Annotated in this window: 53 protein-coding genes and 1 tRNA gene (1 of these 54 running past the window's edge); 33 read left to right on the forward strand and 21 right to left on the reverse strand. The window is 63.4% G+C overall.

The features are described from left to right. From B3M53_RS10630 to B3M53_RS10660, 7 genes are all read right to left on the reverse strand, one after another. Positions 1-725 (reverse strand): aconitase family protein (locus B3M53_RS10630; RefSeq protein ID WP_286800391.1); only part of this gene is annotated, 725 nt, incomplete at its 3' end. Then, on the reverse strand, positions 703-1,671 hold the full coding sequence (locus B3M53_RS10635) for a branched-chain amino acid transaminase (protein ID WP_273020229.1): 969 nt from the start codon (positions 1,669-1,671) through the stop codon (positions 703-705). The genes B3M53_RS10635 and B3M53_RS10630, both read right to left, overlap by 23 nt. Before the next feature lie 14 nt (positions 1,672-1,685). Continuing rightward, complete coding sequence (locus B3M53_RS10640) at positions 1,686-3,266, reverse strand: 2-isopropylmalate synthase (RefSeq protein ID WP_273020230.1); 1,581 nt, start codon at positions 3,264-3,266, stop codon at positions 1,686-1,688. Next, complete coding sequence (locus tag B3M53_RS10645; RefSeq protein WP_022700582.1) at positions 3,263-3,529, reverse strand: ACT domain-containing protein; 267 nt, start codon at positions 3,527-3,529, stop codon at positions 3,263-3,265. The genes B3M53_RS10640 and B3M53_RS10645 overlap by 4 nt, the downstream gene beginning before the upstream one ends. A 3-nt stretch (positions 3,530-3,532) precedes the next feature. Continuing rightward, on the reverse strand, positions 3,533-5,227 hold the full coding sequence (ilvG, locus tag B3M53_RS10650; RefSeq protein WP_160092714.1) for an acetolactate synthase 2 catalytic subunit: 1,695 nt from the start codon (positions 5,225-5,227) through the stop codon (positions 3,533-3,535). Between the two features lie 22 nt (positions 5,228-5,249). Then, entirely contained in the window at positions 5,250-6,263 is a 1,014-nt protein-coding gene (ilvC, locus tag B3M53_RS10655; protein WP_022700584.1) for a ketol-acid reductoisomerase, read from the reverse strand. A 122-nt stretch (positions 6,264-6,385) separates the two neighbouring features. Beyond that, the gene (locus tag B3M53_RS10660) at positions 6,386-6,535 is read right to left on the reverse strand and encodes a hypothetical protein (protein WP_156861388.1); all 150 of its coding nucleotides are present in this window, start codon (positions 6,533-6,535) and stop codon (positions 6,386-6,388) included. A gap of 308 nt (positions 6,536-6,843) precedes the next feature. Here B3M53_RS10660 and B3M53_RS10665 point away from each other — a divergent pair, with 308 nt between their 5' ends. The 5 genes from B3M53_RS10665 (at position 6,844) to ilvD (ending at position 12,852) form a co-directional block, all read left to right on the forward strand. Then, positions 6,844-6,993: a hypothetical protein gene (locus tag B3M53_RS10665; protein ID WP_156861390.1), complete on the forward strand. Its 150-nt coding sequence runs from the start codon at positions 6,844-6,846 to the stop codon at positions 6,991-6,993. Positions 6,994-7,111: 118 nt separating this feature from the next. After that, the gene (locus B3M53_RS10670; RefSeq protein ID WP_022700587.1) at positions 7,112-8,896 is read left to right on the forward strand and encodes a homoserine dehydrogenase; all 1,785 of its coding nucleotides are present in this window, start codon (positions 7,112-7,114) and stop codon (positions 8,894-8,896) included. Positions 8,897-8,917: 21 nt separating this feature from the next. Beyond that, on the forward strand, positions 8,918-9,871 hold the full coding sequence (locus B3M53_RS10675) for a homoserine kinase (protein WP_160092717.1): 954 nt from the start codon (positions 8,918-8,920) through the stop codon (positions 9,869-9,871). Beyond that, positions 9,862-11,163, forward strand: coding sequence for a threonine synthase (thrC, locus tag B3M53_RS10680; protein WP_273020231.1), 1,302 nt, complete (start codon positions 9,862-9,864; stop codon positions 11,161-11,163). Before B3M53_RS10675 ends, thrC begins: the two co-directional genes overlap by 10 nt. A 6-nt stretch (positions 11,164-11,169) precedes the next feature. Next, positions 11,170-12,852, forward strand: a complete 1,683-nt coding sequence (gene ilvD / locus B3M53_RS10685; protein WP_273020232.1) for a dihydroxy-acid dehydratase — start codon at positions 11,170-11,172, stop codon at positions 12,850-12,852. A gap of 8 nt (positions 12,853-12,860) precedes the next feature. On the opposite strand, the gene B3M53_RS10690 is transcribed toward ilvD, so the two are convergent. Beyond that, on the reverse strand, positions 12,861-13,439 hold the full coding sequence (locus tag B3M53_RS10690; protein ID WP_273020233.1) for a TetR/AcrR family transcriptional regulator: 579 nt from the start codon (positions 13,437-13,439) through the stop codon (positions 12,861-12,863). 115 nt (positions 13,440-13,554) lie between these two features. On the opposite strand from B3M53_RS10690, the gene B3M53_RS10695 reads away from it, so the two are divergent. From B3M53_RS10695 to B3M53_RS10720, 6 genes are all read left to right on the forward strand, one after another. After that, positions 13,555-14,976, forward strand: a complete 1,422-nt coding sequence (locus B3M53_RS10695; RefSeq protein ID WP_273020234.1) for an NAD(P)/FAD-dependent oxidoreductase — start codon at positions 13,555-13,557, stop codon at positions 14,974-14,976. A gap of 153 nt (positions 14,977-15,129) precedes the next feature. After that, complete coding sequence (locus B3M53_RS10700; protein ID WP_273020235.1) at positions 15,130-15,615, forward strand: YHS domain-containing (seleno)protein; 486 nt, start codon at positions 15,130-15,132, stop codon at positions 15,613-15,615. A gap of 138 nt (positions 15,616-15,753) precedes the next feature. Continuing rightward, positions 15,754-18,243 carry a zinc-dependent metalloprotease gene (locus B3M53_RS10705; RefSeq protein WP_273020236.1) on the forward strand — a complete coding sequence of 830 codons (2,490 nt, stop codon included), beginning with the start codon at positions 15,754-15,756 and terminating at the stop codon, positions 18,241-18,243. 84 nt (positions 18,244-18,327) lie between these two features. Beyond that, positions 18,328-19,263 (forward strand): rhodanese-related sulfurtransferase, encoded by a 936-nt coding sequence (locus B3M53_RS10710; RefSeq protein ID WP_286800397.1) that lies wholly within the window; start codon positions 18,328-18,330, stop codon positions 19,261-19,263. Continuing rightward, positions 19,256-19,897: a glutathione S-transferase gene (locus B3M53_RS10715; RefSeq protein WP_273020238.1), complete on the forward strand. Its 642-nt coding sequence runs from the start codon at positions 19,256-19,258 to the stop codon at positions 19,895-19,897. The genes B3M53_RS10710 and B3M53_RS10715 overlap by 8 nt, the downstream gene beginning before the upstream one ends. Before the next feature lie 72 nt (positions 19,898-19,969). Beyond that, a complete protein-coding gene (locus B3M53_RS10720; protein WP_022700597.1) occupies positions 19,970-20,194 on the forward strand; it encodes a TIGR03643 family protein in 225 nt (74 codons plus the stop codon). On the opposite strand, the gene B3M53_RS10725 is transcribed toward B3M53_RS10720, so the two are convergent. Further along, positions 20,184-21,779: an ABC-F family ATP-binding cassette domain-containing protein gene (locus B3M53_RS10725; RefSeq protein WP_273020239.1), complete on the reverse strand. Its 1,596-nt coding sequence runs from the start codon at positions 21,777-21,779 to the stop codon at positions 20,184-20,186. The genes B3M53_RS10720 and B3M53_RS10725 overlap by 11 nt on opposite strands. A 179-nt stretch (positions 21,780-21,958) precedes the next feature. Between B3M53_RS10725 and B3M53_RS10730 the strand changes: the two genes are divergently transcribed. Continuing rightward, the gene (locus B3M53_RS10730) at positions 21,959-22,138 is read left to right on the forward strand and encodes a hypothetical protein (RefSeq protein WP_028284573.1); all 180 of its coding nucleotides are present in this window, start codon (positions 21,959-21,961) and stop codon (positions 22,136-22,138) included. 217 nt (positions 22,139-22,355) lie between these two features. Here B3M53_RS10730 and B3M53_RS10735 read toward each other — a convergent pair whose 3' ends face one another. From B3M53_RS10735 to B3M53_RS10745, 3 genes are all read right to left on the reverse strand, one after another. Next, on the reverse strand, positions 22,356-23,822 hold the full coding sequence (locus B3M53_RS10735; protein WP_273020240.1) for an SLC13 family permease: 1,467 nt from the start codon (positions 23,820-23,822) through the stop codon (positions 22,356-22,358). A gap of 144 nt (positions 23,823-23,966) precedes the next feature. Further along, complete coding sequence (locus tag B3M53_RS10740) at positions 23,967-24,833, reverse strand: PHB depolymerase family esterase (RefSeq protein WP_273020241.1); 867 nt, start codon at positions 24,831-24,833, stop codon at positions 23,967-23,969. Between the two features lie 48 nt (positions 24,834-24,881). Then, positions 24,882-27,986, reverse strand: a complete 3,105-nt coding sequence (locus B3M53_RS10745; RefSeq protein ID WP_273020242.1) for a TonB-dependent receptor domain-containing protein — start codon at positions 27,984-27,986, stop codon at positions 24,882-24,884. Between the two features lie 180 nt (positions 27,987-28,166). Here B3M53_RS10745 and B3M53_RS10750 point away from each other — a divergent pair, with 180 nt between their 5' ends. Genes B3M53_RS10750 through B3M53_RS10760 form a run of 3 tightly spaced genes read left to right on the forward strand, consistent with a single transcriptional unit; the run spans position 28,167 to position 32,175 of the window. Continuing rightward, positions 28,167-29,471, forward strand: a complete 1,305-nt coding sequence (locus tag B3M53_RS10750) for a TetR/AcrR family transcriptional regulator (protein WP_273020243.1) — start codon at positions 28,167-28,169, stop codon at positions 29,469-29,471. After that, complete coding sequence (locus B3M53_RS10755; RefSeq protein WP_273020244.1) at positions 29,468-30,973, forward strand: lyase family protein; 1,506 nt, start codon at positions 29,468-29,470, stop codon at positions 30,971-30,973. Before B3M53_RS10750 ends, B3M53_RS10755 begins: the two co-directional genes overlap by 4 nt. Beyond that, positions 30,970-32,175, forward strand: a complete 1,206-nt coding sequence (locus tag B3M53_RS10760) for a M14 family metallopeptidase (RefSeq protein ID WP_273020245.1) — start codon at positions 30,970-30,972, stop codon at positions 32,173-32,175. The genes B3M53_RS10755 and B3M53_RS10760 overlap by 4 nt, the downstream gene beginning before the upstream one ends. Before the next feature lie 43 nt (positions 32,176-32,218). Here B3M53_RS10760 and B3M53_RS10765 read toward each other — a convergent pair whose 3' ends face one another. Next, positions 32,219-33,589: a M28 family metallopeptidase gene (locus tag B3M53_RS10765; protein ID WP_273020246.1), complete on the reverse strand. Its 1,371-nt coding sequence runs from the start codon at positions 33,587-33,589 to the stop codon at positions 32,219-32,221. 420 nt (positions 33,590-34,009) lie between these two features. Here B3M53_RS10765 and B3M53_RS10770 point away from each other — a divergent pair, with 420 nt between their 5' ends. The 5 genes from B3M53_RS10770 to B3M53_RS10790 all read left to right on the forward strand — a co-directional run bounded on the left by B3M53_RS10770 (position 34,010) and on the right by B3M53_RS10790 (position 38,950). After that, positions 34,010-35,362, forward strand: coding sequence for a circularly permuted type 2 ATP-grasp protein (locus B3M53_RS10770; protein WP_407667929.1), 1,353 nt, complete (start codon positions 34,010-34,012; stop codon positions 35,360-35,362). Between the two features lie 4 nt (positions 35,363-35,366). Next, entirely contained in the window at positions 35,367-36,308 is a 942-nt protein-coding gene (locus B3M53_RS10775; protein WP_022700609.1) for an alpha-E domain-containing protein, read from the forward strand. Between the two features lie 3 nt (positions 36,309-36,311). After that, a complete protein-coding gene (locus tag B3M53_RS10780; RefSeq protein ID WP_022700610.1) occupies positions 36,312-37,112 on the forward strand; it encodes a transglutaminase family protein in 801 nt (266 codons plus the stop codon). Positions 37,113-37,149: 37 nt separating this feature from the next. Continuing rightward, positions 37,150-37,881 carry a proteasome-type protease gene (locus tag B3M53_RS10785; protein ID WP_273144688.1) on the forward strand — a complete coding sequence of 244 codons (732 nt, stop codon included), beginning with the start codon at positions 37,150-37,152 and terminating at the stop codon, positions 37,879-37,881. A gap of 136 nt (positions 37,882-38,017) precedes the next feature. Then, the gene (locus B3M53_RS10790; protein ID WP_160092733.1) at positions 38,018-38,950 is read left to right on the forward strand and encodes a glutaminase; all 933 of its coding nucleotides are present in this window, start codon (positions 38,018-38,020) and stop codon (positions 38,948-38,950) included. A gap of 62 nt (positions 38,951-39,012) precedes the next feature. Here B3M53_RS10790 and B3M53_RS10795 read toward each other — a convergent pair. Next, a tRNA-Ser gene (locus tag B3M53_RS10795) sits at positions 39,013-39,102 on the reverse strand. 293 nt (positions 39,103-39,395) lie between these two features. On the opposite strand from B3M53_RS10795, the gene B3M53_RS10800 reads away from it, so the two are divergent. The 13 genes from B3M53_RS10800 to B3M53_RS10860 all read left to right on the forward strand — a co-directional run bounded on the left by B3M53_RS10800 (position 39,396) and on the right by B3M53_RS10860 (position 50,265). Next, a complete protein-coding gene (locus B3M53_RS10800) occupies positions 39,396-40,031 on the forward strand; it encodes a 50S ribosomal protein L21 (RefSeq protein ID WP_022700613.1) in 636 nt (211 codons plus the stop codon). A 35-nt stretch (positions 40,032-40,066) separates the two neighbouring features. Further along, positions 40,067-40,336, forward strand: a complete 270-nt coding sequence (rpmA, locus tag B3M53_RS10805) for a 50S ribosomal protein L27 (RefSeq protein ID WP_022700614.1) — start codon at positions 40,067-40,069, stop codon at positions 40,334-40,336. Between the two features lie 144 nt (positions 40,337-40,480). Then, positions 40,481-41,068: a GNAT family N-acetyltransferase gene (locus B3M53_RS10810; RefSeq protein WP_233345996.1), complete on the forward strand. Its 588-nt coding sequence runs from the start codon at positions 40,481-40,483 to the stop codon at positions 41,066-41,068. 33 nt (positions 41,069-41,101) lie between these two features. After that, positions 41,102-42,163 carry a GTPase ObgE gene (gene obgE / locus B3M53_RS10815; protein WP_022700616.1) on the forward strand — a complete coding sequence of 354 codons (1,062 nt, stop codon included), beginning with the start codon at positions 41,102-41,104 and terminating at the stop codon, positions 42,161-42,163. Positions 42,164-42,177: 14 nt separating this feature from the next. Then, the gene (gene proB / locus B3M53_RS10820) at positions 42,178-43,305 is read left to right on the forward strand and encodes a glutamate 5-kinase (protein WP_273020247.1); all 1,128 of its coding nucleotides are present in this window, start codon (positions 42,178-42,180) and stop codon (positions 43,303-43,305) included. Next, on the forward strand, positions 43,302-43,904 hold the full coding sequence (locus tag B3M53_RS10825) for a nicotinate-nucleotide adenylyltransferase (protein WP_273020248.1): 603 nt from the start codon (positions 43,302-43,304) through the stop codon (positions 43,902-43,904). The genes proB and B3M53_RS10825 overlap by 4 nt, the downstream gene beginning before the upstream one ends. 25 nt (positions 43,905-43,929) lie before the next feature. Next, a complete protein-coding gene (gene egtD / locus B3M53_RS10830) occupies positions 43,930-44,931 on the forward strand; it encodes an L-histidine N(alpha)-methyltransferase (protein WP_273020249.1) in 1,002 nt (333 codons plus the stop codon). A gap of 45 nt (positions 44,932-44,976) precedes the next feature. Continuing rightward, on the forward strand, positions 44,977-45,366 hold the full coding sequence (gene rsfS / locus B3M53_RS10835) for a ribosome silencing factor (RefSeq protein ID WP_022700620.1): 390 nt from the start codon (positions 44,977-44,979) through the stop codon (positions 45,364-45,366). Positions 45,367-45,390: 24 nt separating this feature from the next. Next, positions 45,391-45,864 carry a 23S rRNA (pseudouridine(1915)-N(3))-methyltransferase RlmH gene (gene rlmH / locus B3M53_RS10840; RefSeq protein ID WP_273020250.1) on the forward strand — a complete coding sequence of 158 codons (474 nt, stop codon included), beginning with the start codon at positions 45,391-45,393 and terminating at the stop codon, positions 45,862-45,864. After that, on the forward strand, positions 45,864-47,120 hold the full coding sequence (locus tag B3M53_RS10845) for a murein hydrolase activator EnvC family protein (protein WP_273020251.1): 1,257 nt from the start codon (positions 45,864-45,866) through the stop codon (positions 47,118-47,120). Before rlmH ends, B3M53_RS10845 begins: the two co-directional genes overlap by 1 nt. A gap of 33 nt (positions 47,121-47,153) precedes the next feature. Further along, positions 47,154-48,476 carry a S41 family peptidase gene (locus tag B3M53_RS10850; protein WP_160092746.1) on the forward strand — a complete coding sequence of 441 codons (1,323 nt, stop codon included), beginning with the start codon at positions 47,154-47,156 and terminating at the stop codon, positions 48,474-48,476. Positions 48,477-48,580: 104 nt separating this feature from the next. Then, positions 48,581-49,780 (forward strand): divergent polysaccharide deacetylase family protein, encoded by a 1,200-nt coding sequence (locus B3M53_RS10855; protein WP_273020252.1) that lies wholly within the window; start codon positions 48,581-48,583, stop codon positions 49,778-49,780. Further along, positions 49,780-50,265 (forward strand): RNA pyrophosphohydrolase, encoded by a 486-nt coding sequence (locus B3M53_RS10860; RefSeq protein ID WP_414690718.1) that lies wholly within the window; start codon positions 49,780-49,782, stop codon positions 50,263-50,265. Before B3M53_RS10855 ends, B3M53_RS10860 begins: the two co-directional genes overlap by 1 nt. Here the strand turns inward: B3M53_RS10860 and B3M53_RS10865 are convergent. From B3M53_RS10865 to B3M53_RS10895, 7 genes are all read right to left on the reverse strand, one after another. Then, complete coding sequence (locus tag B3M53_RS10865; protein ID WP_273020254.1) at positions 50,262-50,723, reverse strand: hypothetical protein; 462 nt, start codon at positions 50,721-50,723, stop codon at positions 50,262-50,264. The two genes, B3M53_RS10860 and B3M53_RS10865, sit on opposite strands and share 4 nt — an antisense overlap. Before the next feature lie 81 nt (positions 50,724-50,804). Then, the gene (locus tag B3M53_RS10870) at positions 50,805-51,206 is read right to left on the reverse strand and encodes a F0F1 ATP synthase subunit epsilon (RefSeq protein WP_273020255.1); all 402 of its coding nucleotides are present in this window, start codon (positions 51,204-51,206) and stop codon (positions 50,805-50,807) included. A gap of 83 nt (positions 51,207-51,289) precedes the next feature. After that, positions 51,290-52,729, reverse strand: a complete 1,440-nt coding sequence (gene atpD / locus B3M53_RS10875) for a F0F1 ATP synthase subunit beta (RefSeq protein ID WP_022700628.1) — start codon at positions 52,727-52,729, stop codon at positions 51,290-51,292. Between the two features lie 69 nt (positions 52,730-52,798). Then, the gene (locus tag B3M53_RS10880) at positions 52,799-53,683 is read right to left on the reverse strand and encodes a F0F1 ATP synthase subunit gamma (protein WP_273020256.1); all 885 of its coding nucleotides are present in this window, start codon (positions 53,681-53,683) and stop codon (positions 52,799-52,801) included. Positions 53,684-53,771: 88 nt separating this feature from the next. After that, entirely contained in the window at positions 53,772-55,301 is a 1,530-nt protein-coding gene (atpA, locus tag B3M53_RS10885; protein WP_160092749.1) for a F0F1 ATP synthase subunit alpha, read from the reverse strand. 3 nt (positions 55,302-55,304) lie between these two features. Beyond that, positions 55,305-55,841, reverse strand: coding sequence for a F0F1 ATP synthase subunit delta (locus tag B3M53_RS10890; protein WP_286800404.1), 537 nt, complete (start codon positions 55,839-55,841; stop codon positions 55,305-55,307). Positions 55,842-56,062: 221 nt separating this feature from the next. After that, on the reverse strand, positions 56,063-57,147 hold the 3' end of the coding sequence (locus tag B3M53_RS10895; protein ID WP_273020258.1) for a primosomal protein N'. Its footprint extends 1,096 nt past the window's final position; only the last 1,085 of its 2,181 coding nucleotides appear in the window; the start codon falls outside the window, past its right edge; its stop codon occupies positions 56,063-56,065.

A 57,147-nucleotide genomic window follows, 5' to 3' on the forward strand; every position in this document is an offset into this window, starting at 1 on the left:
GCGCCCGCCTCGATGGACATGTTGCAGACCGTCATCCGCTCTTCCATCGACAGCGCTTCAATCGCTTCGCCGGCGTATTCGATCACATGACCCGACGCGCCGCCGGCGCCCAGCTCGGCGATGATGGCGAGGATCAGATCCTTGCCGCCCACCCCATGGGGCAGGCGCCCATCCACTGTGACGCGCATGGTCTTGGGCTTGGACTGCAACAGCGCCTGCGTCGCCAGCACATGGCCCACTTCGGTGGTGCCGATGCCAAACGCCAAAGCGCCGAACGCGCCATGGGTGGAGGTGTGGCTGTCGCCGCAGACAATGGTCATGCCCGGCTGGGTCAGACCCAGCTCAGGGCCGATCACATGGACGATGCCGCGGTCGGGGCTGTCCCAACCCGCCAGGCGAATGCCATGGCGGCGGCAGTTATCCTCGAGCGTCTCCACCTGCTTTTTCGCCGCCGCATTGATATAGATCGGCTTGGAGCCGGGCGTGCGCGGCGTTGTGGGCGTGGAATGATCCAGCGTGCCGAACACCCGGTCCGGTCGGCGGACTTTCAGCCCGCGCTGTTCGAGCGCGGTGAAGGCCTGCGGGCTTGTCACTTCATGGATGAGGTGCAGGTCGATATAGACCAGCGCGGGCGCCGCATCGGTCTCAGCCTGGATCTGGTGTGTCTCCCAGACCTTCTCGAAAAGGGTTTTGGGGGAAGCGTCAGACGGCGACGGCGTTTTCATGACCAGTCTCCTCAGCGTGAGCGTGTACAGGCTCCAGCCAGCCCCAATCATCCTGGGTGCGGCCTTCAAACAATCCGAAAAAGCGATCCATGATCAGGCGCGTGATCGGCCCGGCGCCGGCGGCGCGGGTGGTCTTGTCATCGATCGAGCGGATCGGGGTGACTTCAGCGGCGGTGCCGGTGAAAAACGCCTCGTCGCACAGATAGAGCATCTCGCGCGGCAGCGCCTGCTCGACCACTTCGAGCCCTTCGCGTTTCGCCAGCCGGATGACGCTGTCGCGGGTGATGCCTTGCAAGATCGAGGAGCTGGCGGGCGGCGTCATCAGCTTGCCGTCCTTGACCAGGAACAGGTTCTCGCCCGCGCCTTCCGACAGGCGACCGTCCACATCGAGCCCGATGCCTTCGGCGTAACCGCGCGATTTGGCTTCGCGGCTGATCAGATAGCTCGACAGATAATTGCCGCCGGCCTTGGCCGCCGTCGGCGCGGTGTTCGGCGCCATGCGGTTCCAGCTCGACACGCACACGTCCACGCCCTTGGTGCGGGCCTCTTCACCCAGATACGCGCCCCAGGGGAAGGCCGCGATATAGGTGTCGATCGGCGTGTCCTTGGCGGGCACGACGCCGATTGAGCCATAGCCGATAAAGCTGACCGGCCGCAGATAGGCCGAGCCCAGCTTGTTGGCGCGCAGCACCTCTTTGCAGGCGTCGGCCAGCTCGGCGGGGCTGTAGGGCAGATCGACGGAATAGATCCGGGCGGAATCCACCAGGCGTTTCACATGATCGGTCAGGCGAAACACCACAGGGCCGGACGGCGTGTCATAGCTGCGGATGCCTTCGAAAAACGAGGTGCCGTAATGCAGGGCGTGCGACAGAACATGAACCTGTGCGTCCGCCCACGGAATAAGTGCGCCATTGCGCCAGATATGATCAACTTGTTGGATCGACATGGTATTTAAGTCCTTCAGGCGGCATGAGCTTTGGCGTTGCGTCGGCGACGCACGGCGCAGGCGTTGTTAAGCGCGTCGATATAGGCGGAGACGCAGGCGGGAATGATGTCGCGGGCGCGGGCGCGGCCGGAAAACACCTCGCCCTCCACATTGGCCTTCAGATCGACCAGCACATCGGCGCCCTGCCCGTCTTCGCCAGCGTCATGGGCGTCGGCGGCCACGTACTGCATCTCGATGTCCTCGACCCGCGCCGGGATTTCCATGATCTGGCTGACGGCGCGATAGGCCGCGTCCAGAGCGCCAGGCGCGCTGGCGATGTCGGTCACCTGACCGCGGCGGCCATGGTCCATTTCAATGCGGGCGACCGGATGATCCTTCGGCGACAGGGGCGAGCGGATATCGATCCGTTTCAAAGTCCACAATTCAGCATCTCCTTGCGTCCCGCTCTCCAGCCGCTCCAGAAGCGCAGACAGCTGGCCGGAATCCACCAGCCCGATCTCGTCCGCCAGCGCCTTGAAGGCGTCGAACGCAGCTTGCAGATGGTCACCCTCCAGGCTCCAGCCGAGCTCTTTCGCCCGGGCGGCCAGAGCGTGTTTGCCAGAGTGCTTTCCGAGCACGATCTGGTTGGAGCTGAGCCCCACATCTTCAGGTTTCATGATCTCGTAGGTTTCACGGTTTTTCAGAACGCCATGCTGATGAATGCCGGATTCATGGGCGAAGGCGTTCGCGCCGACGATGGCCTTGTTTCGCGGCGGATGGGTGTTGGTGGCTTTGCTCAGCGCGCGGCTTGCGGCCATGATCTGGCGCGTGTCGATATTCGTGGTCAGGTTGAAGACATCGCGGCGGGTGCGAACCGCCATGACGGCGTCTTCCAACGCGCAATTGCCCGCGCGCTCGCCGATGCCGTTCACCGTGCACTCGATCTGCCGCGCGCCGCCGCGCACGGCCGCCAGCGAATTGGCGACCGCCATGCCCAGATCATCATGGCAATGGGCGGAGAAGATCACCTCGTTCGCCTTGGAGACCTTCTCGGTCAGATGCTTGAACAGCTGATAGATCTCGTCCGGCGTGGAATAGCCGACCGTATCAGGCACGTTCAGCGTCTTCGCGCCGGCTTCCGCAGCGATGGAGAGCGCTTCGACCAGAAAGCCCCGCTCCGTGCGGATGGCGTCCTCGGCGGAAAACTCCACATCGTCAAAATACGTCCGCGCCAGCTCGACCATGTCCTTGATGCGGGTCAGCACCTCATCCGGGGTCATGTTCAGCTTGAACTCGCGATGCAGCGGGCTGGTGCCCAGAAACACATGCAGGCGTTTGTTCGGAGCAGCTTTCAACGCCCGCGCCGCAGCGTCGATATCGCCCGGCGTCGTGCGCGCCAAGGAACAGATCGCCGGGCCTTCAATCTCCTGGCCAATCCGTTCCACCGACTTGAAATCGCCCGGGCTGGCCGCGGCGAAACCCGCTTCGATCACGTCCACTTTCAAGGCCTGCAAGGCCCGGGCGACGCTCAGCTTGCCCGCCTCGGACATGGAGAAGCCCGGCGCCTGTTCGCCGTCTCTCAACGTGGTGTCGAAAATCGTGATCTGGCGGGTCATGACACGGCCTCGAACGCTGGCGCCAGGGACGCCGCTCGCACCGCGCTGACGCCGTAGATCTTGGAGATTTGCGCGCACAACGTGCCCATGCGCCGACCGGCGTCGCGCGGCTGGACAGTCAAATCCATGCGCGCCTCGCCAGCGGTCGGCATCTGAGGCAGATCGACGCCACGGACTTCAAAGCCGCGACGTTCGACGAGCCCGATCAGACGCAGGATCGCGCCTTCACTGGGGCGAAATTCGATCTCGATCCGGTCTGTCATGGATCAGGCCTCCATCATGTCAGCATTGGATTTGCCTGGCGGCACCAGCGGCCAGACATTTTCACGCGGGTCGATGCGCACATGGCACAGGATCGGCCCGTTCGTGTTCAGCAGCCGCTCGATCGCGGCGGGCGCGTCCTCGCGGCGGTCCAGGGTGAAGGCTTCGACCCCGAAGGCGCGCGCCACGGCGGCGAAATCGGGATTGTCGAACAGATCCACCTCGGAGAAATTCTCGTCGTAAAACAGCTCCTGCCACTGCCGCACCATGCCCAGCTGGGAGTTGTCCAGCAGCACGATCTTCAGCGGCAGGCGGTAGCGACGCAGGGTCGCCAGCTCATGGATGTTCATCATGATCGAGCCATCGCCCGACACGGTGATCACCGTGGCGTCCGGTTCCGCCATCAAGGCGCCGATACCGGCGGGCAAGCCGTACCCCATGGTTCCCAGTCCTGCGCTCGTCAGATGCGCTTGCGGACGCGAGAACCGGCAATGCTGGGCCACCCACATCTGGTGCTGACCCACATCACAGGTGATGATGGCCTTGTCGCCCGCCTGTTCGGAGATGTCTTTCAAGAGCTTCGGCGCATAGATGCCAGAACCGGGCGCGTCATAGCGCATGGCCCAGCGCTCGGCGGCTTCTGAACAGCGGCGCCGCCAGGGGGCAATGCTCAGAACGCCGGGCTCCATCCGATCCAGCGTTTCGGCCAGATCGCCGGTCAGCCCCACATCCGCATCGCGCAGTTTGGAGATTTCTGACGGGTCGGCGTCAAAGTGAACGATCCGGGCCTGGGGCGCGAAGGTGTCGAGCTTGCCGGTCGCACGGTCGTCGAAGCGGGCGCCGACGCAGATCAGCAGATCGCTTTCATTCACCGCCAGATTGGCCGCTTTGGTGCCGTGCATGCCCAGCATGCCCAGAAAGCCCGGCGTTTCCGTAGGCAGAGCGCCCAGACCCTTCAGAGTCGCCACCGCCGGGATTTGCGTGCGCGCGAAAAACCGCCGCAAGGCGTCTTCCGCCTTGGCCAGGGTCACGCCGCCGCCGATATAGAGCACCGGCCGCTCGGCCTGTGCGATCAGCGCTTCGGCCTGCGCCATGCTTGCCGAATCTGAAGGCACGCCTCTAAAGGGGGCCCGAACCGTCTGATCCACCGAGGGGAACGCCGCGGACGCCTGTGTGACGTCTTTTGGCAAGTCAATCAGAACCGGTCCGGGCCGCCCGCGCTTCGCCAGCTCGAAAGCCTCGGCGAAGATTTTGGGGATGTCGGCCGCATCCCGTACCAGGAAAGAGTGTTTGACGATGGGCAGGGTGACGCCAAAGACGTCGATCTCCTGAAACGCGTCAGTCCCCATCAACGGCGTCGCCACCTGGCCGGTGATCGCGACCAGGGGCACTGAATCCAGAAACGCATTGGCGATGCCGGTCACCAGATTGGTCGCGCCGGGGCCGGACGTGGCCAGACACACGCCCACCTCGCCCGACACCCGGGCGTAAGCATCCGCCGCCAGCGCCGCCGCCTGCTCATGACGCACCAGAATGTGCTCCAGCCCCGAGCCCGGCAGGGCGTCATAAACGGGCATGATCGCGCCGCCGGGATAGCCGAACACCTTGGTGACGCCTTCCGCGCGCAACGCCTCGACGACCAGATGGGCGCCGGTTCGGTGCAGATTGGAGGCGGGTGCGGTTTGAGGCTGGGCGGTCATGAGCGTGCTCCTGCGATCCGCGCTAGGCTTGGCCGGCGTTGGCGCCGGGTTGCAGCCAGGCCATGCGAGCGCGCAAACGGGCGCCGGTTTTTTCGATGTCCTGTTCCAGATCGGCCCGCAGCAAGGCGTCGTATTGCGGCTTGCCGGCTTGGTTCTCCAGGATCCAGTCGCGGGCGAACTTGCCGGTCTGGATGTCGGTCAGCACCTCGCGCATCCGCGCTTTGGTCTCGTCATTGATGACGCGGGGACCGGAGACCAGATCGCCGTATTTGGCGGTTTCCGAGATGAAGTCGTGCATGCGCGAAATGCCGCCCTCATACATCAGGTCCACGATCAGCTTGAGCTCGTGCAGGCATTCAAAGTAAGCGATTTCAGGCTGATAACCGGCATCCACCAGGGTCTGATACCCGGCTGCGACCAGTTCGGACGCGCCGCCGCACAGCACCGCCTGCTCGCCGAACAGATCGGTTTCGGTCTCTTCGGCCAAAGTGGTCTCGATCGCGCCGCCGGCCGTGCCGCCATTGCTCTTGCAATAGGCCAGCGCCTTGTCGCGCGCCTTGCCCGACGCATCCTGGTGGATGGCGAACAGGGAGGGCACGCCACGCCCGATCTCGAACTCCCGGCGCACCAGATCGCCCGGACCTTTCGGCGCGACCAGCACCACGTCGATATCGGTGCGCGGACGGATCTGGCCGTAATGGATCGAGAAGCCGTGCGCCACCATCAGCGTGTCGCCGGGCGAAAGCTGCGCGGCGATATCGCACTCATACACGTCCTTGTGGCTCATATCCGGGGTGAGGAGCGCCACGAAACTGGCTTTCTTGGCGGCTTCAGCGGGCGTGAAAACCTCAAACCCGTCATCCTTGGCCTTGGCCTCGGCCTTGCCGCCCGGGCGTGCCCCGACGATCACCTGCTGGCCGGAATCGCGCAAGTTTCGGGCATGGGCGCGGCCTTGGCTGCCATAGCCGATAATGGCGATGAAGCCGGGCTTCAAAGCGTCTGCGTTGGCGTCGTCGTCAGTGTAGATGCGGGTCATGGGCTTTGGTCTTTCCGTGGCGTTTGAGGCTGGCTCGAGTGTGGCGTTTGAGGTTGAGGCAAAGAAAAACCCCCGCTCGGTGTGGAGCGGGGGTTTGCTTGGGTCTGAGGTTTGAAATTCCGTCAGACAGGCGCCGCCGCTCCACCGTGGGTGGTAATAAGGAGTACGACAACGACAAGTACGACCGAGCCGGTCAGCGCAGCGATACGCTGGGCGTCCTGGGTCAGGGTCTGGGTCTTGGCGTCGCGCATGGCGCTGTCTCCCGGTTTCAACCTGATGCCGCCCCCTCTTCCGCAAGGGTGAAACGACACGCGAACAATGACCGGCGATATGACTGTCGAGGTCTCGCCGGGCTGTGCAAAAACCGTAAGGCGGAAATGCTGCATCGCGCAACACTAAAATGTCCGAACAACTCAGAAAAAATATTTCCTAGGCTATATCAGAGCATTAGCGGGTGATTTTTCCAATGCTGGACAGGGTTTGTGGTTTTTCAGCCACAGAGGCCCGGTTGACGGAGTGTGGAAAACCCGGTCACGGTAAAGTCCACGCTGCGCACTTGCAGCACGTCCAGGAGATGATCATGACCCGCTCTTCGCAGGTCCAGCACGAAACCGGAATGACCGTGGCGACCGCCGCGATCATGGCTTCGTGCGTCACCTCCACCGCGCTCACCACCACCATTACCACCATTACCACCACCCTTACTCGAGGGCGGGACGGTACGGGCTGAGCGCGAGACACGCGAAACATTCAACCCCACACCAACCCGCTCCCCGAAACCGGCGAGCGGGTTTTTTCATGCCTCAACCCAGCCGCCATGCCCTAACGAACGAAAAAGGACTGATCCGATGGATCCCCAGCTTAACGCCTCCTCCGCCTCGAAAGGCCTGTGCGTCCTCAAATTCGGCGGCTCCGTGCTGACTTCGGAAGCTGACTACGCCGCCGCCGGCGCAGAGATCTACCGTCATGTCCGGGCGGGGGAGAAAACCATCGTGATCGTCTCTGCGCTCAAAGGGGAGACCGACACGCTGCTGGCCCAGGCCGACGCCAATGGCGGCGACGCCTTCCCCCACATCACCGCGCGGCTGGCGCGACTGGGCGAGTTCCGGTCTGCGGCCCTGATGGGGCTGGCGCTCTCGCGGCTGGGCTTGCGCGCCAAAGTGCTGGACCCTCACGAGATCGGGCTGATGGCGGAGGGCGACCCCATGGATTCCAACCTCAGCGAGCTCGACAAGGACGCCATGGCCGCCGCGCTGGAAGAGGCCGATGCGGTTGTTCTCCCCGGTTTCACCGCCTGTCATGCAGACCATGGCGCCGCCACGCTGGGCCGGGGCGGCACGGATCTGACGGCAGTGTTTTTCGCTGTGAAGGCCGGCGCAAACCGGGTGCGGCTGATCAAGGATGTGGACGGCGTCTACACCGATGATCCGGCCAAAGACCCCCACGCCCAGCGCTATGACGCGCTCGATTATGATCAGGCGATGGACGCCAGTCGCGGTCTGATCCAGCCCAAGGCCATCGAAGCGGCCAAGGCTGCAAACCTTGTGGTGGAAGTCGCCGCCATGGGCGCGCGTGAAGCCACCCGCATCGCTTCGGGCCCCTCAGTCATCGGTCGTCCGCGCCATCGCGGGCCGATGAAAGTGGCGCTTCTGGGCTGCGGCGCAGTAGGGTCGGGCGTGCTCGACCATGTGCTGAGCCATCCTGAGCTTTTCGAGCTGAACCCGGTGCTGGTGCGCAATGCCGGCTCCCGCGCCGACGACCGTCGCGCGGTCTTTACCTCTGACCCTCATGCGGCGCTCGCGGGAGACCCAGATCTGGTGGTGGAAATGACCGGCGGCGCCGACGGCCCCGCTGAATTGATGCTGCCGCCCCTGCGCAACGGCCAGCATGTGGTCACCGCCAACAAGGCCGCCGTCGCCAAGCATTATGACGCCCTGCATGACGCCGCCCGGAAAGGCGGATCGCAGCTGATGTTCTCGGCCTCCGTCGGCGGCGGCGTCGTTGTGCTCGAGCGCTTGTCCGACCTCAAGGGGCAAGGCGTGGTCGCGGTGGAAGGCGTCATGAACGGCACCGGCAATTTCATCCTCGACCAGCTCGGTCAGGGCGTCGCGTTCCAGGAGGCGGTCGCCGCCGCCCAGCGCATGGGCTTCGCCGAAGCCGATCCCAGCGCGGATGTGGACGGGCATGACGCCGCGGACAAGTTGTCCATTCTGATCCGCGAAGCGTTCGGCGTGAACTTGCCGCCCGAAAAGATCGCCAAGCAATCGCTGAGCGAGGTGTCCGCCGAGCAGGCGCAGGACGCGCTGGCGAACGGGAAAATCTACAAACAGATCGGTCAGTGCAAGCTGGGCGCAGGCGGGGTTGTGGATGCGGAAGTTCAGGTCCGCGCCGTCCCTCAAGATCACCCGCTCGCCGGCGCGCGCAATGAGGAGAACCGTTTTCTGCTGACCTTGTCCAATGGCGACGTCTGCACCCTGCAAGGCAAGGGCGCAGGACGCTGGCCGACCGCTGCAGCCGTTTTCGGCGACATGATGGACATCCGACGGGCTTGGGCGTGTGATGGCGCCGCCCCAGCGCACGCATCGTCCGTTCGCTCCCCCCTTCGGGCGGACGATGCGTTGCGCAGCGCCTGACGGAAAGGACGAGTATTTCTCATGACTGCATCCGCGCGCGCCAGCGCCCCGGCCAGCATTGGCAATGTCGGGGTTGGATTTGATGTATTGGGACAGGCGTTTGACGCTGTCCGAGATGAGGTCGTCGCCCATAAGGAAGAAAGGACAGGCGTGCGTCTGGGCCAGGTTTCCGGGCTGATGACGCAGCTTCCGGACAATCCCATGCGCAATACCGCCCTGCGCGCGGCGCAAGCGGTGCTGAAGGCTGTGAACGCACCCTTCGGCGTGCGTCTGGACGTCATCAAGGGCGTACCGATCAGTGCTGGCATGGGCGGCTCCGCCGCCAGCGCCGTAGCCGCCGCCGCTGCAGTCAACGCCTTGCTGGACAAACCGTTTTCAACGCCGGACTTGCTGGCCTTCGCCCTGGAAGGCGAACGCGCCAGCGCCGACCCGCCCCCCTGGGACAATGTCATGGCCTCGCTGTTGGGCGGACTGGTGATCGCCGCGCAGCTTGATCCCGCACTGGTCAAACCGATGCCCGTCCCCAAGGGCGTCACCGCCATTCTGTTTCATCCTGACGCCAAGACCGAAACCCAGGCCGCGCGCGACGTCCTCAAACCCGAAACGCCGCTGAACACGGCTGTCGAGCACGCCCGTCGCCTCGGCGCCTTCACGCTGGGATGCGCGGTTTCCGATCTCGACCTGATCCGGGCGGGGCTCGATGACATTCTGATCGAGCCGCAGCGCGCTTTCCTGTTGCCGGAAATGCGCGACGTCAAAGCCGCAGCCCTCGGGGCGAATGCGTTGGGTTGCTCGTTTTCGGGCTCCGGCCCCTCCATCTTCGCCTGGGCGAGCGATGAAGACGCCGACGCCGTCCAGCAAGCGATGGCGGACGCCTTCAAATCCGCAGGCCGGGGAACGCGCGTCTATCGCGCCCCGCTTGAGAGCGCCGGCGTGCGTCTCGAACCCCTCGAGGAGCAAGAAGCATGCGCCTGATCTCCACGCGAAACGGCGCCAGCGCCAGCTCCATCTCCGAAGCGATCCGTGTGGGACTGGCGGGCGATGGCGGCCTGTTCATTCCTGATGAGTTTCCTGAAGGGCAGCTCAGCGGGCTGACCGCGCAAACCAGCCTCAAAGAGACGGCGCTGACGCTTTTCGAGCCCTTCTTCAAGGGCGATCAGCTTGAAAGCGTTTTGCCAGAGCTTGTTGAAGAGACCTATGATTTTGACATCCCGCTGGCGAACCCCTTTTCGGGGCGACCGGGCGTGTTCGCGCTGGAGCTGTTTCACGGCCCCACCGGCGCGTTCAAGGATGTGGGCGCGCGCTTTTTGCTGCGCTGTCTGGACAAGCTGGGCGACCCGAACGCCCCCTTCACCGTGCTCGCCGCCACCTCTGGCGATACGGGCGGCGCGGTTGGCTGCGCCGCGGAAGGCCGCAAGGGCGTACGGGCGGTGATCCTGTACGCCAAAGGCCGAATCTCCGCGTTTCAGGAACGCCAGCTGACCTGCTGGAACGCACCTGTGACGGCGCTGGAAGTGGATGGCGATTTCGACGCGTGCCAGCGCATGGTCAAGGCCGCGTTCGCGGACCGGGCGCTGAGCGAGCGGCATAACCTCACCAGCGCCAATTCCATCAATATCGCCCGGCTCTTGCCCCAGGCGGCCTACATGGCCTGGGCGGCACGGCAAGCCTATGAGAAGAATGGCGTCAAACCCGGCCTGATCATCCCCACGGGCAATCTGGGCCATGGCGTCGCTGCGATCTGGGCCCGTCATATGGGCGCGCCCTGGGGACCGATCGTGCTGGCCACCAACGCCAACCGGACCCTCGCGGACTGGTCGATCTCGGGCCGGTACGAGCCCCGCGCCTCAATCGCCACGCTGGCGAACGCCATGGATGTCGGCGCGCCCAGCAATTTCGAGCGCCTGAACGCCCTGCCCGATGACGCGGCGCGCCTGAGCGTGGAGCTGGTGGAGGATCGGGCCATCCGCGCGCGTATCAAGGCTGATTTCGCGCGCTCGGGTTATGTGTGGTGTCCGCATTCCGCTGTCGCCGCAGAAGCGCTGGCCCGGATGCGTGAGTTTGACCTGCATGCGCGGCCCTGGGTGATTGCGGCGACCGCCCATCCCTACAAATTCGCCGATGTGGTCGAGCCGCTGATCGGTCAAACCCTTGAGCCCTCTGAAGCCCTCGCCGAGGTGCTGGACCGCCCCACGCGGTCAGAGCCCTGCGGCGCGGACCTCGACGCTTTGCGACATCATTTGAACGCCCTGAACGAAACGGCCTGATCTGACATGACCGATACCAAACGCCCCTCGCACACACTGATCCAGGGGCCGGCCCGCGCCCCCGCCCGCGCCATGTTGCGCGCCGCCGGCTATGATGACGAACGCATGGCCAAGCCCATGATCGCCATCGTCAACACCTGGACCAGCGTCACCCCGTGCAACATGCATCTTCAGGGTCTGGCCGATCATGCCCGCGCCGGCATTGAAGCGGCCGGCGGCACGGCGGTGGATTTCAACACCATCGTGGTCACCGACGGCATCTCCATGGGCACCGAAGGCATGCGCGCCAGCCTGATGAGCCGTGATTGCGTGGCCGATTCCGCCGAGCTGGCGGTGCGCGGTCACAGCCTGGACGCGGTCCTGTTTCTGGTCGGCTGCGACAAGACCCTGCCCGGCGCGGCCATGGCGGCGGCGCGGATGAACCTGCCCAGCGTCGTGCTCTATGGCGGCTCGATCATGCCCGGAAAGCTGCACGACAAGGCGGTCACCATTCAGGACGTGTTCGAGGCGGTGGGCGCGTGCGCCGCGGGCAAGATCAGCGAAGACGAGCTGGTTGAAGTTGAAAAAGCCGCCTGTCCAGGCGCGGGCGCCTGCGGCGGGCAATTCACCGCCAACACCATGGCGCTGGCGCTGTCCGCGCTCGGTCTGTCGCCCATGGGGCTCAATGACATTCCCGCCGTCCATCCCGACAAACCCGGCGCCGCGCGCAAGGCGGGGGAAGCGGTCGTGGACGCGCTGAAAGCGAACCGCCGTCCGCGCGACATCATCACGCCGACAAGCCTGAAGAACGCCGCCGCCGCCGTCACCGCGACCGCGGGCTCGACCAACGCCGTGCTGCATCTTCTGGCCATCGCGCGCGAGGCCGGGATCAACCAGGACCAGTTTGATATCGACGTGTTTGACGCGGTCAGCCGCAAAACGCCCGTCATCGCCGACCTCAAGCCCGGCGGACGCTATATGGCGCCGGACATGGCGGCCGCGGGCGGGGCGCGCCTGCTGCTGCAACGCTTGCAGGCCGCTAAACTGATCGAGGATGCGCCCACCGTCACCGGCAAATCCCTGTTTGAAGAAGCCGGGCTCGCCACCGAAACCCCGGGCCAGGATGTGATCCTGTCGGCCGACAAGCCGCTCAAATCACGCGGCGGCTTCGGCGTGCTCTATGGCGATCTGGCGCCGGATGGCTGTGTGGCCAAGCTCGCCGGGCATGATCGGTTGTTCTTTGAAGGTCCCGCCAAGGTCTATGACTGCGAGGAAGACTGCTTCGCCGCTGTGAATGCAGGCCAGATCGAGAAAGGCGACATCGTCGTCATTCGCAATGAAGGCCCTGCCGGCGGTCCGGGCATGCGCGAAATGCTGGCGGTGACCGCCGCGATTCAGGGCGCAGGCCTCGGCGATGATGTGGCGTTGATGACCGATGGCCGCTTTTCCGGCGCGACCTATGGCTTCATGGTGGGTCATGTGGCGCCCGAAGCCGCCCATGGCGGGCCCATCGCCTTTATTGAAACCGGCGACGTCATCACCATCGACATCGAAAACCGCCGCATCGATGTGAAGGCCGACCTCAAGGCGCGCATGGCCAAGGGCTTCACTCCGCCCGAACCCAAATACCGCCACGGCGCCTACGCCAAATACGCCAAGCTCGTCCATTCCGCTTCGGACGGCGCCGTCACGAGTTTCCCGTTCGATTAAAGCACGGGTCAGGATTCAGGTTCGTCCAGCGCCTTGATATGCACGATCACGGCGCGGACAACCTGGTCCTCCCACGCCTCGTCATCCTGTTTGAGCATCGCCACATGATGACGCAGGCTGACAAAGCCATGGATCAGCGCCCAGATCTGAAGCGCGGCGTCTCGCGTCTGCGGCGGAGTGTGTTGGGGCAGGAAATCCGCCGCCACTTTCAACAAGCTCGCAAAAGCGCGCCCCGCCGCCTGCCGTGCAGCGTCCGAGGGTGTGAAGTCTGGCGCTTGCTCGCCAAAGATCAGCCGATAATGCGCTTCATGGGCCTGAACGCTGCGCAGATACTGGCGCACCACGGTTTCTACCGCCGCGTCGCGCTCCATGGGCGTTTCCGGCAGAACGGTCGTAGCTTCGACCTGTTCGAACCCTTCAATATAAAGCGCGTCCAGAATGCCCTGCTTGCCGTCAAAATGGCTGTAAATCCCGATGGTCGAGACCCCGGCCTCACGCGCAATGGCCCGCACGCTCAACCCTTTCGCGCCCGCTTGCAAAAACAGCTTTGACGCCGCCTGCATGATCTTTGTTTTTGCGTCACTCATGGTTTGAGCCTTGACGGGCCGCCCTCTGACCCTGATATGGGTATAACACTGTTATGATCAGGCTCAACCCGAATGCTTTCAAAAATATGGCTGGGCCGTCGCAGGGAGGCGACTCATGGCGATCACATCACTTGAGACTGATTATCTGGTCATTGGCGGCGGCGCCATGGGCCTGGCCTTCACCGATACGATCCTGTCTGAAACCGACGCTGACATCATCGTCGTTGATCAGAACGCCAAGCCCGGCGGGCACTGGAACCACGCCTATCCGTTCGTGACGCTGCACCAGCCGTCGAGCTTTTACGGCGTGTCCTCCAAGGAGCTCAGCCGCGGGCAGCGCGATCAGGTGGGGCTTAACAAGGGGATGGGTGATCTCGCCAGCGGAAACGAAGTGCTGGCCTATTACGAGCAGGTGATGAACCACACTTTCCTGCCCTCGGGCCGCGTGCGGTTCTTTCCGATGTGCCGCTGGCTCGGAGACGGACGGTTCAAACGCATCCTGACCGGCGAGGTGTTTGAAGTGAGCGTCCGGCGCAAGACCGTGGACGCGACACATCTGAAAACCTCGGTTCCCTCCACGCACACGCCCAGCTTTGAGGTCTCGCCAGACGTCTGGTTCATGCCGCCCAATGACTTGCCCAGGATCGACCGCACGCCCAAAGGCTTTGTGGTCATCGGCGCGGGCAAGACCGCGATTGATTCCTGTCTCTGGTTACTTGAGCAAGGCGTCGATCCGGATCTCATCCAATGGATCATGCCGCGCGACGGCTGGCTGCTGGACCGGCGCAACACCCAGACCGATCCTGAATTCTTCTTTGACACCATCGGCGCGCAGGCGCGCCAGTTCGACGCCATCGCCAACTCCACCAGCATTGAAGACATGTTCGACCGGCTGGAAGCGGCGGGCTATTTCCTGCGGATCGACCCCGATGTCCGGCCTTCAATGTTTCACGGGGCGACCGTCTCGCGCATGGAGCTGGAGGCGTTACAGTCGATCAGACGCGTCGTCCGCAAAGGCCGCGTGAAGACCATCAGCGCCGAGACACTCGTGCTGGACGAGGGCGAAATCGCCATCACCCCCGATCATGTGCTGATCGATTGTTCGGCCCGCGCGGTCAGCAATGACGCCATCGCACCGGTGTTTCAGGGCGACAAGATCGTGCTGCAGATGGCGCGCTCCTATCAGCCCGTGTTCAGCGCCGCCTTCATCGCCCATATCGAGGCCGCCTATGAGGATGAAACCGAGCAGAACCGGCTGTGCGGCGTGGTGCCGCTCCCCAATCACGACACCGATTTCATCCGCTTCACCGCCGCTTTCATGATGAACCAGTATAACTGGAGCCAGATCCCCGAATTGCGCGCCTGGCTGAGAGCCAACCGGCTGGACGGGTTCAGCAAACTCATCAGCGATGTGCCCCCTGACGACGCCGAGAAGACCGCGCTTTTGCAGGGCATGCGCAAGAGCGCGCCCGCAGCCGTCGGCAAGCTGTTTGAGTATCTCAACCAGCTTGATGAAAAGACGGCCACGCCCGCTTGAGCCCATACGGGACTTCCCCGACCGTAAAACCCATTAAGGACAATTCCGTCTACAAACTGGTCTCTGATTTGTCTCTTTTACCTGAGCTGACCGAAGGCGCTGCGCCTTCACTTCCGCTCGCTGACCTCCAGCGCGCCAACTCGGAGAGAGACCATGAAAACCCTGATTTCCACCGCTCTGATCGGCATCGCGCTGGTCGCGACCACCGCCCCGATCGCCCTGGCCGAAGACGAAAACAACGTCACATCCGGTTACACCCTGGCCGGCGCGCCGCTGGGCCTGCACGGCTCTGACCCGGTCGCGCTGATCGAGACCGGCATCCGCCTGGATGGCAGCGCCGAGTTCGCGCACGTCCATGAAGGCGTCGCCTATTACTTCAACACCCGCGCCAATCTGCGCACCTTCCGCCGCAATCCCGAAGCTTACATCCCGGCCTATGGCGGCTTCTGCGCTCTGGGCGTGTCTCTGGGCAAGAAACTCGACGGTGATCCGCGCTTCTCCGCCGTGCGCGACGGCCAGCTCTATGTCTTCGTGAACGAGGAAATCCTGCGCAATTTCCTCAATGACGAAGCCGGCACCCTCGCCCGCGCTGAAACCAACTGGACCCAGATCGAACACACCGCAGCGTCCGAGCTCTAAGGGCTTCCCCCTCCCTTAACGGACGTCGAACGGGCGGTCGCAGTGCGGCCGCCCGTTTGCTGTCCGCCCCTGTTCAAATCCGCCCGGTCTGGCTAGCCTTCCCCCAAGAGCGCGAAACGCGCCAAGGGGAGACTGACCATGTTGCGAGCGATCACCGGCGCCCTGGCGCTGTGCCTGACCATGTCCGGCGCACAGGCCCTGGCCGAGGACGAAGCCAGCTTTACCGAAACCGTCGAAGGGCTGAACCGTCAGGACGGGCTGATCACGCTCTATCCCGACCCCGCCGAAGGCCGGGTGCTCGCTGCGCTATCGCCCTCAGAAGACGGCGTGCTGGGCCGGATGATCTACACCGCGCGCCTGACCTCGGGGCTGGGATCAAACCCGGTGGGACTTGACCGGGGCCTGGGGACCGATACCTGGATCCTGCGCTTCAGCCGGGTCGGCGACGCGGTCTTCGCCGAGTTTGAAAACACCCGCTACGCGGCCCTGGGCGCGGGTGCGGATGAAAGCGCCGCCACGGCTCAATCCTTCGCCCGGTCTGTCATCTGGCGCACCGACATCCTGTCTGAAAGCGCGGACGGCGAAGTGCTGATCGATCTGTCAGGCTTTCTCAAACGCGATCCGGTCGACGCGGTCGGCGCACTGGACAGTGCTGGCCAAGGGTCGTTCTCGGTCGACGCCGAGCGCAGCGCGCCTCTGGCCGACAGTGTTCTGAGCTTTCCGGAAAACATTGAAATCGACACGCTTCTGACCCTCAGCGCGGACGAGCCCGGCGCAGAAGTGCGCGCCACCGCGCCCTATGCGGAAGCTGTGACCCTGACGGTGCATCATTCCTTCATCGCCCTGCCCGAAGACGGGTATGAAACCCGCGCTTCGGACCCGCGCAGCGGCGCCTTTGAGCTCACGCGCTATGACATGGCGACGCCGCTCGATGAGCCTTTGCAGCGCGGCTATGCCCGCCGTCACCGGCTTGAGCGGATTGATCCGGACGCCGCGTCCGGCCCGGTGGTCGAACCCATCGTCTATTATGTGGATCGCGGCGCGCCCGAGCTGATCCAGCAAGCGCTGATCGAGGGCGGCAATTGGTGGGCGGAAGCGTTTGAGGCGGCCGGCTTTGAAGACGCCTATCGCGTGGAGCTTTTGCCCGAGGGCGTGCATCCGCTGGATGCGCGCTACAATGTCATTCAATGGGTACACCGCCAGACCCGCGGCTGGTCTTACGGCGCGTCGGTGGTCGATCCGCGCACCGGCGAAATCCTGAAAGGCCATGTGATCCTGGGCAGCCAGCGCGTGCGCCATGACCGGCTGATCTTTGAAGGCCTGATGGGCGTTGAGCAGACCGGAACCGGCGCGGCGGACGACCCGCTCGAGCTGGCGCTTGCGCGCGTGCGTCAACTTTCCGCCCATGAGATCGGGCATACTTTGGGGCTGATGCACAATTTCGCCGCCAGCACCAATGATCGCGCGTCAGTGATGGATTATCCCGCGCCGCTGATCCGGTTTGACGACGCCACAGGCTTTGATGCGTCGCAGGCGTATGATGTGGGGATCGGCGAATGGGATATCGCCTCGATCTCCTGGCTTTACAGCCAGTATCCGGACGCCGCCGCCGAGGCCGCCGGGCTGGAAGCAATCCTGCAGCAAGCCCGCGAAGACGGCCTTATGTACATTTCCGACCGGCATGCCCGCGGCAACAATGCCGGCCATCCGCTGGCCAATCTGTGGGATAACGGATCAGACCCGGTGGATGCGCTGAATGACACGCTGGTGGTGCGCGCAGCAGCGCTGAACCGCTTCGGGACCGATGTGCTGGCGCAGGGCCTGCCGCTAAGCGAGATCCGCAACGTCTTCCCGCCGATCTATCTCTATCATCGCTATCAGGTGGAGGCCGCCGCCAAGGCGCTGGGCGGCGTGATGTTCGCCTATGAGGTCAACGGCCCGGACGTGTCCGGCGTCACCGATTACGACCCCGACCAGCAGAGGCGGGCGCTGGAGGCTCTCGCGCAGACGCTGGAGCCTGCAAGGCTCGACATTTCTGACGCGACGCTGGCTCTGCTCACACCCTCGCCTTTCACCGATTACGACGCCATCGCCCAGCGCGAACAGTTTGAGACCGACCAGTATCCCGCCTTCAGCCGCGCCAACGCCGCCGCCGCGGCGGGACAGATCACCTTGTCCGCCATGTTGGCGCCGGCCCGTCTGGCGCGTCTGGAGGAGCAGGCCGCCCGCAACCCCGACGCGTTGAACCCTGAAACGGTTCTGGCCCGGATCGACCGCGTTGTGTTTGACGCGCCGCGTGACGAGGCGGCGCGTTTGGCGCCGCTGCGCGAGGCGCTGCAGGACGAGTATGTCACTCAGCTCCTGCGCGTGGCCGGCGGGTCGACTCCCAGCGCCGCTCGGCTGGCGCGGTCCGCGCTTTCGGATCTGATGACTGAACTTTCTGGACGCCGCGCTCGCGTGAGTGACAGTCAGGCGGTCGCTCTGAGAGCGCAAATCGAAGCCGGGCTTCAGGCGATTGACGAGGGCCGCACCCTGTCGATACCCAGCACGGACATCCCGCCAGGCAGCCCGATCGGGGCGGATGGGTGTTTCCATTGCGATAGCGGGGATCGTCTGGGGCTGAACTAGACCTCAAGGGCCGGGGCGTTTCACCGCGCCCCGGCCTGCGATCTGATGGTGTTTTTGGCGCGCCGGTTTTGGCATAAGGGCGTCATGACCCAGTTTCGCGTCGCCGCACTTTATAAATTCACGCCGCTCGTCGCCGACAAGGCGCTGCAGGACCGGCTTCTGACCGCCTGCCGGGAGCAGGACGTCTACGGCACCTTGCTGATCGCCAGCGAAGGGATCAACGGCACCATCGCCGGCGCGCCCGACGCCATCGAGGCCGTTCTGAACGTGATCCGGTCCCTGCCTGGCTGCGCGGATATCGAACACAAGGAGTCCTTCGCCGAGGAACAGCCCTTCCTGCGCATGAAGGTGCGGCTGAAAAAGGAAATCGTGACGATGGGCGTGCCCGGCGTGGACCCTCAGAAAGCCGTCGGATCCTATGTGGCGCCGGAAGACTGGAATGAGCTGATTTCAGCGCCGGACGTGGTCACCATCGATACGCGCAATGATTACGAAGTGCGTATTGGCCAGTTCAAGGGCGCGGTGAACCCTGAAACCACGAGCTTTCGCGAATTTCCCGACTGGTTCAGAAAGTTTCGCGAAACCCGTCCCAATGCGCGGATCGCCATGTATTGCACAGGCGGCATACGGTGCGAGAAATCCACCGCCTTCGCCCTGACCGAAGGGCTCGATGAGGTCTATCACCTCAAGGGCGGCATTCTGAAATATCTCGAAACCGTGCCCGAGGAAGACAGCCTGTGGGAAGGCGATTGCTTCGTCTTTGATCGCCGCGTCGCCGTGCGTCACGGGCTGGAGCTGGGCGATTACACCACCTGCCACGCCTGCCGCGAACCGCTGGGGCCGGAAGATCTGAAATCCCCGCACTTCGTCGCCGGCGTCAGTTGCCCGCATTGCCGTGAGGCCCGCAGCGAGGAGCAGCGCCAGCGCTATGCCGAGCGCCAGCGTCAGGAAGCGCGCGCCGCCGCGCGGGGCGAACGCCATGTGGGCGCCATACTGGATGCTGACGCGGACAATGACTAAAGCCCTGCCCGTCCTGTACTCCTTCCGGCGCTGCCCCTACGCCATGCGCGGGCGGATGGCGCTGGACGCCGCGCAGATCAAGGTCGAGCACCGCGAAATCCTTCTCAAGGACAAGCCCGCGGAAATGCTTGCGGCGTCGCCCAAGGGCACAGTCCCGGTGGTGGTGCTCGCTGACGGCCAGGTGATCGAGGAAAGCCTCGATGTGATGCACTGGGCTCTAGCGCAAAACGATCCCGACAACTGGTGGCCGGACGACACCGGGCTGCGGTCAGACATCCAGGCCCTGATCGCGCGCAATGATGGCGACTTCAAGCATCATCTGGACCGCTATAAATACGCCAATCGCTATGAAGGCGCGGTCTCCGAAGACCATCGCGCCGCCGCGGCCCAGATCGTTGATCAGCTAGAAGAACGGCTCACCACATCGTCACAGCTGTTTGGCGACGCGCCTTGTCTGGCCGATATCGCGATCTTTCCCTTCATCCGCCAGTTCGCCAATACCGACCGGGACTGGTTTGACGCTCAGAGCTGGCCGAACCTGCAAGCCTGGTTGGCGGGGCATCTGGCTTCGGAGCGCTTCGCCCGGATCATGGCCAAGCACGACCTGTTCGTGTCTGCCACCGCTCAAGACTGAGGCGCTTCGCCCCTCGTCAGATCAGCAGCCCGCCCTAGCTCACGGCCTTGACGCGAACAGGACGAGGGAACCATGGCGCCCGAAGAGATCAGCGAAATCATCGCCCTGGCCTGGGCGGACGATGTCAGCTTTGAGGCGATCGAAAAAGACACAGGGCTTAGCGAGCCCGAAGTCATCGCGATCATGCGGCGGTCGTTAAAGCCCTCAAGCTTCCGGCTCTGGCGCAAGCGCGTGTCGGGCCGGGCCAGCAAACACGCCAGGATCAAAGCCGCCCGCGACGCCGCCCCTAGAGTTTGATCGTGCCGCGGTCCGCCTGCAGGATCAGCTTGCGGTAATCGTTGAGATCGCCGTCATAGCGGCTGGCCTTGCCGTCATTCACCAGCCAGAGCTGATCGGCGGTGCCTTCGGCGAGGTAGACGTCGTGGGTGATGAGGATCACGGCGCCCTTATAGTCATTGAGCGCGTAGATCAGCGCTTCGCGACTGTCGATATCCAGGTGCGAGGTCGGCTCGTCGAGGATCAGCACATGGGGCTTTTCCATCGCCATAAGGCCCAGCAGCAGACGTACTTTCTCGCCGCCTGACAGCTTCTCGATCTTGGTGCCGACTTTCTCATGGGCGAAGCCCATCGCGGCGGCGGCGGCGCGCTGCTTTGATTCAGGCGAGCCCGCAGGCAGGGCGTCCTGCACATGCTGGAGCACCGTCTCGCCCGGACGCAATTCATCCATCTGATCTTGCGAGAAATAACCGATCCGCAGAGCGCGCGGCGCGGTGCGATCGCCGGCCAGAAGCGGCAGGCGTTCGGCGATGGATTTCACCAAAGTCGTCTTGCCCTGGCCATTGGCGCCGACAATGGCGATGCGGTCTTCGGGATCCAGCCGCAGATCCACGCCCCGAAGGATCACGGCCTCTTCGCCATAGCCCACTTTTGCGTCGCGCAATTGCAGCAAGGGCGGGGACAGCGTGTCAGCGGAGCTGGGGAAGGAGAAGGACGTGGTGCGCTCGGCGATCGGGACGGTGATCTCCTGCATCTTCTCAAGCCGCTTCACCCGCGATTGCGCCTGGCTGGCCTTGGAGGCCTTGGCGCCGAACCGGTCGATGAAAGACTGAAGGTGCGCGCGGTCGGCCTCTTGCTTGGCGCGCTGGCTTTCCAAGAGCGCGGTCTTCGCCGCCCGCAGTTTCAGCCAGGCGTCATACCCGCCGGGCGACACCGAAAGCTGTTGATGCTCCAGCGCCATCGTATGGGTGACGCAACGGTTCAGCATTTCGCGGTCGTGGCTGACGATCAGCACGGTGTGGGGGTATTTCTTCAGATAGCTCTCAAGCCAGGCCGCACCTTCCAGATCGAGATAGTTGGTTGGCTCATCGAGCAGCAACAGGTCGGGCTCGGAGAACAACACCCCGGCGATGGCGGCGCGCATGCGCCAGCCCCCCGAAAACTCTTTCGTCGACCGGTAGAGGTCCGCATCGCTGAAGCCCAAGCCCATCAGGACTTCCGCCGCGCGCGATTCCGCCGACCAGGCGTCGATATCCGCCAGCCGCATATGGATCTCACCAATGCGGTCCGGGTCTTGCGCGGTTTCCGCTTCCTGCATCAGGGCGTGACGTTCCTCGTCGGTAGCGAGCACAACATCGAGGATGGTGTCGTCTGAGGCTTCAACCTCCTGCGCCACCCAGCCCATGCGCGCGCCCTTGACCAGGCGGATCGCGGCATCAGGGGACGGCTGATCAATCTCCTCGCGGATCAGCTTGAGCAAGGTGGACTTGCCCGTGCCGTTGCGGCCCACCAGGCCGACCTTCCAGCCGCTGGAGATTTGCGCCGAGGCGTTTTCAAACAGCGAGCGGGCGCCGATACGGTAATCGAGATTTGAGATCGTAAGCATGGGGGCGGTGTAACCCTCACAGCGCGCGGCGCAATGAAAAGCCGCTGTGCGGTGCAGCATGAGCGCGCCAGGGCGCCTCACGGGCAACGTCACAAATCCGTCGCAAACTCTGGACTTTCCTCAAAACGTATATACATTGCATAGCCGTTGCATAGCAGATGCGAGATTGGATCCGGTCCATGGCTGACGACAAAAAGGCGAAGAAGAAAAAAGACAGCCAGCTTGTCATTCGCCTGAACAAGGACCAGCGCGATCAATTCGTTCAGCTGTGCGATGAACTGGACACCAGCGCCGCCCGGGAATTGCGCCTCTTCATCAAGGGCTTCATCGCCCGCCACACATCTGAAGAGAGCGCATGATCTCAAAAGACGCGCCTCACTCATCAAGGAGACCCGACATGGCGTCGAAAAAAGTCAAAGACCTGAAAAAAGAAATCAAAACCCGCAAGAAGAAGATCGAAACTCACGAAACCAAGCTGAAAAAAGCGAAAAAAGCGCTCAAGAAAGCCGCTTAACGCTCAAGCCCTGAGACGACTAAAAAGCCCGCCGGTTTCCGGCGGGCTTTTTCTCTTTGCGGTCAGGTTGGAAACACGACAGGCGCTAACAGCAAGGCGACCACGCTCAACACCGCGACAGCGATGATGTTTAGCACCAGCCCCACCCGGGCCATGGCCGGGATCGCGACCAGTCCCGAACTGAACACCACGGCGTTGGGCGGCGTGGCCACCGGCAGCATGAAGGCGCAACTGGCCGCCAGCGTAACCGGGATGACATAGATCAACGGGTCCTGGCCGGTCTCCACCCCGATGGCCGCGATCACCGGCAAGAAGGTCGCCGTGGTCGCAAGATTACTGGTCAATTCGGTGATGAAGATCACCAACGCCGTCGCCGTGACCACGAGCAGGATGGCGTTGATCGTCCCAACGCCGACCAGCTGTTGTCCCATCCACAAGGCCAAGCCTGAGCTGGTGACGGCGGTCGCCAGCGCCAGCCCGCCGCCGAACAGCGCCAAGACGCCCCAGGGCAGTCGGGACATGGCGTCCCAGGTCATCAGCGCCTGGCCTTTCTGGCCCGAGGGGATCAGGAAGGCGGCGACCGCGGCCGTCATCGCGACGCCGGTATCGGTCAGCTCGCCCAGGAAAGGCAGGCTGCTCAACCAGCTGCGCGACAGCCATCCGAACACCAGGAAGCCGAACAGAAGCGCGGTGCGCACCTCCGCCTTGCTCATCGCGCCGAGCCCTTCGCGCATGGCGCGGATATGCTGGACGGCTTCGTCCGAGGCCTTGAAATTGATCGGATAGATGAAGCGCGTCAGCACCAGCCAGGCCAGAGGCAGCATCACCAGAGTGACCGGCACGCCGACCATCATCCAGCGCGCAAAGTCGATCTGGACGTCATAATTGTCCGCCATGAAGCCGACCATGAAGGCGTTCGGCGGCGTGCCCACCAAAGTGGCGACCCCGCCCAGCGTTGCGCCATAAGCCAGGCCCAGCAGCAAGGAGACGCCAAAATTCTCACGCTGGCGCGGCGCCAGTGTCGGCATGGTCTCGTTGATCACCGTGAAGACTGAAACCGCGATGGGCAGCAGCATCAGCGTCGTCGAGGTGTTGGAGATCCACATGCTCACAAACGCCGCAGCGCCCATGAAACCGGCGACCAGCGCCCGTGCGTCAGCGCCGGCGATGGCGAACACGCCCAAAGCGATGCGCCGATGCAGGCCGCATCGTTCGATCGCCAACGCCACCACGAACCCGCCAAAGAACAGATAGATGATGGGGTGGGCGTAAGGCGCTGCAATCTCACGCGTGGACACCACGCCCAAAATCGGCAGCGCGACCAGTGGCAGGAAGGCCGTAATGGCCACCGGAATGGCTTCGGTCGCCCACCAGATGGCCATCAGAACGCCGATGGCGGCGACGATGGTCGCCTGTTGCGGCAAACCTTCAGGCGAGAAGGTCAGGGCCGTGATCAGGGCGGCGATCGGCCCCAGAACGAGGCCGACGCGCTGATACAACGCCGGGCCGGAAGTTTCTTGTGCGATCATTGCGTCCGCCTGTCTTGTGTTTGGTCGTTTCAGAAGCGCGCGATACAGACCCGCTCCGCATACAAGCGGCTGTCTTAGGGTCGCCGCGCCACGAGTGCGGTCATTTGAATAGGCGCAAGGCTGCGATAACGGGGCGTGTGCTCGTCATTCAGCCTCTCCCGCCCGCTCGCGCACGTCCGCCGCGATCATCCACGCCGCGGCCTCCGCCATGCCGGCGTTGTCATGCGCCACGCCGGGCACGCTGCCCACGCGCCAGCCATAGGTCACGCCCAGCGCGTCCGCTCGGGCGCGAGCGGCGTTGGCGAAATTCAAGCCGCGCGCATAGCGATGCGGGCCTTGCGCCTCAGCCTCAGGCGTATGGCGCAGATGCTGGTGACGGGGGTCGACATCCCTCTCCCCCAGCAAAATGGTCAGCGGCATCCCCACCCAGCGACGGATATCATCTTCACTCGCCGGTGTGCCGCCCGTCCCGTATGGCCAGGCCTGGCTGGCGTCCGGCAGCGTGTACCAGCCCGCATTAGCGCTATAGGCCGTGTTCAGATGCGGCAGATCTTCAAACAAGAGCGCCCGGTGGACAAACTGCGCTCCGGCGGAATGCCCGAACAGATAATACCCCTGAGCTTCACCGCCGGGCCGGGCGATGGCGCTGAACAGAGGCTCCAGCGCCGCATAGGCGGACGGTCCGTCCCGCCCCACGCCGCCCAGATTATACAGGGCCGCGCCGGGGAAATCCGCCGCGGAAAATTCCGGCGCATAGACCCGCAAGCCATAGCGCTGCGCCAAGTCTCGCCAATTGTCGCGATAATCGTCCGCATTGCGGTTCACGCCATGCATGACGATCACCACAGGCGCTTCAGGAAGAGCGCCCGCCGGCGGCTCCAGATAGAACACGCGGAGCGGCGGTCCCGCCCAGTCCGAAAAGACGAACTGGCCAGCCTGCCAGTCCTCGGCCCGGGCCGCGCTGAAGCACGTCGTCAAAAGGACGATCAGAGAGATGAGAAATCGCATCATAAGAGCGTCCGGGCGCCATCGTGTGGATGGCGCCCGGCCTGCCTCTGCCTAGAAGCGCTTGCGAACGTCGAAATAGACCTGACGTCCGCGAATGCTGTGATACGCGGCGTCATAGCCGTTGGTTTCATCAGCCAGGGGCGGATCTTCATCAAAAATGTTGTTCGCGCCTACGCGGATCCGCATGCCGTCCAGAAGGCCTTCTGCGTCAATGTCATACTGGACATAGGCGTTGGTCTGGGTCCAGGCGTCGACGAAGAACGGGTCCCCGTTCGGGTCGAGCCCGGCGCCAGTGTCGATGAATTCACTGGTATAGTTCGCCCGGGCGCCTGCGCCCCAACCACTGTGGTGGCGCCAGGTGACAGACGCGGCGATCCGCCATTCCGGCTGACCATTCTGCAAGATGATGTCGCCTTCCTGGGAGACGGTGATCTCGTCAGAAATCAGGCCGCTCTCAACCGCGTCAGCGATCTGTTGCGCACCCGGCGACAGAGCGATGAAGTAGGTGTCGAGATATGACGCGTTCACCTTGAAGTCGAAATCGCCGATCGGCGTGTCATCAAGCGAATAATAGACCGCATAATCCGTACCTTCGACGTCGATATCCTCGTTATTGTCGTAGGTATCGCGAATGAACAGGATTTCTCCGGCCGGGGTCAGGCCCGCCGCATTGTAGAAATCAATATCGTCCTGGTTGGGATCGGCTCGCACCACATTCGGGTTCGACGACCCCTGCAGGCGCAACAGATAGTCCAGGCTGATATGGTTGGCCGCGCCGAACACGCCGACCACATCCGTACGTTCGATCTCCCAGCGGTCGACGGTGACCGTCAGACCATTCAGGAAGCTCAACGGACCGTCCAGGCCCCGGGGTTCGAACACAAAGCCATAGGTGATGTTGGTGTCATCTTCCGGACCAATGTCGTCAGCCACGGAGCGTCGCTCGGTGCGGCCCTCCGTGAAGCCCGTACAATCAGCGAAAGTCGCGAACGTGCCATTCCGAACGCCTGCTTCACAGGCATAGCCGTCACGGCGGGAGTTCGAGCGGTCCACCCCTTCGTTGACCACGATCAGGTTCGGCGCCCGGAAGCCCTCGGAATACGCGCCGCGCAGTTTGATGCCATCAAACGGGATCCAGGCCGCAGCCACACGCGGTTTCACGCCGCTGCCGCCGAAATCGGAATAGTCCTCGTAACGTGCTGCAAGCTGAACGTCGAAGGTTTCAACGATCGGAATGTTCATCTCCGGGCTGACGAGCGGCACGGACGCTTCGGCGAACACGCCATACACGGAACGCGAGCCGCTGGAATCCGGGGTCGGGCTGGTGCCGTAGACGTCGCTCTGGCTGACCTCGCCCGTCACCATATCGGTGAAGGTGATGGTGCCGTCCAGCCGGTCATCCCGGTTCTCGTCATAGGCTTCGTAGCGCGCTTCAACACCGGCGGCGAGACCGATCGGTCCGCCCGGCAGCTGGAAGACATCACCATTGCTGACCTTGAAATCGATCAGGGCGAGTTCGGACGTGCTTTCACGCTCAACATCGATCAGGAAGGGCTCGATGAGGTTGCGCGGGTTGGCCGTGGCGTCGCCGATGGAGGGATTATTGGGATCACCGCCATTGAAAAGATTGTAGACGTCCGGCCCTTCCTTGAAGAGCTCTTGCTGGAACAAGGTGCGCGAGATCGAGTTGTTGGCGGTGTCCCGAGCATAGCCGCGGTTATAGAGCGCGGCGGAGTCCCATTCCCAACCGGACTCGCCGAACTCGCCACGGGCGCCGCCCAGGATACGGTACTGGGTGTTGACGACCTCAATGTCGCGGAACCCCACATCCACAAAACGATAACGGCCAGCATCGGTGAAGACTGGCAGGCCTTCGACCGGCACATTGGACAGACCGGGCAGGCGGTTGGGATTGATCGAACCATCCGAGAACGTGACCGGACCGAACGGGTTGTAGTAATAACTCGCCGGCACCGAGATGCCCGTTGCGGAAATGCCGTTGCGCGGCTCGTTCGTGGACCGCGTCTCGGCGTAATACACGCCCAGCTCACCATACAGCTCCACGCCATTGTCCATGTCGTGGTTGAAGAATCCGAAGGCGTTGAAGCGATCCCGGTCAGAAATGATCGAGCGCTCATAAGCGCCGTCAAACCTCAAATCCCGATCCTGCGTGCTGTCATCAATACACAGCCCCGGCGTAGACAGGACATCCGCCCGGCACCCCGGAAAGCTGTCTGGCTGGAAGTGGAAGCGTCCGGAAGAGTTGGTCAGGATGTTGCCATTCTGACGGACACGCGTGGCGGACGTGGTGTTCAGCGTCCACTGCCCCCAGGGGGATTGGGTGGCGCGGTTGTCAAAGGAGACATCGCCTTCAAAGCTGGTCCCTTCCAGGAAAGGGCGGCGGTCTTCACTGGCCGCAACGTCGATCTCGGAGGCCATCAGCCCCTCACGACGCGAATACTGCACCGCCAGAGACGCGTTGGTGCGGCCTTCATTGAAATCCTGCCCGCCCCGGATCGTCACGGTCTGCTCATTCAGACCGTTGCCGGTGGCGTAAAGGTGCCGCGCGCGCACATCAAAGCCTACGAAGTCATCGTCAAGAATGGTGTTGAAAACGCCGGCGACGGCGTCGGTGCCGTAAATCGCGGACGCGCCGTCATTCAGCACCTCGACGCGGGAAATCCCGGCGACCGGCAGCGAGTTGACGTTCGTGGTGGTGACCGGAGTGGAGAGCTCGGCCTGAGTGGAGGGGTGGTTGACCACACGGCGACCATTGAGCAGCACCAGCGTACCGCTCGATCCGATGGAGCGCAGGTTGATTGAGGCCACATCGCCGCGCGCATTATTGTTGGTGGTGTTGTTATCGGTCCGGAACGCAACCCCGCCCTGGGCCGGCAATGCGCGGATCAAGTCTTCACCATCCACGCCGCCAATCGCCGCCAAATCTTCTTGAGTGACAATGGTGACCGGCAGGGCTTCGTTGACGCGGGCGCCCTGGATATTGGTGCCGGTGACGATGATCACGTCCGAGGTGGCGGGCCGTGCAGCCGCCTCTTGTTCTTGCTGCGTCGTCTCAACAGCTTGCGCGAGCGCGGCTTCGCCCAGCGCCAGAGCGCCAAAAGCGATTCCGGAACGGAGAATCGTTTTGAAAGTCATGTGTCCCTCCCATGCGTTTTTGTTTTCCCGACGAGAGCAATGGTTCTGGACACTGTCAATGAAAATTATACACTCGGTTCAAATTCCGTACGGACTGCCTGCTGGAATTTGTCAGCCGTGGCGCCGAAGCTACTATCGCCGGTCTTCGGCGACCTGACTGACCTGATGGGGAATGCGCTCATGACCGTACTCAGACCGGACTTCCCTGATCACAGCTCCCCCTTCTCCCGCAGCCAGGAGCGCGATCGCAAGACCGCCGCGATCCGCTCCGCCGCGTCGCGCCGCTTTAATGCACACGGGGTTCTGGGGGCTCGGCTCGAAGACATCACGGCAGATCTCGGCCTCACAAAGACCAGCATTTCATACTATTACGCGTCCAAGGAAGAGCTCGCGGAAGCGGTCTTTCTCTCCTCGGTCGACTTTTTGCTGGAGGCGGTGAAGCACGCCGAGGCGGCGAACGACGCGCCCGGACTTAAGGTGCTGGCGCTCTTTCAGGCCTATGCCGAGCAATTGTCTGACGCCATTGCAGAGCAACGCCCTTTCCCGGCGCGCCTTCAAGAGCTCGAAACCCTGTCCGAAGAGGTGCAGGCGCGGATCACCACACGGCTGGCAGAAGCGGTCAATCGCGTCAACGCCATGACGGGCGACTGGTTGAGCCAGTCCGGTCAAACGGCGCGCCGGGCCGAGCCGGTCACCTATTGCCTGTTTGGTTTGCTGGACTGGCTGACCGTGCGCGCGGGCGAGGAGACCGGCGCGCAATTCGCCAATTCCGCCGACGCCCTGCACGACATCCTGCTGCAAGGACTGACGGCGCCGGGTCCCGTCTCCACTGAGATCGCACCGCACTTTGTCTCCACGGGAGAGCTGCCGCAGATCTTTGACCGCAAGGCCCGCAACCGCATGAAGCGGGAAGCCTTCCTCAAGGCCGGCATCCGGTTTTTCAACCTGTATGGCGTTGAAGGCGTCTCCCTGGCCGAGGTCGCAGGCTCGCTGGGGGTCACACGCGGGGCGTTCTATTATCATATTCCGGACAAGGAGAGCTTTCTGGACCAGTGCCTGGAGCACTCCTTGCACACGGTGGAGACCACGCTGGACGCCGCCGCTGAGAACGCGGAAGGGCTGGCCTTCATACGCCGCGCCGCCTTTGATCTGATTTACATGCAGGCCAGCGGCATGTCGCCGATCATCCGGCTGGAATTGATGGCCGCCCTGCCCGCAGCACGGCGCAACCGCCACCAGGCCCGCTTGCGCAACATCATCAGAAGACTGGGCGACACCTATGACGCTGCGGTCAGCGCAGGCGAGGCCCGCCCGCACGACGCCTCGGTCGTTGAATCCCTTCTGACCGGCGTGATGTTCATCAATAGCGGCTTCACCCTCGCCGCTTCCAGCACCATGAATGACTGGCGCATGAGCCAGAGTCCCCTCTCGGCGACCAATGACTTCCTGCATGTCCTGCTGTACGGACTGGCGGCGCGCCCATGAAGAGGCGGCTTCCACTTCTCTTAGTTTTGGTGCTGGCCGCCTGCTCCGAGCCGGAGGCGGACACCCATGCTTCGGCCGATGCAGACGTCAGCGCGACCCTCACAGAGCGCCAGCGTGAGGCGGCCGCCCCGAGCTTCGTCCCGCAAAGCCCGGTGCTCTCGCCCAATCGCGAGATTGAAGCGGTCTTCTCAACCGCCGCCCTGAACGCTCAGGTCTTGCGTCTGGAAGCCGCGCTGGCGCGCGCCCAGGCGGCGGAAGGCGTCATCCCCCAGAGCGCTGCAGACGCCATCACCGCCGCCGCCATTCCCGAGAACATTCCCCAGGACGCCATCGACGCCGAATACGCCATTGTGCGCCATCGCATGGTGGCGCTGTTGAACGTGCTGCGCCGGTCGCTGGATGAAGACAGCGCGAACTCTCTGCATTACGGCGCAACGACCGTAGACCTCTATGACAGCGCCGCCATGCTGCAGATGCGCGAGGCGGTCTTCGCCCTGATCGAGGATTTACGCGTCATCGAGCTGCAGCTCATCGAGCTGGCCGATGAGTACAAGACCACCCCGATGATCGGGCGCACGCTCGGCCAGCACGCATTGCCGATCACCTTTGGCAAGAAGATCAGCGGCTATATCGGCGAGAACCGGCGCCATATCGACCGGCTTGGCGATCTGCTGGACCGCATCGAGCGCTCCATCATCATGAAAGGCGCGGTGGGCAGCTATCTGGGGCTTGGTCCGGAAGGCCAGCGTGTCGAGGCGCGCATGGCCAACGAGTTGGGCCTGCCCGCCCCCTATCCCGATGACTGGCACGCCAGCCGGGATGTCTTCGCAGAATTCGCCCTCGTCCAGTCCATGATGGCCCACACCTGGGCGCGGCTCGGGCAGGAGGTGTTCCTGCTTCAGATGACCGATATCGGCGCACTGGTGGAAGAGCGCCCCGGCGGCGCCGTGGGCTCCTCCACCATGCCGCACAAGGTGAACCCGTCCTTGTCTGAGGCGCTGGTCCAGCACGGCCGGAGCATTCCGCGCCTCGCCGAGATCGTGCAAGACGACATGATCAATGTCTTCGAGCGCGACAATACCTCACGCCCCAACAGGGCCGTCGCTGACATCGCGCTCGCCACGGAAGGCATGCTCGGCGATACGAGTCGTCTGATCTCGCGCCTGCGGGTCAACGAAGCGCGGATGGCGGAAAACCTCGAACTGAGTCGGGGCTGGATCCTGACCCAGCGCATCGTCTTCGCCGTTCAGGATGATCTGGGCCGTGACGGCGCCGAACACCGTTTGCGCGATCTGGCGACCGCCTCAACCGGGACCGGCGCCAGCCTGCGCGAAGCCATTGAAAGCGACCCTGAACTGTCGGCCCTGTTTACCCCGGGCGAGCTTGATGAGCTTCTGAACCCGCGCACCTATCTCGGCCTCGACGCGGCGCTTGTGGATGAAGTGATCGCTCAGGCCCGCGCCGCCAGAGAGACCGACCCGGTCCGAACGGAGACCCCATGACCGCCAAGCCCCTGTTCCGCCTCCTGATGCTCGGCGCGGCCCTGACCGCGGCGGGGTGCGCCACCCCGGTCGCGCCCTCTGGCCCCCAGAGCGCCAGCTGCGAGAGCGGCGCGGTGCGCCTGACCCAGGACTTCTCCACCGCGCCTGATTATGCGTGTGAACGCACGGACGACGCCGCATTCAAACTGACGGTCCTCCCTGAAGACCCCGACATCAATCCCAGCCCGTGGTACGCGTTCGATTTTCACGCCGAGCGGGCAGGCGAAGCGCAGGTCGCGCTCGACTATCCGCAATACCGCCATCGCTATCAGCCGCGCATCGAGATCGAGGACGGGCATTGGGTCGCCCTGCCAGAAGACGCCGTCATGGTGTCCGAAGACCGTCAAAACGCCGTGCTGAGCCTTGAAATTGGCCCCGGCGCAACCCGGATCGGCGCACAGGAAGTGATCTCGCTTGCCGACCGGGCGATGTGGCGCGCCGCCTTCGCGGACCGGACCGGGATGACCCGCCGCGTGATCGGTGAAAGCCGACAAGGTCGCCCCATCGAGGCGCTGTCGCGTCCTGCGGCTTCACCCGGCGCACCCCTGATCATCATACTGGGCGGCCAGCATCCGCCTGAAGTGCCGGGCGTTCTGGGTCTGCGCGCGTTTCTGGACGCGCTGTTCGGAGCTGAGGCCAACACCTCCGTCCTCGACGGCTATCAATGGCTGATCCTCCCCGACCTCAATCCCGATGGCGTCGAGCACGGTCACTGGCGTCACAATACCGGCGGACTGGATCTGAACCGGGACTGGGGCCCGTTCACCCAGCCGGAAACCGCCGCCGCCTTCGCCGCGATCCAGGCTCAGATCGCGAACGGGCATGCGCCCTACCTGCTTCTGGATTTTCACGCCACGCGGCGTGATGTGCTCTACACCCCGCCGGACGCGGCCGAGTTGACTCCGTTTGCGTTCAGCGAGGACTGGATCGCCCTGATCGAAGAGGAATGGAGCGGGACCGAACCCGCCTTTGATCGCGGCCCCAGCCACAATGTGGGCATGCCCACCTCCAAGACCTGGTTTGCGGACACCTACGCCGCGCCGGGCGTGACGGTGGAATATGGCGACGACACCGACCGCGACCGCATCACCGCCCTGTCGCAATCCGCGGCGCGGGCGCTCGCGCGGTATCTGGACGAAGCGCAGACTGTCTCAGCGGAGTGAAAGCCGGGGCGCGCCCTTCACGGCGCGCCCCGCGCCTTGAGCGTCAATACCCGCCGAACGATCCCGCAGGGCCGGGGAAAACGACCGGGCTTTCTGACCCGTCCGCCGCCACCGACGACACGCCGAAATAGTAATTGTCGATGACAATGTTCTCGAGCGTGAACTCGGTCACATCGCCCACATAGCGGCTATGGGTCCATTGCGGCGCATCGGTCAGCCGCCAGTACACGCGGTAACCCATCAGGTTCTCGGCCTGCGCGCCCGAAGGACGGACCCAGCTCAGCGTGGTGGAGGGATGCACCGCGCCGGAAATCGTCACGTCCGCCGGGAAGGGCGGCGCGCCCGCCAGCCGGGCCAAAGTAGCGATGTTCAGGCCCGTGAGCTTAGCGGCGTAATCGAAGTCCACCGCTTCCAGCACGTCGCCATACTCCACGCCGTCTTCGACACGGATGTCCTGATGCTGGCGGTTATAGTCCTCATAGGTCTCCATGATGCGCACGCCCGGCATGCCCGCATCATTGAACGGACGGTGATGACCGCCGCGTCCGAACCGGTCGAGACGATAGACCATCATCACATCAAGGTTCGGCACATACTGGTCCGCCGTGCGGTCGATATAGCGCGCCAGATTGCGTGAGGGCGAATCCACCTCGCCGCCGGTAAAGCGCCGGATGCGGGCTTCCTCGGGCGTCTCGGTCGCGCGCGTGCCTTCAGAGAAAACCCGCGCGGTGGAATTGTCGATGACGCCATTGATGCCGGAGATATTGCCGATCATGTCGTTATTGAGCACGGCCTTGATCCGCCAGCCCTGTTCCAGTGCGTAATCAGCCACGATCCGCCCGCCGAACAGGCCTTGCTCCTCGCCGGCGAGCGCGGCGTACATGATGGAGCCGGCAAACCGGTCCTGGCTGAGCACCCGCGCCGCTTCCAGCGCGCCGGCTACGCCGGAGGCGTTGTCATTGGCGCCCGGGCTGATGCTCGTCGCGTCCATCACATCCGAGACCCGGCTGTCGATATCGCCCGACATCACCACCATGCGGTCCTGGTCTGACACGCCGCGCTGAATGGCGATCACGGAGACCACCTCCACCGGATCGGGGATACGGCGCTCACCGCTGATCGTCTCGGAGACATACATCACGTCCAGGCACCCGCCGCAGTCCGCGGAGATGCGCTGGAACTCGTTATAGATCCATCGACGCGCCGCGCCGATCCCTTGCGTCTCGCTTCCGGTCTCCGACGCCGTATGACGCGTTCCGAAACCCACAAGCGTGGTGATGTCCGCTTCAATGCGGTCCGCCGAAACCGCCGCCACATGATCATGCACGTCGAGCACTTCAGACGGTGGCGCGACCTGCGCGCCTGACGCCGCGGTCAGGCCCGCCGCCATAACCAGACCGATGACAATCCGCATAATGATCTCTCCTCTGCTGGCCTGTTCAGGCCGTGTTGGAGAGCAAGCTAGACCGGCCCCGTCAGCGCGCCAAGGCCAGCAGGTTCCGCCATCATGCCCGTCCATCCTCAGATCGCGGATGATCGGCTCATGCCCAAACCCCGGCAAGGAGCTTTCAGCTCTGGCGCGTCGAAATTAACCCCTTTCAGAACTCGAGTTAATCGCACTTGATTGATACAGAATAACCGTTGGCCACAAGCGCGCTCTAGCCATATCAATTAAAATTCTGTTACATTAAATGGCCGCTTAGAAATCTCTATAAGGAACAAAAATCAGTTTTAGGGGTTTTAGTAAGGGTTTGGATTCTTCGAAGGAGACGCCGTGTTTTTCAACGAACTTCAGTCTGACGCTGGCGAACCTCGGGAACCTTATGAAGATTACATCAAATGGATGAAGACCCGGAATCTCGATTCACTGAGGGACAAGTCAAAAGAAGCGGACGAGTTTTTTCGAAGAACCGGGATCACATTCAACGTCTACTCCGAAGAAAAGGCGGATGAGCGTCTTATCCCCTTTGATCAAGTGCCCCGGATCATCTCGGCCAAGGAGTGGACGCGGCTCTCAAAAGGCATCGAGCAGCGCGTCATCGCGCTCAACGCCTTTCTTCACGACATTTATCACGATCAGGAAATCCTCAAGGCCGGAAGGCTTCCGGAAAGTCTGATCGCCAATAATGAAGCGTTTCTGCCCAAGATGATGGGCGTTGAGCCCGCTGGCGGCGTCTACACTCATATCGTGGGGGTCGACCTGGTCCGGACGGGAAAGGACGAGTTCTACGTCCTGGAAGACAATGCGCGCACGCCCTCCGGCGTCTCCTACATGCTGGAAAACCGGGAAACCATGCTGCACATGTTTCCAGAGTTGTTCTCCAACATCAATGTAGCCTCGATCAGCGATTATCCGCGCAATCTGCGCCGCTCTTTGTCTCGGTGCGCACCCGCAGCCTGCCAGGGTCAGCCGGTCATCGCCGTCCTCACTCCCGGCATCCACAACTCCGCCTATTACGAGCACGCCTTTCTGGCGGACCAGATGGGGGTGGAGCTGGTGGAGGGCCATGATTTGCGGGTGGTCGATGGTCGGGTGACCATGCGCACCACGCGCGGTTACACGCCCATCGACGTGATCTATCGCCGGGTCGATGACGAGTTTCTGGATCCGCTGAATTTCAATCCCGACTCCATGCTCGGCGTTCCGGGCATTTTCGACATTTATCGCGCCGGCGGGATCACCATCGCCAACGCGCCCGGCACCGGCATTTCCGATGACAAGGCGCTCTATTCCTACATGCCTGACATCATCGAATTTTATACAGGCGCGAGCCCCTTGCTCAACAATGTGCCCACCTGGCGCTGCTCAGAACCCGACTCTCTCGCCCATGTTCTCGACAATCTTGAAGAGCTGGTGGTCAAGGAAGTTCACGGCTCGGGCGGATACGGCATGCTGGTCGGGCCAGCGGCGAGCAAGGCTGAAATTGCGGCCTTCAGAGACAAGCTCAAGGCGAACCCTTCAGGCTATATCGCCCAACCGACGCTCGCCTTGTCCACCGTGCCGATCCTGACCGAAGCGGGGCTGGCGCCCCGCCATGTGGATTTGCGCCCCTTTGTGCTGGTCTCGCCGAACGGGGTCGACATCACGCCGGGCGGACTGACGCGCGTGGCCATGCAGGAAGGGTCCCTTGTGGTCAATTCCAGCCAGGGCGGCGGCACAAAAGACACCTGGATACTGGAGGACTAGGCCCATGCTGGGATCGACCGCAAACGGCCTGTTCTGGATGTTTCGCCAGCTTGAACGCAGCGAAAACACCGCTCGACTGATCGAGACCGGATTCCGGATGGCGTTGACCCGGCAGGCGTCCGGGCAGAATGAGTGGGCTTCGGTTGTCCGGACCGCAGGGTGCGAGGCTGCGTTTCAAGACCGTCACAACGCCTTCAACGCTGAAAACGTGATCGATTTCCTGCTGCGTGATCCGGGCAATCCCGGCAGCGTTCTGTCGCTCTTCAAGGCTGCGAGAACCAATGCCCGCTCGGTCCGTACCGCCCTGACGCGCGAAGTCTGGGAAAGCACGAACGAAGCCTGGCTGGCCTTGCAAGAGCTGCTCGCCCAACCAGTGGACATGAGCGAATTGCCCAATGTTCTGGGCGCCATTCGCAAATCGAGCGCGCTGGTCCGCGGCGCCTGGCACGGCACGGCGCTGAGAAACGACGTGTTCCTGTTCGCCCGGCTGGGCACACGCATCGAGCGTGCAGACAACACCGCCCGGATTCTCGACGTGAAATACTTCGTGCTCCTGCCCTCTTCAGCGGCGGTCGGCTCGTCGCTGGACAATGTGCAATGGGAGACCATTCTGCGCTCAGCTTCGGCCGCACGCGCGTTCAACCTGCTCTATGGCGGGGAGACGTCGCCTAGCAAGATCGCCGAGTTTCTGATCTTCAATCAGCAATTGCCGCGCTCACTTTTGTATTGCTGCTGGGACAGCGTGCGCATTCTCGATGATCTGTCGCGCATGTATGGCGAGCCCAACACGGCCCAGAGTCTGGCGCGCCCACTGCTTGAGTCTCTTCAGGCCGAAGAGATCAACTCCATCTTCAAAAGCGGTCTCCACGAGTTCCTGGGCGAGTTCATAAACAAGAACAACGCGATCGGTCGTCAGATTGAAATCGATTTCAGATTTAACGAGTAACCCATGCGATTGAAGATCAATCATACGACGCGATACGAATACAGCCGCCCGGTGCCTTACGCCCTGCAGCAGATTCGACTGACCCCGCATTCAGGGCCGACCCAGACCGTGCTCGACTGGTCTCTGGACCTCGGAGGGGCATCGACAGAAGCGTGTTTTTCAGACCAGCATGGCAATGACGTGCGGCTGCTCAGCGTGGAAAGAAACACGGAATTCGTGGAAATCATCAGCACGGGCGAAGTCGAGACGATCAATACTTCGGGCGTGTTCGGACCACATACCGGCCATGTTCCGCTTTGGTATTACCTCACTCAGACCGAGCGGACCCGCCCCGGTCCGGCCCTGTCGCAACTGATCGCCGACTTCACCCCGTCCGGGACGGACGCGCTGACGCGGTTTCATGACTTGCTGGGCTTTATCGGCGAGCATGTGGCCTATGATACAAGTTCAACGCATGCAGGCACGACCGCCGAAATCGCGGTCAGCACCGGCAGTGGCGTCTGTCAGGACCACGCCCAGATCTTCATCGCCGTCGCCCGAGCGCTGGGCTTCCCGGCGCGATATGTCAGCGGCTATTTGCTGATGACGGATCGCACCCAGCAAGAGGCCAGCCACGCCTGGGCGGAAGTGCATGTGGACGGGCTGGGCTGGGTTGGATTTGACGTCTCCAACCAGATTTCGCCCGATGACAAATATGTTCGCATCGCGACCGGACTGGATTCCATGGAGGCCGCGCCCATCGCCGGTTTCGTCTACGGGGGCAGCGAAGAATTCATGATTGTAAGCGTACAGGTTCAGCAGTAACCCAAGTGAGCAATCTCCTCTCAGGAACCGAATCAACATGACCTATTGCGTGGGTATGCGCATCGATAAGGGCCTTGTTTTCATGTCGGACACCCGCACCAACGCGGGCATCGACAACGTCTCGACGTTCAAGAAGATGTTCGCCTGGTCAACGCCCGGCGAACGGGTCATCGTGATCCAGACAGCGGGCAATCTGGCGACCACGCAAGCCGTCATCAGCCTGCTTGAAGAGCGGATGAAAGCCCCGGCGGATCGCAATCCGGGCATTCTTGAAGTTCCCACCATGTTTCAGGTCGCGAAACTTGTGGGCGACACGCTCAAGGAAGTTGTGGCGGCGCAGTCCGGGCAGGGCCCCGTGGCGGATTCCGCCTTCAGCGCGACAATCATTGTCGGCGGTCAGATCGCCGGCTCCGAACCGCGCCTCTTTCTGGTCTACCCGGAAGGCAATTTCATCGAAGCTTCCGATGAGACCCCCTATTTCCAGATTGGCGAAACCAAATACGGCCGCCCGATCCTGCTGCGCGGTTACGAGCCTCAGATGGACTTCACCGACACCGTGAAACTGCTCATGCTGTCGTTTGAATCCACGCTGCGCGCCAATCTCTCCGTCGGCATGCCGCTGGATCTGCTGACCTATGAAGCGGACAGTCTGACCCTGGGTCAGGAACGCCGCATCACCAGCGACGATACATACTTCCAGGCCATCGCAGAAGCCTGGTCGGACTCCATCAAGGCTTCCATCAAGGCCTTGCCCGATTACAAATTCTAACCCCCTTCGGCGGCCGGGTCGGGACAGGCGCACGCTAAACCGGACAGGGCGCGATGATCCCGGCGCCGTGTTGTGAGATCCCTGTCGATCGACTATCGCAAAACCCTCTGGAGCCACGCCGCAAGAGCGATCCCACATGACCCAATCCGATCTTGATCTCGCGTCCATTCTTGAAGCGTGTGCGAGCGAAGCCCGAAAGCAGATCGGCCAGGGTCGCGTCGCCGACTACATCCCCGCCCTTGAGCGGATAAACCCCCACCAGTTCGGCATGGCGGTGTGCGGCGTCGACGGGACGGAATGGTCCACCGGGGACAGCGACACGCCATTTTCTATCCAGAGCATCTCCAAGGTCTTCACGCTTGCGCTCGCCCTTCAGTCACCCGGCGCGGCGGGGGTCTGGGACCGGGTCGGACGCGAGCCCTCCGGCACGGCGTTCAACTCGCTCTTTCAGCTCGAAGCCGAACAAGGCTTGCCGCGCAATCCCTTCATCAATGCCGGGGCGATCGTGATCACCGATGTGATCACCAGTCATTTCGTCAGCCCCGTACTGCAGATCCTGGGACTGGTCCGCAAATACGCGAACTGCGAGCAGATCTATATCGATGAAGAGGTAGCGCGGTCCGAAGCGGAAAGCGGGCATCGCAATGCGGCGATCGCGCACCTGCTGAAAAGCCAGGGCAATCTGGAAGCGAGCGTCGAGGACGTGCTGGCGGCCTATTATCGCCAATGCTCCATCGCCATGAGCTGCCGCGACGTCGCGCGCGCATTCCTGCCGCTGGCGGCGGGCGGTCAACATCCGCTGACAGGTGAAACCGTGATGCCCGCCCTGCGGGCGAAACGCATCAACTCCCTGCTTCTGACCTGCGGGCTTTATGACGGGGTCGGAAACTTCGCGTTTCGGGTCGGCATTCCGGCCAAATCGGGGGTCGGCGGCGGCATCGCCGCGGTCATCCCCGGCCAGTATGCGATCTGCGTGTGGTCGCCCGAGCTTGATGAGCTGGGCAACTCTCTGGCCGGCACCCGCGCGCTCGAAGTGTTCGCGAGCGAAACCAATCTGTCGGTGTTCTGAAGACCGCGCGCCACTAATAAGGCCCCAACGGGCGACTTATAACTTTTTCGCCACAAGGAAACTGGCGGAGAGAGAGGGATTCGAACCCTCGGAACGCTTGCGCGCTCAACGGTTTTCGAGACCGCCCCGTTCAACCACTCCGGCACCTCTCCGAACTCAGGGATGCGCGGTGTCGCAAAGGCTGGGGGTAAAATCAAGTCTCTTGGGCGCCGGGACCTGAACCCGAAGAGCGCCTGCATGCAGTTTCAGACCCGGCGCAGCGCCTTGCTGCGTTGACTCACGCGCCCTCTTTTGTCTATATCGCGCGCTCTGCTCCCGCACGGACCTGTCCGATGCGGGGCTTTGCTTGTGAAACAACGCTGGCTCGCACCAAGAACCGGCGAAGAAAAAGGGCTCCGGTCTCGCGGCTTTCGCGGATACGGCTCCGAAACAAAGGAACACGATCATGTATGCAGTGATCAAGACCGGCGGTAAGCAATACCGCGTCTCCGAAGGCGACATCCTGCGCGTCGAGAAACTCAGCGCGGAAACCGGCGATGTCGTCGCGTTTGACGAAGTGCTGATGATTGGCGGCGAAGGCGATTCCCTGGTCGGCGCGCCGGCCGTGGACGGCGCCTCGGTGACCGCGAACGTGCTGGACATCCGCAAGGACAAGAAGATCAAGGTCTTCAAGAAGCGCCGCCGTCAGAACTATCGCCGCACCAAGGGCCACCGCCAGTGGATCGCGGTCATCTCGGTTGCAGAGATCCTGAAGCCGGGCACGAAATCCAAGCTGGACGCCAAGCCGGCCAAAGTGGCGGCTGACGAAGCGCCCGCTCCGGCCAAGAAAGCGGCTCCGAAAGCTGAGAAAGCTGCGCCGAAAGCCAAGGCTGCGGCCGCCGCTTCCGACGACCTGACCCAGCTGACCGGTGTGGGTCCGGCCTACGCCACCAAGCTGAACGAAGCCGGCGTGACCAGCTTCGCCCAGATCGCAGCCTGGACCGACGCCGAGATCGAGCGCCTTGATGGCGAGATCTCTGGTCTGAAGACCAAAGCAGAAAAAGGCGACTGGGTCGCTGAAGCCAAAGGATTCGCTGGCTAAGCCACGCGACAACAGAACCTGAGAAGGAGAGCACCATGGCTCACAAAAAGGCAGGCGGTTCGTCACGTAACGGTCGCGACAGTGAAGGCCGGCGCCTCGGCGTCAAGAAATCCGGCGGCCAAGCCGTGATTCCGGGCAACATCATCATCCGCCAGCGCGGCACCAAGTATTATCCGGGCGAGAATGTCGGCATGGGCAAGGATCACACCCTGTTCGCGCTGACCGAAGGTCGTGTGACCTTCCAGAAGAAAAAACTCAACCGGACCTTCGTGTCCGTTGCTCCGCTCGCGGACGCAGCTGAATAGGGCGACACCGACCTCGTGATCGCCCATCCCGATGAGGGGCGATCCGGGCCGGACGGCCAAGTTTCAAGGGGAGACGGATCGCCGTCTCCCCTTTTTACGTTTGACGTCTCTCCCCGCCCAGCATTCGCGCCCGAGGAGGCCGATATGAGAGACATGCAGCCAGACCCTGAAGAGACGCCCGAGCATGAAGCGGGCGCAGTGAACACACCGGCGGCCTTTGCGGACATCCGCACCGAGCGCCTTGTTCTGCGTCCGCTCAAGATCGAAGACGCCGCCTGGGTCGGCCCCGAAAGCGCCCACCCAGACGTGTGCCGCATGACGAGCCGCATCCCGGCGCAGAACCCGCCTCTGTTCGCGGAGGCGTTCATTCTGATCCTGCGCGCGCGTGAACAGGTCATGGGCGACCTTGTGCGCGCTATCTGCGAAGCTGAAACCGGCAGCGCGGTGGGCGTGATCGGCCTGAACCAGCATGATGCGGGTTGGGAGTTGGGTTATTGGCTGATGCCCGCCGCCTGGGGGCAGGGCTATGCGACGGAAGCGGCGCAGGGAATGTGCGACTGGGCGACCCGACACGCGCTGACGCCGGTCACCGCCGGACACTTTGACGACAATCCGGCGTCGGGCCGGGTGCTGGAAAAAATCGGCTTCGCCTATACCGGCGAGACCTTCGACGCCTTCTCTTTCGGCCGCATGGCCACGGGCCGTGTCCGCCAGATGGAAATGGCGGGCTAGCAGAGCCCTCAAGACAAAGATAAAAAGCAAGCCATGAAGTTCCTTGATCAAGCCAAAGTGTATGTGAAGTCCGGCTGGGGCGGCCCGGGATGCGTGTCATTCCGCCGTGAAGCCTATGTCGAGTTCGGCGGCCCTGACGGCGGCGATGGCGGCGATGGCGGCGATGTATGGGTGGAGGCCGTGGAAGGGCTGAACACCCTGATCGACTATCGCTACCAGCAGCACTTCAAGGCCGAGCGCGGCCTTAACGGCGCCGGGCGCAACCGCACGGGCCGGGGCGGCGAAGACGTCGTTCTGCGCGTGCCGGTGGGCACCCAGGTGTTTGACGAGGACAAGGAGACGCTGCTCGCGGACATGACCGTGCCCGGCCAGCGCGCGCTCCTGGCCAAGGGCGGCATTGGCGGCAAGGGCAACGCCCACTTCAAATCAAGCCGCAACCAGGCCCCGCGCATCTCCCAACCCGGCGAACCGGGCGAGGAGCGCGCCATCTGGCTGCGCCTGAAGCTGATCGCGGACGCCGGCCTTGTGGGTCTGCCCAATGCGGGCAAATCCACGCTTCTGTCGGTGGCCAGCAAGGCCCACCCCAAGATCGCGTCCTATCCCTTCACTACCCTTCACCCCAATCTGGGCGTGGTGGAGATGGGGACGGGCAACCGCTTTGTGCTGGCTGATATCCCCGGCCTGATCGAAGGCGCCCATGAAGGCGCCGGCATTGGCGACCGCTTCCTGGGCCATATCGAGCGTTGCGCGCTGCTGGTGCATCTGATCGACGCCACCGGCGAAGATCCGATCGGCGCTTATGACACCGTGCGGCACGAGCTGGACGCCTATGGCGCCGGCATCACCGACAAGCGCGAGATCGTGGTGCTCAACAAGCTCGACGCCGCTGATGCCGACACCGTCGCCGAGCTGGACGCCGCCTTCAAGGAGAAGATCGGCGTGACGCCTTACCACCTGTCCGGCGCCACGCGGGAAGGCCTCAAAGAGGTGCTCAAAGCCATCTGGGACGCTGTCCACGCCCGTCGTGAGGAAGAAAAACGCCTCAAGGACGAAGCGGAGCGCGAAGCCCGCGGCGAAAGCGGCTGGACGCCTTGAGCCTGAGCGCGCGCATGGCGGCGGCCCGGCGGGTCGTCATCAAGGTGGGGTCGGCCCAACTGATCGACCCCGCCAGCCTTGCGCCGCGTGAAGACCGGTTTGACGCGCTGGCCGACGACATCGCCCGCCTGCGCCAGGCGGGTCAGGATGTGGTTCTGGTCAGCTCGGCGGCCGTGGCGCTGGGCCGCCCGCGCCTGGGTCTGAAACCGGGCCAGACCCTGACTTTGGAAGAAAAGCAGGCCGCCGCCGCCGCAGGGCAGGCCTTGCTGATCCAGCATTGGGACCGGGCGTTCGCGCGGCACGGCTTTCCGGCCGCACAAGCCCTGGTCTCGCCTGCCGACATTGAATCGCGCCCGCGCTGGCTGAACGCCCGCAACACGCTTGAAACCTTGCTCAAGCTGGGCGCGGTTCCCGTGATCAATGAGAACGACACCGTCGCCACCGAAGAACTCCGCTTTGGCGATAATGACCGGCTCGCCGCACGGACGGCCCAGCTGGTGGGCGCGCAGCTTTTGATCATCCTGTCGGATGTGGACGGGCTGTATGACCGCGATCCACGAGAGCCCAACGCCGCACACATCCCGGAAATCACGGCTATTACACCCGCCATAGAAGCCTTGGCGGGCCCTGCGCGCAGCGAGGGCGCCGGCACGGGGGGCATGACCAGCAAGATCGCCGCCGCCCGAATCGCCAACGCCGCAGGCTGCGACATGATCATCTGCCGAGGCGATCATTCCTACCCGGTTCAGGCAATTGCGAACGGAGCCCGCGCCAGCTGGTTTCACGCCCATGGCAATCCTGAGAGTGCGCGTCGCGCCTGGATTCTGGGCAGTCTGGCGTGCGAGGGCGCCTTGGTGCTGGATGACGGCGCGGCCGCCGCCATCGCCAAGGGCCGCAGCCTTCTGCCCGCCGGCGTCGTGGACGTGCAGGGCCGGTTTGAACGCGGCGCGGCGGTGCGCCTGGTCACACAGTCTGGACAGCGCCTTGGCGTCGGCGTGATTGGCTATGACGATCATGAAGCACGCCAGATCGCCGGCCGTCAGTCTGAAGACATCATCACCATTCTGGGCTATCGCCGCGGCGCGGCTCTGGTCCATGCGACGGACCTTGTCCCTGACCCTGCAGATGGATCTCCATCGTGAGCCGGGCGCTAAAATCCGAACTGCTGCATGACGGCATGCGCGTCGGGATTTACGGCGGCAGCTTTGATCCCGTTCACAGGGCGCACCGCCATGTGGCGCGCACCGCGCTCAAACGGCTCGACCTTGATCGCGTCTGGTGGATGGTCAGCCCCGGCAATCCCTTGAAGACCCATGCGCCCGCCAGCCTCGAAACACGCGTCACCGCTGTCGAGCAAGCCATGCCCGAGCCCCGACACGTCATATCGACGCTTGAGGCGCGACTGCACACCCGCACCACGATCGACCTGATCACGCAGTTACAAGCGCGGCATCCACGGGTGCATTTCGTCTGGATCATGGGCGCGGACGGGCTCAGGGACTTTCATCACTGGAAAGACTGGAAGGCCATAGCGCGTCGTATTCCCATCTGCGTGGTCGCCCGCCCGGGCGATGCGATCCGGGCGCGTCTCTCCCCCGCAGCGCGGTTTCTGGCGCCCGCCCGCAAGCATGACAATCAGGCGAAAACTCTGGTCCTAGGTAATGCTCCGGGGTGGACATACTTAACGGAGCCATTACATCCTGAGGCTTCACGCGTCATGCGTGCAAAAGCTTCATCCTGACCCGCAGCCGCCACGCCTAGAGACCATGTCGAACGAGACCCTAGTCGAGGCTGGCGCCTTGGCGTTTTTCAAAGACTTGCAGCCTTCCGCCTCTGATTTTCGCGCGGATGTGCTCGCCGGTCTGCGCAAGCCCCAGAAGGCGATTTCGCCAAAATACTTCTATGACGCAGCGGGATCGGCGATCTTTGACCGGATCACGCAAGCGCCTGAATACTATCCCACCCGCACCGAGCTGGCCTTGCTGGAGCGGATCGGCCCGGAGCTGAACGCGCTCGCCGGTTCCGGCGCAGTGGTTCTGGAGCCCGGCGCAGGATCGAGCGTCAAGATCCGTCAGCTGCTGGATGCGCTCGACCGTCCGACGGGCTTCGTCGGCATGGACATATCAGGCGACCATGTCAAAGCCGCCTGCGCCGATATCGCCTCTGACCATCCCGACCTCACGGTCGGCGCCGTCTGTCATGACTTCACCCAGACGCTGGACCTGAGCGCGCTGAGCATCCCCGAGGGGCGGCGGATTGTCTTCTTCCCCGGCTCCACGATCGGCAATTTCGAGCTGATTGACGCGCTCCAGCTGCTCAAGACCCTGCGCGACTGGCTAAGGCCCGGCGACGCCCTGCTGATCGGCGTGGATCTGCGCAAGGACCCGGCTGTTCTCGAAGCCGCCTATGACGATGCCGGCGGCGCCACCGCGGATTTCAATTTCAATCTGATCCAGCGCATCAATACCGAGCTGGACGGCGATATAGACCCGTCTGCGCTGGCTTATCGCGCCTTCTGGAATCCGTACCGCTCGCGGGTGGAGATGTATCTTCAGGCTCTGCGAGACTTGCACTTCACTGTGGCCGGAGAGGCTTTCGTGCTGCGTGAACACGAGACCATCCACACGGAAAACTCTCATAAATTCACTGTTGAGACCTTCCAGGACCTTGCGGTCAAAGCCGGCCTTGTCCCCGCTCATGTGTGGACCGAAAACGGCGCCTGCGCCTTCTCCATTCACTGGCTCGAACGTAGCGGCGAAACGTGCTAGAGTGCGGGTTGGTCAATTAAGGGAGCAAGGACTCTGTCCACCGAATTGCACAGCCGCCCCCATGGCGACGCTGACAGCGACTCTGGCGAACTCGCCCAGAGCACGCAGGATCTTGAAGCGCTGGTGTTGAACGCGCTGGATGATGACAAGGCTGAAGATGTCGTCGCCATCGATCTCACGGGCAAATCCTCCGTCACTGATGTGATGGTCATCGCCACGGGCCGGTCCAACCGCCATGTGGGCGCGATGGCCGACCATCTGGTCCGCAAACTCAAGGATTCCGGCCATGGCAATGTCGCCATTGAGGGCCTGAAGACGTGCGACTGGGTGTTGATCGACGCAGGCGACGTCATCGTTCACCTGTTCCGCCCCGAAGTACGCAGCTTCTACGATCTGGAAAAGATGTGGTCTGTCTCGCCAGACGGGGCGTCTTAATCTCTCCCAATCTGAGAGCGTCCCATGCGCGTTGAGATTCGTGCGATCGGCCGGATCAAGGCCGGGCCAGAGCGCGAGCTTATGGACCAGTATCTGGACCGCGCCAACGGCGTGGGACGATCCGTCAGTCTGGGTCCGGTCTGTGAGCGCGAGCTTGATCCGCGAACGCTCAAGGACAAGGCGGCGGAAACCCAGGCGCTGATCGCGGACCTGCCCGCCAGCGCGCTGATCTTCGCCCTGGATGAAACCGGCAAACCGATGAGCTCGCTCGATTTCGCGCGCGTGGTGGAAACTGCGCGCGACGATGGCGCGCGCGATCTGGTCTTCCTGATCGGCGGGGCGGACGGCCATGACCGTCCGGCCCTGCCGCAAGGCGCCCGCATGCTCAGCTTCGGCAAAGCCACCTGGCCGCACAAGCTGGTCCGGGTGATGCTGGCGGAACAGATCTATCGCGCCGCCTCCGTCCTGGCGGGCGCGCCCTATCATCGGGAAGGGTGATGGCCTCCTCCCTGCTCTTTCTGGCCCTGAGCCTCGCCCTGCAGGCGCAGACCGCGCCTGAACCGGGCGAGGTGGACACGCTTGAGCAAGAAGCGGCCGAGCTGCGCGAGCAGGCCCAGGCTCGCGCTGAAGAGGCTGAAGCGGCGCAGATCGCCATCGCACGCCTGCAGCAACGCCTTGTGGAAGCCGCCGGCCGGGTTGAAACCCGCGAGGCCGAGGTGGAGGCTGCAACCGAGCGCCTTCGTGCGCTGGAACGCGAAGAAGCGGACCTGCTGGCCCGTCTGCGGGCCGAGCGGGCCGATCTGGCGCGTGTGCTGGCCGCGCTTCAGCGCATCGAGATGTCAGATCCCCCCGCTCTCGCCGTGACGCCGGACGACGCCGCGTCGGCGGCCCGCGCCGCGGGTCTGCTGGCGCAGATCGCTCCACAGCTTGAAGCGCGCGTTCTGGCGGTGCGCGAGCGGCTGGCGGAGCTCGAAGCCCTGCGCCTGCTCTTGCAAGATCAAACCCGCGCACTGATCCAGGCGCGTGAAGCGCTCGGGGTCACGCGCGAGGAAGTCACCGCCCTGATCGAGGAACGCCGAGCTGCGGAAGCCGCCCTGCGCGCCCAGGCTGACGACTTGTCTCAACGGGCCGCAAGGATTGCGGAGCAGGCAGGCTCCTTGCGTGAGCTGCTCGCCGACATTCGTCGTTTCGCCGCCGCCGACCCCAGACTGGCCCCGCGCCCCGAGCCCCGTCCCGAACCGTCGCCCGGCATACCTGTGCCGCGTCTCAGACCGGAACAGACGCCGGCCCTCGCCATGGCCCCTCTGGTGGACGCGCGCCCTGTCTCCGGTCCGCTGGAGACCTTGCGTTTCAGCGATACTCGGGGCCGGTTGAGCCCGCCGGTTCGAGGCGAGTTGACCGTCAGCGCCGGGGATCGCGGCCCGGACGGCGTGCGCCGCGAGGGCGTCTGGTTTGAGACCGCACAACGCGCGCAAGTGACCGCACTTTTTGACGGCGTGGTGGTCTATGCCGGGCCATTTCAGGGGTTTGACGGTGTTTTGATGATCAACACGCCCGATGGCTACACCCTTATTTTAGGCGGTTTGGGTCTTATTTACGCCGTAGAGGGACAGTCTTTATTGGCGGGTGAGCCTGTCGGCGCCATGTCAGACCGTGCAAATCCGCCGCCAATGCTCTATCTGGAGATAAGACGCAGCACTGACGAAGCTGCTGACCCTGAGGATTGGCTTCGGCCCGAATTTCGCAGAGGCTAACACCTCGACCGCCGCGCTCTAAGGAAGACCACCATGCGTCTGCACATTATTGCTTCAGCTGTTCTGTTCGGCATCGGCGCCGCCACCCTGGCCGTGTCCGCCGAAGGCGAAGACACCAACAGCCGCGAAGCCACCTTCCGGCAGCTGGAATTGTTTGGCGATGTGCTGAGCCGGATCGAAGCCGATTATGTGACCGAGCCTGACAAGGCCGAACTGATCGAGAGCGCGATTGACGGCATGATGCAGGCGCTCGACCCGCATTCGAGCTATCTGTCTCCCGACGACTTTCAGGACATGCAGGTCACCACGAGCGGCGAATATGGCGGCGTCGGCATCGAGGTCACCATTCGCGACGACCTGATCACCATCATCTCTCCCATCGCCGAGACGCCGGGCGAACGCGCCGGCCTTGAGCCCAACGATCAGATCATCGCCGTGGACGGCGAGAGCATGATCGGCGCGAGCATGGATGACGCGGTCGAGCGCATGCGCGGCCTGGCCGGTGATCCGGTTGTGCTGACCATCCTGCGCGAAGGCGAAGAAGACCCGTTTGACGTGACGGTCGTGCGCGACCTGATCGAGGTCCGCGCCGCTTACTGGCGGATGGAAGAGGGCGACACGCCCTATCTGCGCATCACCACGTTTAACGAGAACACGACCGCCAACGCCATCACCGGCCTCAACGATTTGACCGAAGCCTATGGCGGTCCGCTGCCGGGCCTGATCCTGGATCTGCGCTCCAATCCGGGCGGCCTGCTGGATCAGTCGGTGACGGTGTCCTCGCTGTTTCTCGATGGCGGCGAAGTGGTCTCCACCCGTGGCCGCGATCCACGCGACACGCGCCGCTACAACGCCGAGCTGGGCGACATGCTCAACGGCGCGCCGATCGTTGTGCTGATCAATTCAGGCTCCGCCTCGGCCTCTGAAATCGTCACCGGCGCGCTGCAGGACCGTGAGCGCGCGACAATCGTCGGCATGACCAGCTTCGGCAAAGGCTCGATGCAGACTGTGGTGCCTCTGCGTGGCGGCCGTGACGGCGCCCTGCGCCTGACCACCGCGCGCTACTACACGCCGGCGGGTCGCACCATTCAGGCGACCGGCATTGCGCCCGACATCGCCATCGCGCCGCGCCGTGTGGAGCAGGAAGAGGTGGAGGGTGTGAACACCTACGCTGAAGCCAGTCTTCGCAACGCACTGGAAAACGAGACCGGCGCCGAGCGTGAAGAGCTGGAAAACGAGCTGTCTCACACCGAAATGCCGCCCGAAGACTGGGAAGCCGGCGAAGATTACCAGCTGTATCGCGCCATCGAGATCCTGAACGCCATGATGAGCCGCGATCAGGCCCAGCTGCAATAATCAACGCAGCCTCAGAGCGGCTTCGTTAACGCTTCTTTACCGCAACCTCACGCAGGGTCGGGGCGAATCGCCCCGTACCGGCGTTGAGCAAGCGGCACGCGCATATGGCCCGACTGCAATCTGATCGCTTTCCTCTCAAAGCCCCGCTCCTGGCGGGGCTCGGGGTTGCGGCTGCGCTGATCGCAGGCGTCGCCGCCCTGACCTGGCTGGCCGGCGGCCCCGCCCCGACCGTCAGCGCCAGCACCGACATCAACGGACAACCTGCTGTTCTGGCGTCTGCCGAAATTGAAGGCGGGCATGGGGATGGTCCTGTCCCCTTCAGCAACGCCCAGACTGAAGACGTCAGCCTGCCAGGCGTGCGAGACACCGCGGACGCCCTGAGCACGCAAGAGTCCGCCAACGCGTCCCGCCCTGCCGAGCCCGTTGCGCCCCCGGCTCCGCTTGAAGGTTTCTATGAGAACGGCCCAGGCGGTCCCCTGCCGGTCATCAGCGCCAGCGGCGTTCGCCCAGATCAGGCCTACGCCATGGATTTTGACGGCGCAGCAGACATTCCCACGGTCTCGATCATCGTGGGCGGGCTGGGCCTGTCTGAAAACCTGACCGCGCGCGCTATCGAGGAGCTGCCCGCCGAGGTGACGCTCAGCTTCGCGCCCTATGCCGACAATCTTCAAACCTGGATCAATCGCGCCCGCGCCGATGGTCATGAAGTGTTGCTCGAACTGCCCATGGAGCCGTTCGACTATCCCAATAACGATCCCGGCCCCCACACGCTGTTGGTGGAGGCGAGCCCCACAGAGAATTCCCGCCGCCTGACCTGGCTCTTGTCTCGCACGGCGGGTTATGTGGGTGTCGCCAATTATCTCGGCGCGCGTCTCGGGGCCGCAGAAGGGCCTCTGACAGAGGTCTTCACAGCGCTGGAAGACCGAGGCCTCAGCATTTTCCATGACGGCGCAGGACGCCGCGCCATCCTGAACCAGGCGGGCCAGCTAGCTCGAGCGCGTCTGACCCTTGCGGACCGGGTGGTGGACTCAGACCCGACCCCGCGCGCCATAGACGGACGCCTTCTGGAGCTTGAAGCGCTCGCCCTGCAAAACGGGACCGCCCTTGGGTCAGGCTTCGCCTATCCCGCCACAGTGGACACGGTGGCGGCCTGGGCCGAGGGGCTTGAAGGCCGCGGCTATCAGCTGGCGCCGGCGAGCTTCCTGATGCAGATCCGCAATCCGGTCGAGGCCAGCAGCCCGGCTCCCACCGAAGCCCACGGCGCGGCGACCGATCATGCAGACCCGCACGGGGACACGCACTGATCATGAGCGCCGCTTATCCCGAGCACCGCCCCAATGTGGGCCTCGTCCTGTTCAATGCTGAGGGCAAGGTCTGGCTGGGCAAGCGCTATGGCGCAGACGAGCCCTGGTGCTGGCAGTTTCCCCAAGGCGGCATGGATGAAGGCGAGACGCCTGAAGAAGCGGGCTTGCGCGAGCTCTATGAAGAGACCGGCGTCACCACCGACCTCATAGAGCCGCTGGGCGGCATCGATGACTGGCTCACCTATGACTTCCCGCCCGAGGTTCTGGCGCAGCGCAAAAAGAACCGCTGGCGGGGTCAGAAACAGCGCTGGTTCGCCTATCGCTATCTGGGAACGGACGCCGAGTTTGATCTTACGGCCGTGCCGCCGCAGGAGTTCTCCGAGTTTCGCTGGGTTTCGCTCGAAACCACGCCTCAGCTGATCATACCCTGGAAACGGGACGTCTATGAGCGTGTGGCGGACGCGTTCGCCGCATTCAGCGCCTAGCGCTCCGCCGCCAGCTCCACGACACGCACGGAATTCCCGCGCCGGAACAGCCCGAAGGAGACGTTGACGGTGTTGTGGACCACAGTGCGGCCCTCGGCCCGCAAGCGCGCCTCTGCCTCTCGCACCACGCGCAGATTGTCGTTCCAGGCGCCCATGACGCAGACCGTCTCGCCATCACGCCGGCCCGTCCAGAGAGACAGGCCCTCTGCGTGAGGTAGGACCAAGGCTTGTTCGGACACCGTGATGTCCCGCTCGTCTACTGGGAAATCAAAGTCCGCCAGCGTCACGCCGATCTCTTCAGCGGCGCCCTCAAGACCCTGAGGTCCCAACGCGGTCTCACACAACGCGATCATCTGGTTGGCCAATGCCTTCGGGGCTGCATCCTGGGTCGCCCAGGCCGGCGCGCTGAACGCAGTGAGCGCCAGTGCGGCGAAAGACAGGCAAGCAGAACGCGTCATCATCAGTCCTCAAAAAGAAAAAACCCTGCGCACAGTGTGCACAGGGTTCCCCAAAGCCTATAATGACTTAGGCTTCACTCTTTAGTGAGACAGCTCGCTCAGCAACGCCTGGAACTTCTCGATGCGGGCTTCAGCCTCGTGACGCTCTTCGTCATTGCGTGCCTGGCCCAGATCTTCCCGCGCTTCGGTCAGCGATTTGGAGACCGCGTCCGCATCCACATCCGCCAGATCAATCGCTTCTTCAGCCAGAATGGTCAGGCCGTTCGCGGTGACTTCCGCAAAACCGCCGCGGATGAAGGTGCGAGTGACGTCAGACCCGGAATGAACCGCGATCGCGCCGGTGCGGATGGTCGACATGAAGGGCGCGTGGTTCGCCAGCACGCCAAAGTCGCCTTCGGTTCCCGGAACCACGACCATGTCCACCTCGCCCGCGAACACGCGGCGTTCAGGGGACACCAGGTCAAAGTGCAGCTTGTCAGCCATGGGCCGATCCTTGCGTCAAATACGCTCGCCCGAAAGCGAGCTGGTCGCTGGCGCATCCACAAGGACGCGCCAGCTGAACAGTCTTACGCGGCGTCAGCGGCCAGTTTCTCGGCCTTTTTGACGGCGTCTTCGATGGTGCCGACCATGTAGAAGGCCGGTTCCGGCAGGTGATCGTAATCGCCGTCGCACAGGCCTTTGAAGCCTTTGACGGTGTCTTCGATCGGCACCTGGATGCCCGGGGAGCCGGTGAAGACTTCAGCCACGTCGAACGGCTGGGACAGGAAGCGCTCGATCTTACGCGCGCGCGCCACGACCAGCTTGTCCTCTTCAGACAGCTCGTCCATGCCCAGGATGGCGATGATGTCTTGCAGAGCCTTGTAGCGCTGCAGGATTTCCTGCACGCGACGGGCGGTCTGATAGTGCTCTTCGCCGACGATGCGCGGCTCGAGGATCCGCGAGGTGGAGTCCAGCGGGTCCACAGCCGGGTAGATGCCCTTTTCGGCGATCGAGCGGTTCAGAACCGTGGTCGCGTCCAGGTGGGCGAAGGTGGTGGCCGGAGCCGGGTCAGTCAGGTCATCGGCCGGCACGTACACAGCCTGCACCGAGGTGATGGACCCCTTCTTGGTGGAGGTGATGCGTTCCTGCAGCGCGCCCATGTCGGTGGACAGGGTCGGCTGATAGCCCACGGCGGACGGGATGCGGCCCAGCAGCGCGGACACTTCAGCGCCGGCCTGGGTGAAGCGGAAGATGTTGTCCACGAAGAACAGCACGTCCTTGCCTTCCTCATCGCGGAAATATTCCGCCTGAGCGAGGCCGGACAGCGCCACGCGCGCACGTGCGCCCGGCGGTTCGTTCATCTGGCCGAAGACCAGCGCGCAACGCGAGCCTTCTGCAGAGCCGTTGTTTTCCTTCGGATCCACGTTCACGCCGGATTCGATCATCTCGTAATACAGATCGTTGCCTTCGCGGGTCCGCTCGCCGACGCCGGCGAACACGGAATAGCCGCCGAACAGCTTGGCGATGTTGTTGATCAGTTCCTGGATCAGCACCGTCTTGCCGACGCCTGCGCCGCCGAACAGGCCGATCTTGCCGCCCTTGGCGTAGGGGCACAGCAGGTCGACGACCTTGATGCCGGTCGGCAGGATTTCAGCCTCGGTGGACTGCTCTTCAAACGCCGGAGCCGAACGGTGGATCGGCGCCATCATGGCGGCGTCCACAGCGCCGGCTTCGTCGATCGGCTCACCGGTGACGCTCATGATGCGGCCCAGCGTGCCCGGACCGACCGGGACCATGATCGGGGAGCCGGTGTCGGTGACTTCCGAACCGCGCTTCAGACCCTCGGTGGCGTCCATGGCGATCGTACGCACCACGTTCTCGCCCAGATGGGCCGCCACTTCCAGAACCAGCTTCTGGTCACCATTTTTGGTTTCCAGAGCGTTCAGGATTTCCGGAAGACCGCCTTCGAACTCTACGTCCACGACGGCGCCGGTCACCTGCGCGATACGGCCTTTGAGCTTGCTCATCGTCTCAGCCTCTTTTCCAAACCTTGCAAGGCGCCGCGCCCGGTCGCCTGTCGTTTAAACCGTGGTGCGCTACACCGCCTCGGCGCCGGAGATGATCTCGATCAACTCCTTGGTGATTTTCGCCTGGCGGGAGCGGTTGTATTGCAGATTAAGCTTGTCGATCAGCTCGCCGGCGTTGCGGGTCGCAGAATCCATGGCCGCCATCTTGGCGCCCATTTCACCCGCGGCGTTTTCCAGCAGCGCCGAGAGAATGACCGTGTCCACATAACGCGGCAGCAGAACCTCGAGGATGCTCTCCTCGTCGGGCTCATAGCTGTAGATCGCGCCTTTGAGATCAGGACGTTCAACAGTGTCGTCAATGGCGTCGCGCGCCGGGATCAGGACCTGAGCGCGGGGCTTCTGGCTGATCACGGAGACGAATTCCGAGCTGATGACTTCACAGACATCAAACTCGCCCGCCTCGAACAGGCTGCGGATCTTGTCGCCGACCATCGCCGCCGTGGACCCGTCGATCTTCTTCACATCCTTGAGTTCGATGCGATCAACGATCTTGTCGGCGTGCAGGCGCTTGAGGGCTTCATAGCCCTTCTTGCCGACGGTCAGAACCTTGACCGTCTTGCCTGCGCTGATCAGCGCCGAAATGCGCTCACGCGCCAGGCGCGCAATATTGGTGTTGAAGCCGCCGCACAGGCCGCGGTCCGCCGAGGCGACGACGAGCAGATGGACATCGTCCTTGCCCGTGCCGACCAGCAGACGCGGCGCGTCCGGGCCTTCCATGGCCGATGACAGATTGGCCATCACCGCCGCCATACGCTCGGCGTACGGACGTGCAGCTTCCGCCGCCTCCTGCGCCTTGCGCAGCTTGGCCGCGGCGACCATTTGCATCGCCTTGGTGATCTTCTTGGTCGATTCGACCGAGTTGATCCGGTTTTTCAGCTCTTTAAGGCTGGCCATTATTCGTCCTCAGCCCAAACGCGTGGTCCTGTCAGATTAAACCTTCCAGGACGTGGGACAGGTTGGGCGCGCCGAAGCGCGCCCGCCCTTATGCGAAGTTCGCCGTGAAAGTCTGCAGCGTCGCTTTCAGCGCCGCTTCGGACTCGTCAGACAGCTTTTTGGTGTCGCGGATCGCCGCCAGAAGATCGGCTTTCTCTGCGTGCAGGTGACGCAGCAGCTCTTCTTCATAACGACCGATCGCGGACACTTCGATCTTGTCCAGATAACCGCGGGTGCCGGCGTACATGACGCAGGCCTGCTCTTCCATGGACAGCGGGCTGAACTGAGGCTGCTTGAGCAGCTCGGTCAGGCGCGCGCCGCGGGCGAGCAGTTGCTGGGTGGCCGCGTCCAGGTCGGAACCGAACTGGGCGAAGGCCGCCATTTCGCGATACTGAGCGAGTTCGCCCTTGATCTTGCCGGCCGCGACCTTGGTGGCCTTGGTCTGAGCGGCGGAGCCCACGCGGGACACCGACAGACCCACGTTCACAGCCGGGCGGATGCCCTGGTAGAACAGGTCGGTTTCCAGGAAGATCTGACCGTCGGTGATCGAGATCACGTTGGTCGGAATGTAGGCGGACACGTCATTGGCCTGGGTTTCGATGATCGGCAGAGCCGTCAGCGAGCCGGAGCCATGGTTTTCGTTGAGCTTCGCCGCGCGCTCCAGCAGACGGGAGTGCAGGTAGAACACGTCGCCCGGATACGCTTCGCGGCCCGGCGGGCGGCGCAGCAGCAGCGACATCTGGCGGTACGCTACAGCCTGCTTGGACAGGTCATCATAGATGATCAGGCCGTGCATGCCGTTATCGCGGAAATATTCGCCCATGGCGCAGCCGGTGAACGGCGCCAGGAACTGCATCGGCGCCGGGTCGGACGCGGTCGCGGCCACCACGATGGAGTATTCCATCGCGCCGTTTTCCTCGAGCGTCTTGACAACCTGGGCCACGGTGGAGCGCTTCTGGCCGACCACGACATAGACGCAGTACAGCTTCTGGCTCTCGTCATCACCCTGGTTCAGTTGTTTCTGGTTCAGGATGGTGTCGATGGCGATGGCGGTCTTGCCGGTCTGGCGGTCGCCGATGATCAGTTCGCGCTGGCCGCGGCCGACCGGGATCATCGAGTCGATCGCCTTGATGCCGGTGGCCATCGGTTCGTGAACCGATTTACGCGGCAGGATGCCCGGCGCTTTCACGTCGACGATGCGGCGCTCGGCGGCGTCGATCGGGCCCTTGCCGTCAATCGGCTCGCCCAGCGCGTTCACGACGCGGCCCAGAAGGCCTTTGCCGACCGGGGTGTCCACGATGGAGCCCAGACGCTTGACGGTGTCGCCTTCCTTGATGCCCCGGTCGTCGCCGAAGATCACGCAGCCGACATTATCGCGCTCGAGGTTCAGGGCCATGCCCTTCACGCCGCCCGGGAACTCCACGAGTTCGCCGGCTTGCACTTCGTCAAGACCGTAAACACGAGCGATGCCGTCGCCCACGCTCAGCACCTGACCAACGTCGGAAACGTCAGCCTCTGCGCCGAAGTTCTTGATCTGCTCTTTCAGGATCGCGGAGATTTCCGCCGCCCGGATATCCATGGCCTACGCCTCTTTCATCGTGTTGCGCAGCCCCTCCAGCTTTGTACGGAGGGAGGAGTCAAACATGCGCGAACCGACCTTCACGATCAGTCCGCCCAGGATGTCGGGCCGCACGTCTGTGCGAATGTCCACATCCTGGCCCAATGCGGTTTTTAAGGCCGCGGTCAGTTCTTTCAGCTGCGTTGCGGTCAGCTCATCAGCGGTGGTGACTTCAGCCGAAGTCGCCCCGCGTTTACGCGCCGCAAGCACCTTGAAGGCGCGCAGCATGTCTTTGATATCGCCCGCACGGCCATTACCGGCCGTGACGGCGATGAATTTCTTGGTCAGGTCCTGGGCACCCAGCTTTTCAGCCAGAGCAGAGAGCACAGCTGCTTTTTCAGCCGCGCCGTACAGCGGGCTGTTCAGGGCGTCGCGAAGATCAGCCGACTCCGACAGCACCGCGCCAAGCGCGTCCACATCGGTCTCGACAGCTTCTTGCACGCCCGCCTCTTCGGCCAGGTCGAACAAGGCGCGCGCATAGCGCTCGCCAGCCTCGCTCATGATCGCATTATCGACGGTGGTCACCGTTCTGCGCCGCTTTCTTCTCGTGATGTGCGTCCAGACCCCACCAGTGCGGCATTGCCCAAACGCTTGAAGGAACTTGGCTTCTTGTCAGACACACGAGAGTTAACGCCACGCATGTCTCACAGCCCGGCGCCGAACTAGCACAGGGGTGCGCGCCCGGCAACACCGGTTCATGACTCGAGGCGCCCATAAACGCGTTAAAGAAACGAATAGGGCTCGATATCGAGCACGACTCTGACCGCAGACGGCGGCTTTATACGGCCCATCCAGGCGCGCATGAAGGCGGAGACGTCCACATTCCGCGGCGCCTGCACCAGAAACCGCCGCCGCCAGCGCCCGCGCACCACGCCCAGGGGCGCTTCGGCGGGGCCGAACACCTGCACCCCGTCAGACACCGGCGCGGCGCGGGCGATCAACTGGCAAGCTTCATCAAGCTGCACCGGGTCGGGACCAGACACGATCAGCGCCGCGAGGCGGCCAAAGGGCGGCAGGCCCAGCATTTCGCGCATCATGCGTTCGGCGGCGAGGAAACCGTCCCGGTCGCCATTCGCCAGCGCCTGCAGCGCTTCGTGTTCAGGGTTCCAGGTCTGCAGGATCGCCCGGCCCGGTCGGTCTGCCCGTCCGGCGCGCCCCGCCGCCTGCACCAAGGTCTGATAGGTGCGTTCACCGGCGCGCAAATCCCCGCCCGCCAGCCCCAGATCAGCGTCCACCACGCCCACCAGCGTCAGATGGGGGAAGTTATGACCTTTTGCGGCGATCTGGGTGCCGACCAGAATGTCGATCTCACCATCTTCCATGCGCTGGACGATGGAGCGCACATCATCGCCGTTCTGGGCGGTGTCGGAGGAAAACACCTCCACCCGCGCTTCGGGGAATCGCTGACGCGCTTCTTCGGCCACGCGCTCGACGCCCGGCCCCACGCCGATCAGCGAATCAGGCTCACCGCATTCCGGGCAGGCCTTGGGCTTGGGCATGGAAAAGCCGGTGACATGGCAGACCAGCCGCCCGGTATAGCGGTGCTCCACCAGCCAGCGATCCGCTTCCGGGCTTTTCATCTTGTGCCCACAGGCCTTGCACAGAACCAGCGGGGCGAAGCCGCGACGGTTGAGGTAGAGCATGGCCTGCTCACCACGCGCGAGCGTCTCAGCCACGGCTTTGTGCAGCGGCGGCGACAGCCATTCGCCCTTCTCGGGCGGATTTTCACGCAGGTCCAGAAGCTCGATATCGGGCAGCACCGCACCGCCGGCCCGGCTGGGCAGCACCACATGCACATACCGCCCGG

The organism is Oceanicaulis sp. UBA2681 (assembly GCF_002354675.1).
GTDB classification, from domain to species: domain Bacteria; phylum Pseudomonadota; class Alphaproteobacteria; order Caulobacterales; family Maricaulaceae; genus Oceanicaulis; species Oceanicaulis alexandrii.

Coding starts and splice junctions, on each gene's coding strand:
- B3M53_RS10755 (WP_273020244.1), top strand. CDS start 29,468: ATGAAGAGGCGGCTTCCACTTCTCTTAGTTTTGGTGCTGGCCGCCTGC.
- rpmA (WP_022700614.1), top strand. CDS start 40,067: ATGGCTCACAAAAAGGCAGGCGGTTCGTCACGTAACGGTCGCGACAGT.
- egtD (WP_273020249.1), top strand. CDS start 43,930: ATGTCGAACGAGACCCTAGTCGAGGCTGGCGCCTTGGCGTTTTTCAAA.
- B3M53_RS10745 (WP_273020242.1), bottom strand. CDS start 27,986: ATGACTTTCAAAACGATTCTCCGTTCCGGAATCGCTTTTGGCGCTCTG.
- B3M53_RS10675 (WP_160092717.1), top strand. CDS start 8,918: ATGACTGCATCCGCGCGCGCCAGCGCCCCGGCCAGCATTGGCAATGTC.
- B3M53_RS10760 (WP_273020245.1), top strand. CDS start 30,970: ATGACCGCCAAGCCCCTGTTCCGCCTCCTGATGCTCGGCGCGGCCCTG.
- B3M53_RS10670 (WP_022700587.1), top strand. CDS start 7,112: ATGGATCCCCAGCTTAACGCCTCCTCCGCCTCGAAAGGCCTGTGCGTC.
- B3M53_RS10890 (WP_286800404.1), bottom strand. CDS start 55,841: ATGAGCGAGGCTGGCGAGCGCTATGCGCGCGCCTTGTTCGACCTGGCC.
- B3M53_RS10740 (WP_273020241.1), bottom strand. CDS start 24,833: ATGATGCGATTTCTCATCTCTCTGATCGTCCTTTTGACGACGTGCTTC.
- ilvC (WP_022700584.1), bottom strand. CDS start 6,263: ATGACCCGCATCTACACTGACGACGACGCCAACGCAGACGCTTTGAAG.
- B3M53_RS10635 (WP_273020229.1), bottom strand. CDS start 1,671: ATGTCGATCCAACAAGTTGATCATATCTGGCGCAATGGCGCACTTATT.
- B3M53_RS10845 (WP_273020251.1), top strand. CDS start 45,864: ATGGCCTCCTCCCTGCTCTTTCTGGCCCTGAGCCTCGCCCTGCAGGCG.
- B3M53_RS10710 (WP_286800397.1), top strand. CDS start 18,328: ATGACCCAGTTTCGCGTCGCCGCACTTTATAAATTCACGCCGCTCGTC.
- B3M53_RS10780 (WP_022700610.1), top strand. CDS start 36,312: ATGCGATTGAAGATCAATCATACGACGCGATACGAATACAGCCGCCCG.
- B3M53_RS10775 (WP_022700609.1), top strand. CDS start 35,367: ATGCTGGGATCGACCGCAAACGGCCTGTTCTGGATGTTTCGCCAGCTT.
- B3M53_RS10880 (WP_273020256.1), bottom strand. CDS start 53,683: ATGGCCAGCCTTAAAGAGCTGAAAAACCGGATCAACTCGGTCGAATCG.
- atpD (WP_022700628.1), bottom strand. CDS start 52,729: ATGAGCAAGCTCAAAGGCCGTATCGCGCAGGTGACCGGCGCCGTCGTG.
- B3M53_RS10695 (WP_273020234.1), top strand. CDS start 13,555: ATGGCGATCACATCACTTGAGACTGATTATCTGGTCATTGGCGGCGGC.
- B3M53_RS10715 (WP_273020238.1), top strand. CDS start 19,256: ATGACTAAAGCCCTGCCCGTCCTGTACTCCTTCCGGCGCTGCCCCTAC.
- B3M53_RS10870 (WP_273020255.1), bottom strand. CDS start 51,206: ATGGCTGACAAGCTGCACTTTGACCTGGTGTCCCCTGAACGCCGCGTG.
- B3M53_RS10720 (WP_022700597.1), top strand. CDS start 19,970: ATGGCGCCCGAAGAGATCAGCGAAATCATCGCCCTGGCCTGGGCGGAC.
- B3M53_RS10665 (WP_156861390.1), top strand. CDS start 6,844: ATGACCCGCTCTTCGCAGGTCCAGCACGAAACCGGAATGACCGTGGCG.
- B3M53_RS10850 (WP_160092746.1), top strand. CDS start 47,154: ATGCGTCTGCACATTATTGCTTCAGCTGTTCTGTTCGGCATCGGCGCC.
- atpA (WP_160092749.1), bottom strand. CDS start 55,301: ATGGATATCCGGGCGGCGGAAATCTCCGCGATCCTGAAAGAGCAGATC.
- B3M53_RS10810 (WP_233345996.1), top strand. CDS start 40,481: ATGAGAGACATGCAGCCAGACCCTGAAGAGACGCCCGAGCATGAAGCG.
- B3M53_RS10865 (WP_273020254.1), bottom strand. CDS start 50,723: ATGACGCGTTCTGCTTGCCTGTCTTTCGCCGCACTGGCGCTCACTGCG.
- B3M53_RS10800 (WP_022700613.1), top strand. CDS start 39,396: ATGTATGCAGTGATCAAGACCGGCGGTAAGCAATACCGCGTCTCCGAA.
- B3M53_RS10785 (WP_273144688.1), top strand. CDS start 37,150: ATGACCTATTGCGTGGGTATGCGCATCGATAAGGGCCTTGTTTTCATG.
- B3M53_RS10765 (WP_273020246.1), bottom strand. CDS start 33,589: ATGCGGATTGTCATCGGTCTGGTTATGGCGGCGGGCCTGACCGCGGCG.
- B3M53_RS10705 (WP_273020236.1), top strand. CDS start 15,754: ATGTTGCGAGCGATCACCGGCGCCCTGGCGCTGTGCCTGACCATGTCC.
- thrC (WP_273020231.1), top strand. CDS start 9,862: ATGCGCCTGATCTCCACGCGAAACGGCGCCAGCGCCAGCTCCATCTCC.
- rlmH (WP_273020250.1), top strand. CDS start 45,391: ATGCGCGTTGAGATTCGTGCGATCGGCCGGATCAAGGCCGGGCCAGAG.
- B3M53_RS10790 (WP_160092733.1), top strand. CDS start 38,018: ATGACCCAATCCGATCTTGATCTCGCGTCCATTCTTGAAGCGTGTGCG.
- obgE (WP_022700616.1), top strand. CDS start 41,102: ATGAAGTTCCTTGATCAAGCCAAAGTGTATGTGAAGTCCGGCTGGGGC.
- B3M53_RS10690 (WP_273020233.1), bottom strand. CDS start 13,439: ATGAGTGACGCAAAAACAAAGATCATGCAGGCGGCGTCAAAGCTGTTT.
- B3M53_RS10700 (WP_273020235.1), top strand. CDS start 15,130: ATGAAAACCCTGATTTCCACCGCTCTGATCGGCATCGCGCTGGTCGCG.
- proB (WP_273020247.1), top strand. CDS start 42,178: ATGGCGGCGGCCCGGCGGGTCGTCATCAAGGTGGGGTCGGCCCAACTG.
- B3M53_RS10855 (WP_273020252.1), top strand. CDS start 48,581: ATGGCCCGACTGCAATCTGATCGCTTTCCTCTCAAAGCCCCGCTCCTG.
- B3M53_RS10735 (WP_273020240.1), bottom strand. CDS start 23,822: ATGATCGCACAAGAAACTTCCGGCCCGGCGTTGTATCAGCGCGTCGGC.
- ilvD (WP_273020232.1), top strand. CDS start 11,170: ATGACCGATACCAAACGCCCCTCGCACACACTGATCCAGGGGCCGGCC.
- B3M53_RS10725 (WP_273020239.1), bottom strand. CDS start 21,779: ATGCTTACGATCTCAAATCTCGATTACCGTATCGGCGCCCGCTCGCTG.
- B3M53_RS10750 (WP_273020243.1), top strand. CDS start 28,167: ATGACCGTACTCAGACCGGACTTCCCTGATCACAGCTCCCCCTTCTCC.
- B3M53_RS10730 (WP_028284573.1), top strand. CDS start 21,959: ATGGCTGACGACAAAAAGGCGAAGAAGAAAAAAGACAGCCAGCTTGTC.
- B3M53_RS10645 (WP_022700582.1), bottom strand. CDS start 3,529: ATGACAGACCGGATCGAGATCGAATTTCGCCCCAGTGAAGGCGCGATC.
- B3M53_RS10640 (WP_273020230.1), bottom strand. CDS start 3,266: ATGACCCGCCAGATCACGATTTTCGACACCACGTTGAGAGACGGCGAA.
- ilvG (WP_160092714.1), bottom strand. CDS start 5,227: ATGACCGCCCAGCCTCAAACCGCACCCGCCTCCAATCTGCACCGAACC.